Source organism: Pseudomonas baetica, assembly GCF_051216495.1.
Classification (GTDB): domain Bacteria; phylum Pseudomonadota; class Gammaproteobacteria; order Pseudomonadales; family Pseudomonadaceae; genus Aquipseudomonas; species Aquipseudomonas baetica_B.
This window is the reverse complement of sequence record NZ_JBPKAM010000018.1, coordinates 1-55,896: the sequence shown is the minus strand read 5'-3', so window position 1 is coordinate 55,896 and position 55,896 is coordinate 1. Positions and strand designations below refer to the sequence as shown.

Sequence of the window (55,896 nt, the reverse complement as noted above, 5' to 3'; positions counted from 1 at the left end):
GCCGCCGTAATAGCCTTGCAGGGCCCCGGCGGCAATGCCGATCAACGCACTGACGAAGGTCAGCATCAGGGCAAACAGAATCGATACTCGCGCGCCGAAGATCACACGGGCCAACACGTCTCGCGCCTGATCGTCGGTGCCCAGCCAGTTCACGCTCGATGGCGGGCTCGGTGCCGGTTTGTTCAGGTCGTAGTTGGGCGTGTCATCGCTGAAGGGGATCGGTGGAAACAGTAGCCAGCCGCCGTCCTTTTTGATCAGGTGCTGCACATAGTCGCTGCGGTAATCGGCCTGGAAAGGTAGCTGACCGCCAAACTCCTGTTCGGTGTAGCGTTTTAAAGCGGGGAAGTACCACTGACCTTGATAGCTGACCATCAGCGGCTTGTCGTTGGCGATCAGTTCGCCACCCAGGGTGAGCAGGAACAGACCGACAAACAACCACAGCGACCACCAGCCGCGACGGTTCTTCTTGAAGCGTTCAAAACGACGACGGCCCAACGGCGAAAGCTTGAGCATCAGGCATTCCTCGCGGCGAAGTCGATACGTGGGTCGACCAGGGTGTAGCACAGGTCACCGACCAGTTTTATCAGCAGGCCGAACAGGGTGAAGATAAACAGAGAGCCAAACACCACCGGATAATCCCTGGAAACCGCAGCCTCATAGCTCATGCGGCCCAGGCCATCGAGGGAAAAGATCACTTCGATCAGCAAGGAACCGGCAAAAAATACGCTGATAAAGGCCTGGGGAATCCCCGACACCACCAGCAACATCGCATTGCGGAACACATGGCCATACAGCACCCGGCGCTCGCTCAGGCCCTTGGCGCGGGCGGTGACCACGTACTGGCGGGTGATTTCATTGAGGAACGAGTTCTTGGTCAGGATGGTCAGGGTCGCGAAACCGCCGATCACCAGCGCCGTCACCGGCAACACCAGGTGCCAGAAGTAATCGGCGATTTTGCCCAGGGTCGACAGCGACTCGAAGTTATCGGAGACCAGCCCGCGGACGGGAAACCAGTTCAGCGACGTGCCGCCGGCGAACACCACGATCAGGAACATCGCGAAGAGAAACGCCGGCATCGCGTAACCGATGATGATCGCAGTGCTGCTCCAGATATCGAAATGACTGCCGTGGTGCACCGCCTTGCGGATGCCCAGCGGGATCGACACCAGATAGGTGATCAGCGTCGCCCACAGCCCGAGGGAAATGGTAACCGGCATTTTTTGCAGGATCAGATCGGTGACGGTGGCGCCCCGGAAGAAGCTCTTGCCGAAGTCCAGGCGCGCGTAACTGGTGAGCATCAGCCACAGTCGTTCATGGGCCGGTTTGTCGAAACCGTATTGTTTTTCGATGTCCTTGATCAGTTGTGGGTCGAGGCCGCGACTGGCCCGGGAGGTGCCGCTCATGGATTCGCCAGACCCGCCGCCGACACTGGCGCCACCGATGCCTTGCAGATGGGCGATGGCCTGCTCCACCGGGCCGCCGGGGGCCGCCTGGACGATGACGAAATTGACCAGAAGAATGATCACCAGCGTTGGAACGATCAGCAGCAAGCGCCGCAGTATATAAGCCCACATCAATGCGGCCCTCCGGGTCTTGCGCGGCGGATGCGCTCGGCGGTCATTTCCTGATTGGTCAAGGGCGTGGTGCTCACTTCCCACCAGCTCTCGATGGCTTCGTCATTGCTGGCCTGCACGGTCGGGATGCCGAAGCGGTTCCACCATACGGTGGACGTTCCCGGCGGGTAATAGTTGGGAATCCAGTAGTAGTTCCATTGCAGTACCCGATCCAGCGCATGGGCGTAGCGCAACATGTCGGCCTTGGTGTTGGCGCGCACCAGCCCGTTGATCAGGGTGTCCACCGCTGGATTCTTGAGGACCATGTAGTTGTTGGCGCCTGGGTCGGTGGCCGAAGACGAGCCGAAATAGTTGAACAGCTCGCCCCCCGGAGAGGTGGTGACCGGGTAGCCGGTGACGATCATGTCGTAGTCGCGGCTCATCAGGCGGTTGACGTACTGCGATGCGTCGATGCGGCGGATGTTCAGGTCGATGCCGATCTGTTTCAGGGTCCGCTTATACGGCAGCAGCAAGCGATCCATGCCGTTCTGGCTGACCAGAAACGTGAAGCTCAACGGTTCGCCGTCGGCGTTGACCAGTTGATCGCCCTTGGGTTTCCAGCCGGCCTGTTCGAGCAGGTCCAGGGCTTGCAGCTGTTTATCGCGGATCACGCCGCTGCCATCGGTTTTCGGCGCCTCGAACACTTTGGTAAAGACTTCGTCGGGAATCTGCCCGCGCAACGGTTCGAGAATCGCCAGTTCGCCGGCATCCGGCAGTTGCCTTGCGGCGAGTTCGGTGTTGGAAAAGAAGCTCTGTTGGCGGATGTACATATTGCGCATCATCTGCCGGTTGCTCCATTCGAAGTCCCAGAGCATGACCAACGCCTGACGCACACGACGGTCCTGGAACATCGGCTTTTGCAGATTGAACACAAAGCCCTGGCTCGGCTGCGGGGCTTCGGTTGCCAGATGGGCTTTCTGCAGCCGGCCATCGCTTAAAGCCGGGCTTTCATAGCCGATGGAGTAGCCGGTGGCGGAAAACTCGCGGTTGTAGTCGTAGGCGCCGCCGCGCAAGACCTGTCGGGCAACGTCGGTGTCGCCGAAGTACTCGATGCTGAAATGGTCGAAATTATAGAGGCCACGGCTGACCGGGAGGTCCTTGCCCCACCAGTCGGCGTTGCGTTCAAAGGTAATGCTGCGCCCGGAATCGACCTTGGCCACTCTGTACGGCCCGCTGCCCAACGGCGCCTCGTAACCACCGCCACCGGCGAAATCACGGGTCTTCCACCAGTGCTCGGGAAATACCGGCAGGGTAGCTATATCCAGCGGTAAGGTACGGTTTTCGTTGTTCTTGAAGTCGAAGCGCACGGTCAGTGGCGACTCCACCTCGACGCCTTTGACGTCAGCGAACTGCGTGCGATAGCGCAGGCTGCCCTGGGTCATCAATAGATCGAAGGTGTAGCGCACGTCTTCGGCGGTGATGGGTTTGCCATCGGCAAAACGTGCCTTGGGGTTGAGGTAGAAGCGCAGGGACAGGCCGTCCTCGGAACGCTCCATCTGTTGCGCCACCAGGCCATACACGGTGTAAGGCTCGTCCAGCGAGCGCTGGGCCAGGGGCGAGTAGAGCAGGCCATCGATCTGCGTAACGCCGATGCCCTTGTCGATGTAGGGCGACACGTGGTCGAAGAGGCCGATTTCGATCGCCGAGCGACGCATGGTGCCCCCCTTGGGGGCCAGCGGATTGGCGTAGGCGAAGTGACTGAAGCCGGCAGGGTACTTGGCCGGTTCTCCGTATACGGTCAACGCATGTTGCGGTGCAGCGTTCACACCGGCGGCGCTCAACAGCAGGGCCACGGCAGTGAATAACACAGTAGGGAAAGCCAGTCGCATTGTCAGCCTTAGAGCCGGGTGGTCGTTAACGACAATTTGTACGCTAGCGGCGCGTCCCTCGCCAGCCGTATTACGCATCTGAAACACAGCGGCCCACCAAAAGGCGGGCCGTTGTGGGTGAAAACCGGGCTTCGATCAGTCCTGACGGCTGGTCACTTCCAGCAGGTGGTAGCCGAACTGGGTCTTGACCGGGCCTTGCACGACGTTGATCGGTGCACTGAAAACCACGGTGTCGAATTCCTTGACCATTTGGCCAGGACCGAAGGAACCCAGGTCACCGCCCTGGCGGCTGGAAGGGCAGGTGGAGTTGGCTTTGGCGATCTCGGCAAAGTCTGCGCCAGCCTCGATTTGGGCCTTGAGTTCGTTGCACTTGGCTTCGCTGGCAACGAGGATGTGGCGGGCAGTGGCTCTAGCCATGGGGAAATACTCCTTTCAATGTTCGGTAAAGTGTCGAGCCTAAGCGATTTCTCCTGCAGGAGCGAGCTTGCTCGCGAAAAATGCCTGGGCAGCGCGGGCATTCAGACAAGACGCATTGACGTTGACATTCATCCCGATCAAAGGCCGGCTCTTTTCAGGCGCTCGGCATGCTGCACATATAGGTCAATCGGGTCGACGTTTTTTCCGATCGTGACACCGGCCTGGCGAATGGTGCCGAGATGGTCCAATGGATAGTCGGAGCGGATGACGGTGCCCAGATGGGAGCTGTAACGACCGACCATGCCATCGTTCTGCCCGGCTTCAGTGATGAAATATCGGGAAAAGGCCCGCAGGAATCCGTGCACTGGATCAATGGGATTGTAACCACCCTTCAGCAGGTTTTCCGGCAAGGTGCCACTCCAAGAGTAATATCGGACACCGTTGACCCGCTCGCAACCTTTGCCCCCCCAGGTTTTGGGTAGACCTTGCGGATACTTGTCGTTGAATGCAGCGACACCCTCTGTAGTCAGCGCGCTCAATGCGGCGATGGCGTTGCTTGGCATGCCGCGGTTGCCACTGATCAATGCCAGAAAGTCTGCGAACAGGGTCGCCACTGTCTCGGCGATCTGCTCAGGCAAGCTGCCAGGCGTAAGCGCCTTGCGCAGGAAGTCGGCCAGTTCCGAACCATGGTTTGGTCCACTGACGGACGTCACTGAGGCAACCGACTGTGGAGCTATTGCGGCTGCATAACGAGCGGCCAATGCGCCCTGGCTATGACCGATCAGGTTGACTTTGCTGGCACTTGTGCCTTCCAGTACCCGTTCGATTTGCGCCAACAGTTGATTGCCTCGAGTTTCATTGCTGTGAGTGGCCGACAGGTGTGGCACGAATACCCGCGCACCGGCACTTCTGAGGGCCTGTTTAATGTCGTGGAAGAGCTCGAAGGTGCCGATCCGGTCAAATCCGAAGAGCCCGTGAACCAGCAGGATGGGATAGTGAGTATCTGCATTCCGTTGCATGTGTTTGTCCTTTTTCAGCGGTCGGGGAGGTGCCTTGCGCCTCACTCTAAAGCAGTCGGACGTTGGTGCGATGTATGAAAAAGCCGCGGTCATTCGATGAAAATGGAATAGCGGGATGCTGAAAAGGCAGGGGTGTGCATCCAAATTTGAACGTGTCCCACTGTAGGAGCGAAGCTTGCTCGCGATGGAGGTCGAGACGACGCGCTCATTCAGACAGCGCGCATTGTCGTTAACGACCATCGCGAGCAAGCTCGCTCCTACAGAAAAACACGTTTACCACGATGTACCGCAATCAATCATGGGTTTTACGAAGCCTCTTCGCCGCCTGGCGCAACAGCGCTTCCGTCCCGCTCCAACCCAGGCAACCATCTGTGACCGATACGCCGTACTTCAGCGACGGGCTCAGCGGCTGGCAACCCTCGAACAAGTGACTTTCGATCATCATGCCGATGAGCGAGCGGTCCCCCTGCAGGCGTTGTTCAAGCACATCATTGAACACGGCCGGCTGGCGCAGCGGATCTTTGCCGCTGTTGGCGTGGCTGCAGTCGACCATGATCCGTGCCGGGATCTTCAGGCGGGTCAAGTCACTGTGTACCTTGGCTACGCTGGCGCGGTCGTAGTTCGGCCCGTTATGACCGCCGCGCAATACCAGATGGGTATCGGCATTGCCCGGGGTCTGGATGATCGCCGGGTGGCCCTGGCTATCCACGCCGAAGTGGCGATGGGGATGGGCGGCAGAGCGCATGGCATCACTGGCAACTGCGATACCACCGTCGGTGCCATTCTTGAAACCGACCGGCATGCTCAGCCCGCTGGCCATTTCACGATGGATTTGCGACTCGGTGGTGCGTGCACCGATGGCGACCCAACTGAGCAGGTCCTCAAAGTAACCGGCGGCCATGGGTTGCAGCAGTTCGGTCGCGACCGGCAAGCCCAGCTTGATCATTTCGCGCATCAATTCACGGGAAAGCGTCAGGCCGCCCGCCATGTCGTCGCTGCCATCGAGGTGCGGATCGTAGGCCAGGCCTTTCCAGCCGATCGTGGTACGTGGTTTTTCGACATAGGCACGCATGACGAGCAGCATTTCATCACTGACCTCGTCAGCCAGGCGGGCCAGGTTGTTGGCGTATTCGAGCGCGGATTGCGGATCGTGAATCGAGCAGGGGCCGACAATGACCAGCAGGCGGGAATCTTCACCGTTGAGGATTGCTCGAACCGCCTGGCGGTGAGCGGTGACTTGCTGGGTCAATGCGTTGCTGAGGGGCAATTGCTGTTTGAGCTGCAACGAGCTGGGCAGACGCAGGGTCAGCGCTTCATTGGCAGGGCTCAGGGTGGACAGGGGCAGAGCAGAGACGGACGAGTTCATATTCAGGCTTCCTGGGCTGGCGGCGGGTTAATTCCCGCGCACTCGGCCCTACTGGGGTGTTCGACAATTGACCAAATTGGCTGCGTGTGTGTGCTTGCCACCTGTGGGTGACCGATCGGAGGCGGCAGGCTGTCCCGAGCGGAGGGTGGTAAATCGCCAGGCGGTAAAACTGTCGTAACGGTAATAGGTGGCGTAGTTCATGTTCTTGATCCTCTGAATGTCTGGTGTTGCTAAAAATGGTTGGGGTTCTTTTTAGTCGAAACCAAAAAAACAAAACCCCCGGTCGGGAGGCCGACCGGGGGTTGAGAATTCTCTGGTGGCGACCCGTTTAAAGTGGGCGCCGTGTGGGTATCAGGCGCGCCAGTGGCTAAACCAATACCCAAAATAAAAGCTGACCGGAGCACAAGCGTCGTTCACCCGGGCAGCCGCAACCGAGCGCAGGGCGCTGGCGGTACGAAGCTGTGAGGGGGTGTTGAACATGGTTTGTCTCCGATGGATGCGCCGAGCTTACTAGAGCTCGGCAGGAGGATTCAATCAGAAAATGCTATCGAACACACACTGCGCGTTCTATCGCTTGAGTGCCTCGCCGGTTGTCACCACACTGCGTGCTCCGAAATGATAAGACGCGGAGCTTGGATGGAGTTTGAATGGCGTGTGGCCACTGATCGCGATCTGGATTTTGCCCGTGAGCTGACCTGCCGCAACATGTTGCGCTATTACATTCAGTTCGACCTGTTGTGGCAGGACGAAGCGTTCGAGGTCGCTTGGGCGGAGCGCGAAAACCGGCTGATTGTGAGCGACGGGCATCGGGTGGGGTACGTCAGTCTGAGCCGAGACGCCAGAGCGCTGTACATCCGCGAAATTCAGATCGTCGAAACATTTCGAGGGCAGGGCGCCGGCGCTTGGGCGATCGATCAGATATTGGCCGTGGCACGTCACGAACGGCGCCCGGCGCTACGCCTGACGGTTTTTGAAAACAACCCCGCGCGGGCGTTGTATGAAAGAAAGGGATTACAGGTGGTGGGGGCGGACGAGTGTTTTCTGAGAATGCAGTGCAATGTCGAGGGCTCGCATCGCTGGAACACGCTTGCTACAGGGCTTTCAAGATAAATGGAAACTTTTTATCTGACGCTTTCCGCTAGGTCTGCCAGCCGCTTTTTTGCTAAGGTGTCGGCAATCCAATAAGACCATATCGCGAGGTGTCTGCTTGATTAGGGTGCTAGTGGTCGATGACCATGATCTCGTTCGTACAGGCATTACACGAATGCTGGCTGACATCGATGGCTTACAAGTCGTCGGCCAGGCCGAGTCGGGGGAGGAGTCCCTGCTAAAGGCGCGCGAACTGAAGCCCGATGTGGTGTTGATGGACGTCAAGATGCCAGGAATCGGTGGTCTTGAAGCCACTCGCAAATTGTTGCGCAGTCACCCGGATATCAAGGTTGTCGCGGTAACGGTCTGTGAGGAAGATCCGTTTCCTACACGATTGTTGCAGGCCGGCGCTGCCGGATACCTGACCAAAGGCGCGGGTTTGCCGGAAATGGTCCAGGCAATTCGTCTGGTGTTTGCCGGGCAGCGCTACATCAGCCCGCAGATTGCCCAGCAACTGGCGATCAAATCCTTTCAGCCAACCAATGATTCGCCCTTCGACGCCTTGTCCGAGCGTGAAATCCAGATTGCATTGATGATCGTCGGTTGCCAGAAGGTCCAGATCATTTCCGACAAGTTGTGCCTGTCGCCAAAAACCGTGAACACCTACCGTTATCGCATTTTCGAAAAGCTATCGATCAGCAGCGATGTCGAGTTGACGTTGCTGGCAGTTCGTCACGGTATGGTTGATGCCAGTCTCTGAACATGAGTGAAACCTTCGATCCAAGTGCCTTTCTGTCGACTGTCAGTGGGCGCCCCGGTGTGTATCGCATGTTCGACAGCGAAGCACGTCTGTTGTATGTCGGTAAGGCCAAGAATCTCAAGAATCGCCTGTCGAGCTATTTCCGAAAATCCGGCCTGGCACCCAAGACTGCCGCGCTGGTTGCGCGTATCGCCCAGGTCGAAACGACCATCACCGCCAATGAGACCGAGGCGTTGCTGCTTGAGCAGACGCTGATCAAGGAGTGGCGTCCCCCTTACAACATCCTGCTGCGTGACGACAAATCCTACCCCTATGTTTTTCTTTCCGATGGCCAGTTCCCGCGATTGAGCATCCATCGCGGTGCGAAAAAGGCCAAGGGAAAGTATTTCGGTCCTTATCCCAGCGCCGGTGCGATTCGCGAAAGCCTGAGCCTTTTGCAAAAGACTTTTTTCGTTCGCCAGTGCGAAGACAGCTACTACAAGAACCGTACGCGTCCTTGCCTCCAATACCAGATCAAGCGCTGCAAGGCGCCTTGTGTCGGACTCGTGGAGCCCGAGGTATATGCCGAAGATGTACGGCACTCGGTGATGTTCCTTGAGGGTCGCAGCAATGCGCTGACCGATGAGTTATCAGCCGCGATGGAAGAGGCTGCGATCAACCTGGAATTCGAGCGTGCCGCCGAGTTGCGGGACCAGATCTCGTTGCTGCGGCGGGTCCAGGATCAGCAGAGCATGGAAGGCGGGACGGGCGATGTCGATGTGATCGCCGCGTTCGTCAATCCCGGCGGCGCTTGCGTGCACTTGATCAGCGTGCGTGGCGGACGGGTACTGGGAAGCAAGAACTTCTTCCCGCAAGTCGGTATCGAGGAGGACGTTTCTGAAGTCATGGCGGCGTTCCTTGGTCAGTACTTCATCAGTAGTCCGGAACGCGACTTGCCGAGTGAACTGATCGTCAATGTGGTTCACGATGATTTTCCGACATTGATCGCGGCCATCGAAGAGCTGCGTGGTCGCGAACTGACCATCAGCCATCGGGTGCGTGGTACCCGGGCCCGCTGGCAGCAACTGGCGGTCACCAACGCCGAACAGGCATTGGGTGCGAGACTGGCTAATCGTCAGCACATCACGGCCCGTTTCGACGCGCTGGCAGAGGTGCTGAAGCTGGATGAGCCGCCGCAGCGCCTCGAGTGCTACGACATCAGCCATTCCAGCGGTGAAGCGACCGTTGCGTCTTGCGTGGTGTTTGGTCCTGAAGGCCCGATCAAATCCGACTACCGCCGCTATAACATCGAGGGGGTCACCGCCGGCGATGACTATGCCGCGATGCATCAGGCGCTCACCCGGCGTTTCAGCAAGTTGAAGGACGGGGAGGGCAAGCTTCCGGACATTCTGCTGGTGGACGGCGGTAAAGGGCAGTTGTCCATGGCTCGCGATGTGCTCAACGAGCTGGCTGTGCCGGACCTGATTCTGCTTGGCGTGGCCAAGGGGGCGACGCGTAAGGCCGGTTTTGAAACGCTGTACCTCAACGACGCCGCCCAAGAATTCACCTTGCGCGGAGATTCCCCCGCACTGCATTTGATCCAGCAGATTCGAGACGAAGCTCACCGATTTGCCATTACCGGGCACCGCGCCCGTCGCGGAAAAACCCGTCGAACGTCTACGCTTGAAGGCGTTCCCGGTGTCGGGCCGACACGCCGCCGCGATTTGCTGAAACATTTTGGTGGATTGCAGGAGCTGTCTCGTGCCAGCATCGAAGAGATCGCCAAAGCACCCGGGATCAGTAAAAAGCTCGCAGAGTTGATTTATGCAAATCTGCACAGCGAGTAGAATGCCCCCTCACCTCGTAGCCAGTTGTGCCGATGAATATCCCTAATCTGATTACCGTTCTACGCGTCCTGCTCATACCGATTTTCATTCTACTGTTCTACCTGCCTTACCAATGGAGCTACCTGGCGTCAGCCTCGGTCTTCGCATTTGCCGCTGCTACAGACTGGCTGGACGGGTACCTGGCCCGCCGTCTGGAGCAAAGCACGCCGTTCGGGGCGTTTCTCGATCCCGTTGCCGACAAGCTGATGGTTGCGGTTGCGTTGGTATTGCTGGTGCAGGAACACGGCAATTTGTGGCTCACGCTGCCCGCTGCGGTCATCATCGGTCGCGAGATCGTGGTTTCCGCGCTACGCGAATGGATGGCCGAACTCGGGGCTCGCGCTCACGTGGCCGTGTCGAACCTGGGCAAATGGAAAACCGCCGCGCAGATGCTGGCGCTGGTAATCCTGCTGGCCAATCCGTCGCAATTCAGCTTCTGGGTACTGTTGGGTTATGCCTTGCTGATGGTGTCCGCAGGCCTGACGTTGTGGTCCATGATCCAGTACTTGCGTGCTGCCTGGCCGCATCTGAAGACAGACGTTGAAAATAAATAAAACTTTTTTGAATCAAAGGGTTGACGGGGCTTCTGGATTCTATAGAATGCGCCACACCAAGACGCGGGAATAGCTCAGTTGGTAGAGCACGACCTTGCCAAGGTCGGGGTCGCGAGTTCGAGTCTCGTTTCCCGCTCCAAGTTTGTACACATTTGATGTTGCGCTACTGACAGCAAATGTTTTGAGGCCGAGTAGCAAAATGGTTATGCAGCGGATTGCAAATCCGCCTACGCCGGTTCGATTCCGACCTCGGCCTCCACTATAAACAACCCCGTAGATCGATGATCTACGGGGTTTTTTATTGCCTTTGAAGAAGTGATCGGTCGGTGAGGGGGTGAGCCTTGATGAGGTGAAGGCCAAGGTGGGTTCGCTGCAAGCGGCGATATCCGCCCTCAATGCGGGATTGATCACGGCTAACACCGCGCTAGGTAAAGCCATAAAACAGGCCGGGCTGAATCCTGATCAAGTGCTTAAGGCGATGTCGTTGGCAATGAAGTCGTAATTGATCCGCAGCGATCACCGGGAAATTCAAGGCATGGCATGGAAGCGTCGTGCACAGGCATTCATCCATGCCAACCGCGACGGGTCAGGATCTTGTCCAGCGTTCGGCTGATCGCTGTGCAATTGCGCACCATCTCCATTCGTTCCCAAGTTGCCTGTTCTCCTTCGTGAACCAATTGTCTCATCTGGGGCAGAGGTAACGGCGACAGCAGTTTGAGCGGGCTATGCCAGCGCTTGCCGACGAAGATGTTGATATCGGCGGTGTAGTCCTGAACCAGCATGTTGTAACCGAGATGCTGCCAACGGGCCAGGGTGGGATTGCGAATGCGTAAATGATTTCTGCTCAGGCGCAGCAGTCGGGTCGCGATGTCTTTGCCTAAACGAATCGGTTGTTCCACCGCGACTTTGAGCAGACCGGGATGAGCATTGGGGTTGGGTGTGAAAAGCAATGCCGCCGGATTGGCCATGCTGGATATGAAGTGGTTGACGCCGTACAAGCGCCCCAGGCGCTTGGCGGGAAGGTCGTCGATGAAGGAGCCGTCGATCCAGCGTTGTTCGGGCAGGTAAGGCACTTGCTGGCCGACGGCGTTCTTCGCCAGCAGGGTGACTGGCGGGAAAATGCCCATGACGGCGCCCGAGGCCTGGATCGCGGAGCGGATCAATACGTTGGGTGCGGTAATGGCATTCAACAGTCGCGGAGCCTGCTGTGGTTCCAGACCGGTCACCGTAATGTTCAGGTGACGTCCACTGACTTCGTAGGCTTCGGCAAAGGTCAAGTCTGGAATCAGGCGTTGAATGTAGTTGGCGATTTCTTCGGCCTGCAGAACCGAGGACAGAGGAGAGCGGCGTTTTACTGCGCCATTGTCGATCGTCATGGTCAGCAGTTCAGGTTGCAGGAGGTCAAGCAATTCATCCGGGCTGTGGGTGCAGACAATGGCCGCTACCAGCGATCCGGCACTGGAACCGGAAATAATCCTCGGCAGCAGGTCCTGCTCAAGTAGCGCCTTTAACACCCCTACGTGGAAATAACCGAGCATGGCGCCACCGCTGAGCATCAGCGCGGAACGACCGAAACAGTGGCTGGCGCGAACAAAGAAGTCCTGGCGCTCCTTCAGCGAAATAATCTCATCGCCAAGTGCATCGATGGCTTCCAGCGACAGGCACACCTCTTCAATGTATTCGTGGATCAGATGCTTGGTGCCCATGTGGGCACGATTGTACAGCGCCGCCTTGCCCATGCCGGCGAGATTGCCATGGATACCCTCGTTAAGGGTGAACATTAGATTGGCGTAGGCGCAGGCGGTGCGCATGCCGCGCAGGCGTTCCATTCGTTGACGGACGGTGCGGTAGTCATAGTCATTGCAGACTTCGTTCCTACGCCAGTCGTCCATGCCGTTCTGTTGGTCGAGTGCGCAGGCGTGTTTGGACCACTCCTCGTAGTTATGGGCCTGTGCCATTTTTATCAGCAATTGAGCGGCTGGCGTCTTGGACCTGAACATGTTGATCCTTTCCATTGCGCCGAGAGAAGTGCGTGAGCCGGGTGCGGTGGTCATGCGGAAGGCTCCTCGGTGTTGGATGTCGTGTTAGGCGCCCGTTTGCGGGGTGGCAGCGGGCGGGCTTTGGGAGCAGGCGAATCCTCTGGCTGGCGTGCCAGGGCCAGATATTCTTCGGTGGATTGCTGGAGGCACTCAACGTAGACGTCCATGTCAGGCAAGACATGACGGTCGCTGACCACGCCGAGAATGAGTTCGCCATAGAGGCTGGTGATGCCATGGCACAGCGCCAGGCCATCAGCTACCGGTGGAATCGGGTACAGCGCCAGGAGCTCGGCACCGGCAACGTATTTGCGCTCCTGTCCGCCAGTAGGGCCGGGGACGTTGGTTATCAGGGTGTTAGCCAGGTGGTATTTGCCGATATAGCGCAATTGACTGTTCATCCAACTGCTGAGCATGCGCATCGGCGCGGGTACGAGGTCACCCATGGAAATAATCAGTTCATGCACCACGTCACGGGCCAGTCCTGCGCCGGATCGTGTGCGTTCGAGTATGGCCTGTAGCCGGTCGACGGGGTCGGCGATGTCGGTGCCGATACCGATTAGCATGCCCGAGAGCAGGTTGCCTGTCTGGCGGTGGACCTGGTCGGGCGGGATGGCCACCGGGCAGAGTGCGACCAGTGATTCGCTGTCCGGCAGCGCCTCGCGACGCAGCAGGTAGTGTCGCAGTCCGCCGCCAATGATGGCGAGGATGACGTCGTTGAGGCTGGCGCCCTCGGCGCAACGACGAACTTGCTTGAGCTCGCTGATCTTCCAGGACAGTCCGCCGAATGTCCGGTGTGGAGAGACGTGAGTATTGAACAATGTCGTGGGGATGCGCTTTTGTGTTGGCCTGTCCTCGCCACGCATTCTGGTGAACAACTGCAAGGCCGCTTTGCTCAGGCCGAAACTGGCGCGCAAGCTGCGCAAGGGCTGGCTTGTCAGACGCGGAACGGTCCTGGCCCACATCTGCGCACGGCTCGGCAGGCGTTCGCCGAAGGGTTGCCGGTAGGTGTTCTCTTCGAATTCGGGGTGATCACTCATCAGCAGATTATTAATCTCGATGCCGGCCTTGCCATCGATGTAGGAGTGATGGAATCGCAGTAGCAGGGCGAAGCTGCCCGGTGGCACACCCTCCACATTGTTCAGACCCTCGATGATGGTCAGTTCCCACGGCGCGCGCTCCATGTCGAGGGTGCGTGACATGGCGCGTGCGGTGAAGATGCACAGCTGGCGCCAGTCGCCCGGTTGAGGCAGGCCGACGTGGCGGATGTGGTATTCCAGATCGAAATTCTTGTCCTCCACCCAGTACGGGTCGTCCAGTCGAAAGGGGGCGTGCTGCAGGCGTCGGCGGAACAGTGAAGTGCTGCTCAAGCGGCTGCTGAAGTAGCGAATGATGTCCTTGTGTCGAACCAGTCCATTGGGTGCGCTGCGCTGGTCGCAAATCCACAGGCTGCCGATCACCATGGGTTGATGGGGGGCGTCGGAATAGAAAAACTGGGCGTCTAGCGGGGTCAACTGTTTCATGACGTGCTTGCTCCAATGGCATGATTGCCAGCGCAGTGGTTGGCCGAACGTCCCTGTCCATCGTCTGGTGTGCTCGGGACCCTTCGGTTGAGCGGTAGGCCTGGGTAGATTCTGCTGGCTCGTAGCCACAGGTGATCCCCCTCGACTTGAGGGGGGAGGCGGGTGCAGGCATATCGGCGATCAATCGCACCGAAGAATTTTGACTGGCGGGTGGCGTGCATACTGTCCTTAATCAGGAGGCCTGCAACTTCTGCTGCCACAGTAAGTGCTCACCATAGGTTACTGATTCGCGGGGTTTTTATTGCGCTCGCGGGAGAATGCAGGGCTTGGAAAATCACCCAATCCTGGTGGGTAATATGAAAAAAGCTTCGTAGGTCCATGATTTACGAAGTTTTTTATTTTGGGTTTGCGCAAGATTTAGTCTTGAAAATCGCACTCGTGACCTTGCTTCACCGGGACGGGATGTATATATTTCCCCCCTCTGATTCACCGCGCTACCGCCCGAATGGCGAAACTGGTAGACGCATGGGACTTAAAATCCCCCGCTCGTAAGGGCGTGCCGGTTCGATTCCGGCTTCGGGCACCATCTAAAATCAAGGGTTTGCGAGCGAAAGCTGATGCAAACCCTTGTTTGTTTCTGGTCCGCTATTTTGGCGTGGTCCTCCGTTCGCTGGGTAGGAATAGGAATGACTTTCTTGCCCATGCGGTTTCGGCGAAACTGCTCTGTCTTCCATGTATCCTGCATGCTGCCGTCACGCCGCTTGAAGCTACACTTTTGGTGTTTCTTTGGAGCGGAGATTATAGAAATGAAATTACCAGGCCTTGGCGGTCTAACCGGACTGGTTTTGCTGGCGGGTTTCGCATCATCAAGCGAAGGAGCACAGGCCCCTGTGCCAGCCAATGCAAAGACGTTGAACAATGCTGAGGTGCAGCAAGCCTTGGTCGGTAAGACAATCACCAGTCGCTTGAATAATGGGACTCCGTACTCTCTGACATTCAATGCCGACGGCACCGATACCTATAAAGAATCAGGCAAGGATCCCGCCAAGGAAAAGTGGACGCTGGAGAGCGGTGTGGTGTGCCTCATCGCTTCCGGGTGGCCTACGGAATGTAGTCATGTGAAGCAGGCGAACGGTGAGTTGTGGTTCGTCAAGCCAGAGGACAGCACTGTGAGATACCACTTCACCGTTAGTCCCTAGCATTTGCCCGTGATCATTCCGGCTGCATCGCCCGAAGGGCTGGCCGACAGAGATCGATGTGTTCGGCAGATGTCGAATGCAACGTATGCGCCTGATTTTCGGGGCACATCAATGACACGCCGTGCTGACCGCCTTCTCGGCGCGTTGGATTTCCAGCTTGACGTCCGTCGTTATACGCTGCTCCTTGAGCTGCTGCCCAAGGAAGGGCTGGTCGCCGCGTGACCTCACTTCCGCATCCGTTGCCGCAACTTGTGCCTGTACCGTGGCAGAGTGCTGCGAAATGACCGTTTCCACTTCTTCCTTGGTTTTAGCGCTGTCCAGCGCATTGATAAGTTTGCCCACCTCGGCCTTTTCCGCTTCGGCATAGTCTTGGACAGACAAGCCGGCAGCCATGGCCCGAGCCTGGATCTCTATGGTCTTGAGATGCTCCTGCGCGACCTTGCACAGCTCCTCCTGTCGTCGAGCCTTGTTGGCCTCCCAGGTGCTTAACCCGTATGTCAGGCCACCTATCAGTGTCACGACGACAGCAACCCCAATCAATCCGCCTTTCACGGTCAAGTACTCTTAAAGGGAATGATCTGCAATTCTATTTTAGTGTGGAAAGACTAGCCCAGGATGTGGAGAAAGGATGCCAACTGAATTACAGACGGGCAAAAAACGCCAATGGCAAGCAGACCAAAGGGATCAAAAAACGTTGGCCGCAGTGCAGTCGTAGTTAGCCTTTGATATCACTATCCGCTTGTTTTTTCTCATCGTCACCGGGGTTAGACGACTTCGCCTCTTTTTCCGGAAACTGGATATCGGTACCAGCGTTTGAACCCGCAGGGCAAGGCAAAGGTGCCGTGTGTCTGACGAATGGGGAATTGAAAAACCCGGCGCTGAACGCCGGGTTTTTTACAGGTGCAAATTCTGATCGGATTGATTCAATTACCCGGGGACGATTCAGCCTTGCGCCGATCGCTGCCGTTGGAATTACCGCTGTTGATCAACCTCCGTTCCAGCAGAATATTTTGTAAGGCCTGACGGTCTGACGGGGCCAGTTGATGCTCTCGCTCCTTGAGTTCGAGCAGGATCGGGCTGGACCACTGGCGATAGGTTTGCTCGGCACTACGAATGGATGACATTTCTCCCTCCTTGATCAGGCTCCTGCCAATAAAGGCGCCGCAGTTCGATACGAGAGAGACCCTAGCCGAGGAAGTCGATTGTCGCCAATGCGGCACGTTGTCGCTCAATCCACTTTGTTCCAGACACCGGTCGCCGCTGTATGGCGGACATATTCCGAAAAGTCTTTCGCGGGTCGTCCAAGTGCATCTTGCACGCCATTGGTGACGGGCGTATTGCGTCCGTCGAGCACCGTTGTGAACAGATACAGCACCAGATCGATCAGCCCGGAGGGCAATTGTTCCTGCTCCAGCGCAACTCGATAGGCGTCTGGCGGCACGGCGACGAAAGCGATGTCGCGGTTGGTCGCACGTGCGATCTCGGCAACGGCGTCGGCGAAGGTCAGTGCACGTGGCCCGGTGAGTTCATAAAGCTTGCCTGAGTGCACGGTTTGGGTCAGTGCGGCAGCCGCGATTTCGGCAATGTCTTCCACGTCGATGAAAGGCTCGGCGATGTCTCCCACGGGCAGCGCCAGCTCGCCCTGCAGGATCGGTTCAAGAAAGTGCGCTTCGCTGAAGTTCTGGCAGAACCAGCTGGCTCGCAGGATGGTCCAGTCGACTCCGCTGTCCTGCACCACGCGTTCGGCCAGTTCTGCTTCTTTTTCTCCTCGTCCCGACAACAGCACCAGTTTGCCAACGCCGTTTTTGACAGCCTGATCGGTAAACGCCTGAATTGTCTCGAGGGCGCCAGGTACCGCGAGGTCGGGTTGAAAGGAGATGTACGCCGCTTGAACACCATCGAGGGCTGCCGCCCAGGTGGAACGATCTTCCCAATCGAAGGGCGGGGTGGCACCACGGGAACCCAGGCGTACGTTCTGGCCGGCCGCCTGGAGTCGTTGAGCGATCCGTCGTCCGGTTTTGCCATTGGCGCCGAGGATCAGAATGGTCTGCTGATTATTCATTGCGTTCATCTCCATTGATAATGTGAGCAATGCTCACGTTTAAAAGATGATAGACCCTCACGTTTTGCCGTCAAACCAAGTAATGTGGAAGCCGACGTACGGCTATGGCCTATTGGGCGCGTGGCCGGGTGATGCTAAGGTGAGTCAATGTCATGTTTTTTATTTCGGGAAAAGCGGCCGTGGCCAAGAAAACCAGTGAAGCGCTCGAAGAACCTGTTCCTGAGCCAACTCGACGCAACCCCACACAGCAACGCAGCCGCGAACGCCAAGAGCGAATTCTCTGCGTGGCAACACAGCTGATCGCAACCAAGGGCAGCGATCAGCTGAAGATGAGTGAAATCGCTGAACGCTCCGAGATTTCGATCGGCTCTCTCTATCAGTACTTTCCCGATAAAAGCTCGGTCATTCGCACATTGGCCGAGCGTTACAACGTTGAAAGCCGTCGTTGCATCGAAGAGGCACTGGGAGCGGTGGAAGATGTGCCGGGGCTGCAAGCAGCCTATTCGTGCTTGCTCGATCAGTATTACGAGATCGTTCTGGCCACGCCGGCGATGCGGGATATCTGGTCCGGCATGCAGGCTGACAAGCACCTGTTGTCGCTGGAGCTGGAGGAGAGTCGCATAGCCGGGGAGATCCTGGCCGAGGCGATGCTGCGGGTATACCCGCACAGCGATGCGCGACAGGTTCGGGAGTCAGCATTTCTGATCTGGCACCTGGGCGAGGCGACCATGCGCCTGGCGATCTCCTGCGAGCCTCAGGAGGGGCGCGGGCTGGTGGAGGCGTTCAAGCGCATGTCATTGCGCGAAATCTTACAGCCAGTCGGCATGAATACAGCGAACTAATGACAGCAGCATGGCAAGCCTCGGGCGGTTGGATCGAACCGACTCGACTCAACCGCCGAAGCAATTGCCTATACGAAAGGTTGTCCGGTAAAGCCGCGGGGCAGCCTTTGCAGGCCGGGCAGGGCGACCAGGCGCTCGGTCCAGGACTGACGCCAGTCAGCGACGGTTTGCAGGGCCTTGGCTTTGCGCGCAGCGCGGCGCGCGGCGTTGCGTTGGTCTTTGCGCGCTTCTTTGTAGACGTCGGTATTTCGACAACTCCTGCATTTGACCCGGTTAAGTTCGCGGGTCGAGACGAGATTGTTGCCTTTGTGACCGCAGGCCAGGTGCCCGCTGACTTTGAAGTGAGTGACCATTGGGACGTCTCCTCGTGACGTGTGATCGTTCGACCTCACGGGGTGGGTGACGTTCGTTTGGTTTTTCCGCGCAAAAAAATCCCAGCGCAGGGCTGGGGTGGGGAGACGTGAAACGACCGTGCAGGAAAACACTCGGTGACCAGAGCGTCGCCGATCATGCCTGTGCAGGCAAACCGAATCTTCGCATCAACGGTCCGGATCGACTTATCTGAACCGTGGCAGCGGCCGGTCGATGGGTTTGAGCGATGACAAGGTGTTGCGGATGATGGGTGTGTCTTTCTCGATTTCGTTCAGGCGATCGCGAATCCTGAGGGCCGTGGGGTGTCCGCCGCCTTGATGATCGACCCAGTCGGCAATTTCCTTGCACGCTGCGGCCAGGCGAACCTGACGGGAATCGAGCAGGGTGAGCAGGGTGGTGATGGACTCTTTTTCTGACATGGGAAACACCTCCGTTGAAGGCACCTGGCAGGGCATATGTAGGAGCGAGTTTGCTCGCGATGGACGTTAACGATAACGCGTGATGTCTGAGTGACCACGTTGCCTGGATGTCCATCGCGAGCAAACTCGCTCCTACAGCCAGTATAGACCCGTAAGAGGCCCGCCAAGGCTCCTCAGCCTTGGCGGGCCGTGACTTGTGACCTGGCATTGAGCTGCCAGCAAATGCGCCGGGCGTCCTCTTCAAGATCGTAACCGTCACCGATGAAGCCATTGGTACGGGTATCCGCAATGCGGTACCAGACGGCGGCATCAGGGGGAGGATGGCCGGATTCTCCGACCCTTCGTCCATGAATGATGATCTTGTTGCAGCGCTTCACGACGAATATGTCTTCCATGGCTTCACCGCAGCTGATTTGTGTACAGATCAACTATAGAAGTCATTTGTAATCGTGCAAAAAATAGCCAGGTCAATTCGTCGGCTCAGACGCCAGCTTCTCCAGCAACAGGGCCAGGTCGAAATCCCGTAGCCGAGAGTCTTTGTCGCTGTCACGTACCTCCCGCCAGAGTGGGTGATAGCGGTATTGCTTGTGAGCGCGAGAGGCAAAGCTACGCCAGGACAGCCACGGCCTTGATCTGGGCCCAGAGTTGTTGTCCGGGGTGAACATTCAACTGGTCGCGGGAGAAACGGGTGATCCGCGCCAGCAACGGCGTTCCTGCCGCATCCAGGCGCACCAGTACGTGAGCAGCGTTATCGGCACCCATTTCGCTGACCACGGTGACGGGCAGTCGATTGAGAATGCTGCTGTGTTCTGCGTTGTGCAGGCTCAGGCTCACATCTCGCGCTTGTACCTTGCAGCGCAAGGTCTGACCCGGAGCCATCGGCGTGTGCGCCACACGAATGTTCAGAGGCGTATCGGGCAGTTGCAGGGTCAGCAACTGGTACTCGGTGTCATAGCGACTGACCCGGCCTTCAATGACCACGCCCGCGTCATCGCCCAGCGCCAGCGGCAGATCGAGGCGGGCCAGGGTTTGGCCGATGGGGCCGCTGGCCAGCGCCTTGCCGTCGCCGAGCAGGACGATGTGGTCGGCCAGTCGTGCCACTTCATCCTGGGAGTGGCTTACGTACAGTACCGGGATGTCCAGCTCATCATGCAACCGTTGCAGGTAGGGCAGGATTTCGCCCTTGCGCTTGGCGTCCAGCGCGGCCAGTGGCTCGTCCATCAGCAGCAGTTTCGGACTGGTGAGCAGGGCGCGGGCGATGCCGATGCGCTGGCGTTCACCGCCCGACAGGTGTTGCGGATGGCGATCGAGCAAGTGGCCGATGCCCAGCAGCTCGGTCGCGTGGGCCATATCGACCCGACGCTGCTGTTTTGGGATTCGTTTCAGGCCGAACTCAAGGTTGGCCAGCACCGACAGATGCGGGAACAGACTGGCCTCTTGAAACACGTAACCCAAGGCGCGTTTGTGCGGCGCGACGAAAATTTTCTTGTCGCTGTCCTGCCAGACTTCATCGTTGACCTGAATGAAACCTTTATCGGCCCGTTCCAGGCCCGCGATGCAACGCAGGCAGGTGGTCTTGCCCGAGCCGGAATGACCGAAAAGCGCAGTGACGCCACGACCGGGCAACTGCAAGTCGACATCCAGGGCAAACCCCGGGTAACTCAGCTTCAGGCGCGTTTGAATCATCGATCAGCTCCAGCCTGCTTTGGTTTTTCGGCTGGAGTAAAGCGCCAGCAACACCGCAAAGGAGAACACCAGCATCGCCCCGGCCAGCCAATGGGCCTGGGCGTATTCCATGGCTTCGACGTGATCGTAGATTTGCACCGAAACCACGCGGGTCTTTTCAGGAATGTTACCGCCAATCATCAACACCACGCCGAACTCACCGACGGTATGGGCGAAACCGAGGATGGCCGCGGTGATGAAACCAGGGCGAGCCAGGGGCAGGGTGACGCTGAAAAAGCTGTCCCAGGGATTGGCGCGCAAGGTCGCGGCTACTTCCAGTGGGCGCGTGCCAATGGCGGAAAAAGCGTTTTGCAGCGGCTGGACCACGAACGGCATCGAGTACAACACCGAACCAATGACCAACCCGGCAAAACTGAAGGTGAGGGTGCCAAGCCCCAGTGATTGGGTGAAGTGGCCCACAAACCCGTTAGGTCCAAGCGCCAGCAACAGGTAAAAGCCAATCACCGTGGGAGGTAACACGAGGGGCAGGGCGACGACCGCCCCGACCGGGCCGCGCAACCAGGATCGGGTGCGCGAGAGCCACAACGCCAGCGGAGTGCCGATCACCAACAGGATGACGGTCGTCAGGGACGCCAGTTTCAGGGTCAGCCAAATGGCGGAAAAATCGGCACTCGTCAGCGTCATTTAGAGTTGGTAACCGTAGGACTTGATGACAGCAGCGGCTTTCGGGCCCTTGAGGTAGTCAACCAGTGCCTTGGCGGCCGGGTTGTCCTTGCCCTTGTTGAGGATCACCGCATCCTGTTTGATAGGGTCGTGCATTTCGGCTGGTACGATCCACGCCGAACCGCTGGTGACTTTGCCGTCCTTGTAGATCTGTGACAAGGCCACGAAGCCCAATTCGGCATTGCCGGTGGACACGAATTGATAAGCTTGGGTGATGTTCTGGCCTTCAACGATCTTGTCCTTGACCTTGTCGGTCAAGCCTTGCTTGGCCAGTACCTGGGTTGCTGCCAGGCCATAAGGCGCGGCTTTAGGGTTGGCAATGGACAGATGCTGGTACTGGTTGTCGCTCAGCACTTTGCCCTTGGCATCGACATAACCTTCCTTGGCCGACCACAGCGCCAGGGTGCCGACGGCATAGGTGAAGCGCGAGCCCTTGACGGTGTCGCCTTCTTTTTCCAGTTTTTCCGGGGTGGTGTCGTCTGCCGAGAGGAACACTTCGAACGGCGCGCCATTCTTGATCTGGGTGTAGAACTGACCGGTCGCACCGAACGAGGTCACCAGTTTGTGGCCGGTGTCTTTTTCGAAATCGGCGGCAATTGCCTGGATCGGCGCGGTGAAGTTGGCGGCGACCGCCACCTGGACTTCGTCCGCCTGGGCAGAGCCAAAGGCGAATACAGCGATCAGGGTCGCCAGGCAAGTCGGGGAAAAACGTGAGGCACGAATGGTCATGAAACGGCTCCGTTATAAGTATGTGTCGCGAGGGGGTGATTCGGTATATATCTGAATATATAGCGAAATGCCTGCAAACGGAACGAGTTGCCTATGGCTATGGAGATTTATCTGTGGCGAGGGGATTCATCCCCGTTGGGTCGCGAAGCGGCCCCCAGTGTGCATTCACATTAATTGAGTGGCCTGGACTGACGACTGCTTCGCAGTCGAACGGGGATGAATCCCCTCGCCACAGGTCATCACTCAGTCAGAGGTTATTCGTTTGTTCAGCGGCCAAGCAATTTCGCCAACCCTTCCTCCGCCAATCGCCGGGTGAGCTCCGCTGTCGTCAACTCAACCCCCAGCGTGAACGCCTGCCCGGCCCAAAGGTTACTGAAATCCGCTTCGCCCTTGGCCCGCAACGGTATGAGCGCGCCACCGGCCAGCGGGAAGGCCGGCGCCTTGGCACTCATGGGGCCCAACTCGCGCATTACCCGATTAAGAATGCCTCGTGCCGGGCGTCCGGTGAACAGATTGGTGATGGCCGTCTCGCTTTCCTTCGCCGTGCGCAGTGCCTTGTGATGGGAGACACTGACCTTCGCTTCCGGCGTAAACAGATACGCCGTCCCGACCTGCACCGCCGAAGCCCCCAGCATGAACGCCGCCGCAACGCCCCGCGCATCGGCAATGCCACCCGCGGCAATCACCGGCACCTTCACCGCATCGACGACCTGCGGCACCAGGGCGAAGGTGCCAACCTGAGTGCTCAGGTCATCGCTGAGAAACATCCCGCGGTGTCCGCCGGCTTCGTAGCCCATGGCGATGATTGCATCGCAGCCATGCTGCTCGAGCCAGATGGCTTCTTCGACCGTGGTGGCCGAGGACAGCACTTTTGCTCCGGTAGCCTTTACCCGATCCAGCAGGGATTGTTCCGGCAGACCAAAGTGGAAGCTCACGACCTCGGGGCGAAACGCCTCGATCACTTCGCAGCCAGCGGCATCGAACGGAGCACGGTTGGACACCGGTGTCGGCGCAAAGAAGTCGACCCCCAGTTCCCGGTAATAAGGTTCCAGCAGATGCTTCCATTCCTTTGCCCGTTGCTCGTCCACTGGTGGGGGTTGATGGCAGAAGAAATTCACGTTGATCGGGCGCTGTGTATGTTGGCGGATGACCTTCAATTCTTCGCGCAACTGCTCGATGCTCAGCATGGCTGCCGGCATGGACCCCAAACCGCCGGCGTTGCTCGCGGCAATCACCATGGAGGCATGGGTGGCGCCGGCCATCGGGCCCTGGATGATCGGCAGTTCGATCCCGAGCAAGTCAAGAATGCGGGTGTCTGGCCATTGGCTCATGTTGAATGTTCTCCGACGGTGAATCCGGGCAAGGACGGTATGGGCGGATTTATAGCCGCATGATTGACCCAAGGTTCGCACCGCCGACCTTTGATTGCCAGCCATCATCGGTCTTCTTGCAAGCGTTGCCGTCGTGTCTGAAATACACGTTGGCGCCGTATGGTTCGATGAATTGGCTTAAAGTCGAGTACGGCATTTTTTTGCGATGTGGTATTTAAATCCCATCACAACACGTGAACCCACCGGAGGCAGTCATGTTTCAAGGCATTTTGATCAACAAAGACGACAGCGGTTACCGAGCCACCCTGCAGCAGATCAATGACGATCAATTGCCCGAAGGCGATGTGACGGTTCGCGTGGCGTATAGCACGTTGAATTTCAAGGATGGCCTGGCAATCACTGGCAGCAGCCCGGTGGTGCGCAAATTTCCGATGGTGCCAGGGATCGATCTGGCGGGGACGGTCGAAGCCAGCGGGCATCCGGACTACAAGGTAGGTGACAAGGTCCTGCTTAACGGTTGGGGTGTGGGCGAAGGCCATTGGGGTGGCCTGGCACAGAAAGCGCGTTTGAATGGTGACTGGCTGATTCCGTTGCCCAAGGAGTTTACTGCCGCTCAAGCCATGGCGATCGGCACCGCCGGGTACACGGCGATGCTCTGCATCCTGGCGCTCGAACACAACGGTGTGACGCCAGAGCAAGGTGAAATCCTGGTCACCGGCGCCAATGGCGGGGTGGGCAGTTTCGCCATCGCACTGCTGAGCAAGCTGGGTTACCGAGTGGTGGCATCCACGGGGCGCACCTCAGAGCATGACTACCTCAAACAATTGGGCGCCGCCGAAATCATCGATCGCAGCACATTGTCCGAACCGGGCAAACCCTTGGCCAAGGAACGTTGGGCGGCGGTCATTGACTCGGTTGGCAGCCACACCCTGGCCAACGCGTGCGCCAGTACCAAGGCCAACGGCACAGTCGCCGCCTGTGGCCTGGCCCAGGGCATGGATTTCCCGGCCTCCGTCGCGCCGTTCATATTGCGTGGCGTGACCTTGGCGGGCATTAACAGCGTGACCCAACCCAAGGCCAAGCGCGTGGAGGCGTGGAGTCGTCTGGCGCGGGATCTGGATTTCAATCTGCTGCCTTTGATCAGCCACGAAATCGGTTTGAGCGAAGCCATTGAGGCTGCACCGCGCTTGCTGGCCGGGCAATTGCGTGGGCGGGTGGTGGTAGACGTCAATCGTTAACCCTGTGGGAGCGAGCTTGCTCGCGATGGTGGCCAACGATGACGCTGGGTGCCTGACACCCCACGCAGTTCTCGGGCTCATCGCGAGCAAGCTCGCTCCTACAAGGCTGACTTAGATTGTTCCCGGTCGAGTAACTGCCGCTTGCGCTCCACACCCCAACGATACCCAGACAGATTGCCATCGCTGCGCACCACACGGTGGCAGGGGATCGCGACCGCCAGGCTGTTGGCGCCGCAGGCTTGGGCCACGGCGCGAACGGCTTTTGGTGCGCCGATGTGCCGGGCGATGTCGGCGTAACTGGCCGTGGTTCCGACGGGAATCTCCCGCAAGGCCTGCCAGACCCGCTCCTGAAAGGCCGTTCCGCGCACATCCAGTGGTAAGTCCAAGCCGAGGGCCGGAGCTTCGATAAAACCCACGACCGTGGCGATCAACTGCTCGAAGGCTTGATCGGCGCCGATCAGATTGGCGCGGCGAAACTTGTCCTGCAGATCGCAGACCAATTGCTGTGGATCATCACCCAGCAGGATGGCGCACACTCCACGCTCGCTTTGCGCCACCAGAATCGCCCCGAGAGAACACTGGCCCACCGCAAAGCGAATGTCGTTGTTCTGGCCGGCGGCGCGGTAATCGGCGGGTTTCATGCCTAGCACGTGATCCGCCGCCTCATAGAAACGACCGTTGGAATTGAAGCCGGCATCGTACAAGGCGTCCGTGATTGAGCCGCCATCCGCCAGCCGTTCCCGTACCCGGCGCGAACGATGGGCTGCGGCGTAACCCTTGGGCGTCAGGCCGGTCACAGCCTTGAATACCCGATGGAAGTGAAAACTGCTTAAGCCTGCGGCTTGGGCCAGTTCGTTCAGCGCAGGCAGCGCTTCGGCGGTTTCGATTCGGCGGCACGCGGCAGCCACGGTGGCAGCGTGTTGTGTAGCGAGGTCGCTTTGATCCCTCGCCGCGCGCTTGCTCGGGCGATAACCCGCCGCTTGAGCCAGTTCGGCAGAGTCGAAGAATTCGACGTTCTGCGGCTTGGGCAAGCGCGCCAGACTGCTGGGATTGCAGTAGATCCCGGTGGTTTTCACCGCGTAGACGAACTGTCCGTCGGCCTTCGGATCGCGGGCGACGACCGCGGCCCAGCGTGGATCGTTTTCGGTGGTGATCGTTGTCGATTGGCTTGTCATGGCTTTACATCCGTTGACCCATTTGCTGCAGATTAATCTGCTGACAGTACGCCTGCACTCCGGCGCTTGCGGTCAAATTCCCGACGTTCATCCAGCGGTACGAAAGGTGAAGTTGATCCGTTGCTCGCCCAGGTGCGGGTGTTGTCCGTCCTTGATCGGGAGTACGCCGTGATAACGCAATCGATCAGTTCCGCCCCAAACCACGATATCGCCATGCAGCAAAGGCACTCGCTGGCTTTTATCGCTGCGTTTGAAACCGCCGAACAGGAACATGACCGGCAGCCCAAGCGACACTGAAACGATAGGTGCATCGTAGGATTTTTCGTCCTTGTCCTGATGCAACGACATTTTCGCGCCGGGGACGTAGCGATTGATCAGGCAGGAATCCGGCACAAACCCCGTGAAGCCCGCTTCCCGAGCGGCCGCTTGTGCCAACTGGAAAAATACCTCGGGCATGTCGGGCCAGGGCAGGCCGGTTTGCGGATCGTAGCGGGTGTAGCGATAACCGGTACTGTCGGTGGTCCAGCCCCAGGTGCCACAGCTGCTAAGGCCGACCGACATGGTAAAACCCCCCGGCGTGATCATTTGCCGAAACGGCGCGGCCACCAGCACCGCCTCCAGTGCGGGCAGCAAGCGCTCCAGCCAAGGCAGGGCAAAGCCTCTCAAGACGAACGATTGCTCGCCGATCCGTTCGCGTCGGGGCTGTTGCTCCGGCTCTGCGTCGGCAAACATGTCAAAGGTTGTCGTGTTCATGTTGTTTAAGACGCATCGTGAAAGATGATGCCTAGGGTATGCCGTTTTCCGCTGTGGAGGCGACTGACACCGTGGCGCAGGGTCACCCGGTAATAACCGCGCGTGCCTTTGACGGGACGCTGGTTCACCGCGAAGATCACACCGTCGCCTTTGTTCAGATCGATAACCTGCGGCCTCGACTGCATGCGCGGTCGCTGTTCAGTCAATACGAATTCGCCGCCGGTGAAATCTTCCTGCGGCTCTGACAGCAGAATCGCCACTTGCAGCGGGAAAACGTGCTCGCCGTACAGATCCTGATGCAAGCAGTTGTAGTCCTGTGGGCCGTATTGCAGCAACAACGGCGTCGGACGTTGCTGACCGGCGGCATGACAACGATCGAGGAAGGCTTCGTGGCTTTCAGGGAAACGGCTCGCCAAGCCCATCTGCTCATGCCAGCGATTGGCAATCGGCACCAGGCGCGGATATAGCGCGCTGCGCAGTCGAGCCACGAGTTCCGGCAACGGGTATCGAAAGTATTTGTACTCGCCACGGCCAAAGCCGTGACGGGCCATGATCACTTGCGAGCGAAAGGGATCGGATTGAGCGTACAAGGCGCTGATGTCATCACAGGCCTTGTGGCTCAACAGGGACCGGATGACCGCGCAGCCATCCTGATCGAGTTGTTGTTCCAGCGTCGTCCAGTCGAGCCTGTCCAGGAATCGCTCGCTCATCGACGAGCCTCGTGATCCAGCGGCATCAATACGCAAAGGATGGGATGGAACATTGCTCTGACTCCTTGACCCAAGGGTGAAGTGGTCAGTCTATGACGCGCCGAGGCTGCGAGCACTCCGGCGCTTGCGGTCGAACTTCAACGTCGGGATCGCGTTACAGCGCTTTGCTCACACTGATTTCGCTAATGACGTCTTCGCCTTGGCCGTGCAGGGCCTCCAACGCGGCCTTAGCCTCTTCGGCCGTGCCGTTTTCCAGTTGGGCGAATTCGAAGCGGCGTTCGCCGTTCAGTTTGTATTTGATGACGTATTTGGTCGTTTGGGCCACGGTCATACCTGCCTTTCTCTCTGTTTAAGAGCGGGAAATGCCACTCAGCTCAGTTTCGAGCTGGAGCGGCGGATGATCTTGATCGAGTGGGTCAGGGTCGGTTTGCGGGTCACGCTGATCGCCCGACGGCTGACCGTATCGATGGTGATGTTCCAGAAACCGGTGCTCGGTGCCGTGATGCGCGCCGGGAAGGTGTCGAACGCGCCGCCGTGGTAGGTGTGGCGACCGCCATTCTTGAAGCTACGGAAGTTGGCGTCGTTCATTAAACGGATGTTGCACGTCTGCGAGCATTGGATGACGACGATGTCGTCTTCGTTGAGGTGCTCGCGCTGGTGAATAAATTTCATGGGCGCCTCCAGAAGGGCTTTTTCTACAAAATCAGAACCATAGCAAGGGTCGAATGGCGCGCAGTTTATCAGCCCCGAGGCTTTATTATCCGGCTGTCGTGGTTCGCTTTGGCAATTAATAACGGCTATGGGCATTTGATCGGCGATAAAATGCAGTGGTCCCCGGAGAAAAAACGGATCTGTGCGGTCGGAGGGTCTTTATCGGAGGTTTCGTATGAAGTGGGGTGTGTGGGGCCTGCCTTTGGCATTGGCGATAAGTGGTTGTACCAGCGTCTCGGACATCAACGAGTCGCTGCCCACCATGAACGTGATTTCCGGCAAGAAACCCCATGAGTACGCGCAATGCTTGAGCGAGAAACTCGCCAGCAGTCGCGGTGCGTTGCAAATCGAGCCGCAAAAGGACGGCGTGCGGGTGATCGTGCCGCAAAAACTGTCGTCGGGGCCGGCAGCGGTATTCGATATCGAAGAGCGTTCAGGCGGCAGCAGTATCAAGCTCCATGAGCGAATTTCCAACGTGCCGCTGCGTCCCTTTGATGTACGCAATGCCGCGACTGCGTGCATTTCCGGCTGATAGACTACAGGGATTCAACACCCATGCCGTCAAAGCGATGCTTTGGCGGCATTGTCATTTCTGGAGTCAGGCATGAAGCGAGAGCAGGTACGGGAGCGGCAGGCAGAGGGTCTTATCTGCGGCACCCATGTGATTCAAAATCCCGCGAATCTTGGTGAATGGATCGTGTTTTTCAAGAAAAGCGCCGGACGCAGTTATTTTCTGGTGGATGAGAGCGATGAAGTCGAATCCTTCGCTCGCCTCGACGATCTGATCGAAACCTTGCGTGGCTTGGGCATCAAATTCGCCGACATTCAAATGTAGGGCAGGGCGCCTTACTTGCAAACCACCACCACGCTGCGGTTTTTATAGTTGCCGACGTCGACACCCAGGGTCTTTTCATTTTCCTCGGGCGCAGGGCTACCGTCGGTGCCAACGATGCGGTAACCGGTGCCGGCACAGGAAGCATCGGCCTTTTCATAGCAGGTTGCCCATGAATTGGCTTCACCGGAGCAATCGATGGCCAGGCCTTGTTCGCCATTGTTCAGGTAAGTGGTTTCGGTCGTCGCGCAGCCGCTCAGGGCCAATACCGCAATCAGTGGCAAAAATCTGGTCATGTCATTGTCGTCGTCATAGTGATGGGCAAAGCCTGTGACAGCGCCGCAAGCAAAAAAGTAACCACTGTAGGAGCGAGCTCGCTCGCGAAAAACGTCCAGGCAACGCGCTTACTCAGACAGTACGCGTAATCGTTATCGTCCATCGCGAGCAGGCTCGCTCCCACAAAAAGCCCTGCGCATTGGCAGGGCTGTGGGCATGTCAGTTCTTGTCTTTACCACGTCGTTTGGGTTCCGGGTGTTCCAGTTCCAGCACCGCCGCCACTTCCGTCGCCATGGCTTCAGTCGGAAACGGGCCGACGATATTCTCGCCAGCGGCGTTACCGATCCACCATTGGCCGTCCTTCGCTTTGTTGATCAGATACCCGTTGACGCTCTTTGCTGCCGACATCTATTTGCCTCGTTGGCTTGGTTCAATGGCGTCATGATAGCGCCAAATAACTCGACGGGTGTCGATGGATGCGGGGCAGTGTGATCGTTTGTCAGCAGACAAAGCGTGCAAAACCGGCGGTCTCTGCTATCAATTACAGGTTGCCGAAGGGCGAACGCCGCTCCAAGCGGAACTATCGGCAAGAATATTTCTCCTATGATGGCATCGGTTAGCCAGCGCGGGGCATTGTAAGGTGCACGCCGCCTGATTAGACTGCGCCGAAACTCGTACACACAGCCCTTTCAAGGACTTATATGATCAAGAAATGCTTGTTCCCAGCAGCCGGTTACGGTACTCGCTTCCTGCCAGCGACTAAAGCCATGCCCAAGGAAATGCTGCCGGTGGTAAACAAGCCACTGATCCAGTACGGCGTCGAAGAAGCACTGGACGCGGGTTTGAACGAAATCTCCATCGTCACCGGCCGCGGTAAACGCGCCCTGGAAGACCACTTCGACATCAGCTACGAGCTGGAAAACCAGATCAAGGGCACCGACAAGGAAAAATACCTGGTCGGCATCCGCAAACTGCTGGACGAGTGCTCCTTCTCCTACACCCGCCAGACCGAAATGAAAGGCCTGGGCCACGCAATCCTGACCGGTCGCCCGCTGATCGGCGACGAGCCTTTCGCCGTGGTACTGGCGGACGACCTGTGCGTCAACCTCGAAGGCGACGGCGTACTGACCCAGATGGTCAAGCTGTACAAGCAGTTCCGCTGCTCGATCGTGGCCATCCAGGAAGTCGATCCGCAAGAGACCAACAAGTACGGCGTCATCGCCGGCGAGATGATCCGCGACGACATCTACCGCGTACACAGCATGGTTGAAAAACCAAAACCTGAAGATGCACCATCGAACCTGGCCATCATCGGTCGCTACATCCTGACCCCGGACATCTTCGACCTGATCGAACAGACCGAGCCAGGCAAGGGCGGTGAAATCCAGATCACCGACGCCCTGATGAAACAAGCCCAGAACGGCTGCGTAATGGCCTACAAGTTCAAGGGCAAGCGTTTCGACTGCGGCGGCGCTGAAGGCTACATCGACGCGACCAACTTCTGCTTCGAGAACTTCTACAAGACGGGTAAGGCGTACTGATAGCTGATAACTGTTTGTACTAGAGCATATCGGCTCAGCTAATGAACAAAAAAGCCCTGATTTGTCAGGGCTTTTTTATGCCTGGCAAACGAAGAAATCTTCTCCGTGCGGATGAAGAGGGGCAGTCGGATAATAAACTTAGCCTCATCTCAAGAATGTTCAACTAACAGTTCTGCTAGGTACGCAAGCGAAAATATTTGATATAGGGTGAGTTACCCCTCTGCAATCGAGTTTTTAGTCATGGCAAAAGGAATGTGTCTTTATTCGCGAAAATTTGGAACAGGCATTTTGAGTGGAACAACTGCCCTGTTATTTAGCTTTTTTGTTGCAGGTTTAGCCGGCGCCACATCGCCCGAGAATAACTCTGGAGAATTCATTGAAGAGCCAGATCTTGACAGGGTGGCGGCTAGTATTAAAGGTGCTGTAAATTACGATATACCCTTCGATAAAGTTACTCGGGTGACTGCGCATAATGCATTTCTTGATCCTATGCAAAGCCAACTTGCACGTGGTGTTCGTGGGTTTATGCTCGATGTTTATTACACTGGTCCTGGCGCCCCTAGAACTCTTCCGCTAAGGCTGTGTCATAACACTGCAATTGATTATTGCGGCACGAACAGCAAGGTTTTTGTTGATGAGATGAACAATACTTTTCTTCCTTTTCTGAAGAGTAACCCCAATGAGGTGATCACTATACATTTGGAAACAGGAGTTCAACGCGAAGATCTAAGGCGTACTTTTGAAAAAATACCAGGAATTGAAAAGCTTGTTTTTAATCCTGATAAGTTTGATACAACCAAGGGCTGGCCTACCCTGCGTGAAATGATCGATAGCGGCCAACGAATTGTGTTGATAGTAGACTCTGAGCCGCTTAAAGGTAAGTATATCGTAAATAGCGGCACAGCGGAGCAGGGCACAGTTTATGCTATGAGGGATAAAGAAATTGAAACTCAGAACGTCTATGATCTGGGTGCAAATGCTTTGAATCATAATTGGTCGTGTGCAACCCGGTGGCCAGCCTGGACAACTGAGCCGCAGCCTGCAGTGCCTTGCAAAGTTGAAGGTGTGCCAAAAGGCTGTCCGGTTAATGGGGTTCCTTGCGAGATAGAGCCTGAACCCAAAGGTTGTCCTATTCCGTATCGACCTCCGCAACCCATAGCAGAAATTCCTATAGATCCAGCTAAAGTGCCATCCGGGTTTGGTAACTTTCAGCGACTATTTATCATGAATCAGTTTCATGCGTTTATAAAATCGTCAGCGGATGCCGGTAACATAGATAATAACCTGACTTATCTGGAGCGTCGCGTCGATAGTTACTGTAAGTCGGCTGCTGGTAGACGTGTGATTCCAAGTGAAATCGCTATTGATTACACTAATGTTGGTGACGCTATACCCTATGCCAATGCGTTGACCTATGGTGGGGTTTATTTTTATGAAAAAAATAATGCGGATACTTCTGGGGACACCACCTGTGTTTTGCCTGCTGGGCAGGATTGGAATTTAACTCTTCCATCGAATGGGTGCGAGAACGATGAGGCTAGGTCGCTTAGGCTTCGAGGGATTCCAAAAGGTACTCGTATCACGGTTTATGACTCCAAAACAGGTAATGAAGACGATTTCGCGATCATTGATGTAACTAAAGATACGGATTTGATCGAAGGGATCGTGGTAGGCAGCTTTGAGCAAACCTCAATTACGCCCTATTATAATATTCGCAGTTTTAGGAATAATGGTATTGATGGGAAGGTGTCGCGAATAAAAATTGAACATAATCCACCTGCCTTTTCAGAGGCAGCGATTGTTTTAAAAGAGGGGAATAATGGTAGTCAAAATATAACTTGTACAGTGCCTTTGGTTGCGCCGACTGCGTTTGATATGGGGGGGGCCTGCGATAATGATGAGACCCGATCTGGCATTATTACTTCAGCAAAGGCAGGAACAATAATTACCCTGTATGGGGATTGGGGGGCAAACAAGTGTGATCAAGGCTGTCTGGCCATTGAGGTCAAACGCGACATTACATTTTCAAAAACAATTCCCAGTTATGAAAACAGTTACGAAGATGATGATGTAAAAGTGACTAGAAGTGGTGGCGCTCAGCAATTGGATGGCAAGGTTTCGTCTATTCGAGTTGAGTTTTTGCCTGATGCAGTGCCTCCTTCTGCACCTTTGCTTGCCCCAAAACCCTTTGGTTTGAGTGATACTTCTGCGACATTGTCCTGGAGTCCTGCCAGCGATAATGTGGGTGTTACTGGCTACAGGGTTTCCGTTATAGGTGGTTCTACGGATTTCGTATCTGGCACCAGTCACACCTTGACCGGTTTAAAATCCGGTACTTCTTACGAAGTTAATGTGCAAGCCGTAGATGCGGCAGGAAATCGGTCGCTGCCAGCTACCATCGCTTTTGAAACGCCTCTCGCGAAACCAATGAATGTGGCTCTCAGCTTCTCAGGTGGCATAGGGCAAGCGAGCTTGACACCTATTTTGGATGGAAGGATCTACGAATGGTGGGTAAATGGAGTCAAAAGTGATAGCGCTGGAGCTCTGATATCGTTTCGTTTCAGTGAAGTACCTCCGGGTCCGCTTTATACCGTGAGAGTTCGTGCAATTAAAGGAACGCTGTCTTCGGACTTTGTTGAGGTTTCTAAAGAGTCGAATAACACGCATCCAAGTGCTCCTGGCGATCCAGTTTTCAGTAATGTAACGGATTCGTCGGCTTCTGTTTCCTGGGCCCCTTCGAGTAGCGATGAACCTCTTGCGGGCTATGGTTTGTCCTTTGCGGGATTACCACTAGGGTTGATTCAACAAACCAGTTATTCGTTTACCAAGCTGGCTCCCGGTACTACCTACATCTTCACTGTTGCAGCCAAGAATGTTTCCGGGAACTGGTCGGAAGTTAAGGCGGGGTCATTTAAAACATTAGGGGATCCACCGGGAGCTCCGCCCCTGCCGCCAATAGATCTTCGTGTTATCGAAACAAAGACCCCTGGTGTGGTTGAGTTTGCCTGGGATAAGGCTGAGGGTCAGCAAGTGTTTGCTTTCAAGGTAATGGTTGAGGGCAAGTTGGCTGAGAATGTTTATTTGGCGCGTAGTAAAATAATAGAAGGCTTAACTGTTGGTGAGGAATATACATTTAAGGTTCTTGGGTATGACTTATATCAGCGTCCGTCGGAACCGGCTGAGATTAAGGCGAGAATCCAGCTGCCGGGAGCGCCACGAAATTTTAAGTATGCACAGCGTCCAGGTGGCCTAGCACAAGTGGATCTGTCATGGGATGCCCCGCTTGGGATGGATGTGAAGAAATACAAGTTGATTTTTTCCGGTCCAGGAGGAAACCCACTCGTTAAAGAAGTTGTTGGTGCAAGAAAATTGTTGGTTTTGTTGTACAACGATACTACCTATACGGTTACATTGACCGCGCACAACGATACAGATGATTCGCCGCCGTTGATTGATGAGCTGAAGACGAAGTAAAGGTGTTGTACCACTGCAGAGCAAATGGTCAGGCTTATGCTTGGTTCTGTGTCTGATTGATTGCTTTGCAGTCTCTTTTTGGGTTCTTCCCTTTTTCCGGGAAGAATCTTTTTTTTTGCGGATTCATTTAAGTCAAAGCGCTTGTCCGTCCAGCGTCTGCGAGTATGCTGTTCACCTGCCGAGGAGATAGACAATGGCCTACGATTTTGATCTTTATGTGATTGGCGCCGGTTCCGGCGGTGTGCGCGCTGCGCGGTTTGCGGCCGGGTTTGGTGCAAAAGTGGCCGTGGCCGAGAGCCGTTATCTGGGCGGCACCTGTGTGAACGTCGGCTGTGTACCGAAAAAACTGCTGGTCTACGGCGCGCATTTTGCCGAGGACTTCGAGCAGGCGTCGGGTTTTGGCTGGAGCCTGGACGAGGCGCAGTTCGATTGGGCGACGCTGATTGCCAACAAGGACCGCGAGATCAATCGGCTAAATGGCATTTATCGCAATCTGCTGGTCAATAGCGGCGTGACCCTGCATGAGGCCCACGCCAAAATCGTCGACCCGCATACCGTCGAGGTCAACGGTGAGCGCTTCAGCGCTAAAAATATCCTGATCGCCACCGGTGGCTGGCCGCAGATCCCGGAGATTCCGGGGCATGAACACGCGATCAGTTCCAACCAGGCGTTCTTCCTCAAGGCGCTGCCCAAGCGTGTGCTAGTGGTGGGTGGCGGTTACATCGCCGTCGAGTTTGCCGGGATTTTTCACGGTCTCGGCGCGCAAACGACGCTGTTGTATCGCGGTGAATTGTTCCTGCGTGGCTTCGACGGTTCCGTGCGCAAGCATTTGCAGGAAGAGCTGACCAAGCGCGGCATGGACCTGCAATTCAACGCCGACATCGAGCGTATCGACAAACAGGCCGATGGCAGCCTCAAAGTGACGCTCAAGGATGGTTGCCAGTTGGAGGCCGACTGTGTGTTCTATGCCACTGGCCGGCGTCCGATGCTGGACAATCTTGGTCTGGAAAACACCGGCGTCAAGCTCGACAGGAAGGGCTTCGTCGAAGTGGACGAGCAGTATCAGACAGCAGAACCGTCGATTCTGGCCCTGGGTGACGTGATCGGTCGTGTCCAGCTGACGCCAGTGGCGCTGGCTGAAGGCATGGCGGTGGCGCGACGTTTGTTCAAACCTGAGCAGTACCGCCCGGTGGATTACAAGATGATCCCGACAGCGGTGTTCAGCTTGCCGAACATCGGCACCGTCGGCCTGACCGAAGAAGAAGCGCGCGATGCCGGGCATGAGGTGGTGATCTTCGAAAGCCGTTTCCGGCCGATGAAGCTGACCCTGACCGAGTGCCAGGAGCGCACGCTGATGAAGCTGGTGGTAGACGCCAAGTCCGACAAGGTGTTGGGTTGCCACATGGTCGGACCGGAGGCGGGAGAGATCGTCCAGGGCTTGGCCATTGCATTGAAGGCGGGCGCCACCAAGCGTGACTTCGACGAAACCATCGGCGTGCACCCGACAGCTGCCGAAGAGTTCGTCACCATGCGTACGCCAGTTGCCGGTTAATCGTTACTTGATCCGGCATCCCCGCTGATTGAGCCACCGCTTTCGCGAGCAGGCTCGCTCCCACAATGCACACGACCTTCTGTGGGAGCGAGCCTGCTCGCGAAAAAAACACTTGGATATCGCGATCGTTCAGGCAGGGCGCGTTATCGTTGCCGAGCATCGCGAGCGAGCTCGCTCCTGCAGTCGGACAGGTCGGTCTGAGCCTTGGTCAATTCCATTTCCAGTGCCTTGTTGATCTGCGACTGCTCCTCGACATGCTGTTTCAGCGACTGACTTTCCAGCAGGGCAATGCGCAAGCGTTCCTGGAGGAGGGTGCGTTCGCTGTCGACGCGGGTGGCTTGCTCCAGTAGCTGGTCTTGACGGCTGTTGCTCTGCTTGAGCTGTTCCTGCAACAGGCTCAGTTCGCGCAATGTTCCCCGGTTCTCGGTAAGCAGGCGCTCGTTGTCACGGTGCAGTTGCGTAATTTCATCCTGGCGCACCAGTGCGCTTTGCTGCGCCTGACGCAACTCCATCTGTAGCTGTTGCACCTGGCTTTCGTGGCGACTGTGTTCCTGCTCGCGCTGTTCCTTGACGGCATTGCGATAGTGCTCCAGTGCATCGCGCGCGTGCAGGTGCTTTTCTTCCAGCGAGCGGATCTGCTCGTCCTTGTCCTTCAAGCGCAAATCGAAATCGGACAGTGCCTGATTCAGCCCGGCATTGCGGGTTTGCTCGGACTGCAATGTGGTGCGGGTTTCTTGCAGTGCCTCGGATTCCTGGGTCAGTGCCAGGCTCTGGATTTCATATTGCTGGTGCAGTTCGGTGTTGGCCTCCCGGGCTTCTGCCAGTTGCGAGTCCAGTGTTTTGCGCTGCGATTCGAACTGCTCGCGAGCTTGATCAATCGGCTCCTGAGCCTGTTCCTTCAAGCGCTGCGCCAGCCGCGTAACCAGGGCCAGCAGTTCATCGTCGATCGGCTCGGATGGTCCTGGTTCCGCCGGTTGTGGGTCGGCGCCCAGTTCTTTCAGATACCGATGGATCGTGGTTTTCGAGCCGGTATTACCCATCTCGATGCGTACTGCATCAATGCTGGGGTTCTCGCCTCGGGCGAGGATCGCCAAACGCGCAGCCTGTACTACTGCCTTATTTACACCGCCACGGGCCATGACTGCTCCTACAATTTCGTGATGTGGTACGTATTACGTAAATACACATTGTACCATTGATAATGAAAAGTTAAATACAACGTGTAGCTGACACGGGATATACTGGTATTACCCCATGTGAGACACCAAAAAGCGGTTTAGTGCCCGCGAACGCGGTACATATTCGAGAGTTGCCCCCATGACCGAGCTGGACCGTTACCTGCAAGCCGCGACACGGGACAACACCCGCCGCAGCTATCGCGCGGCCATCGAACACTTCGAGGTGACGTGGGGTGGATTCCTGCCCGCCACCGGCGACAGCGTCGCGCGTTATCTGGTTGCCCACGCCGGCGTACTCTCGATCAATACCTTGAAGCTGCGATTGTCGGCGCTGGCGCAATGGCATAACAGTCAAGGCTTCGCCGACCCGACGAAAGCGCCCGTGGTGCGCAAGGTGTTCAAGGGGATCAGGGCGCTGCATCCAGCCCAGGAGAAACAGGCCGAGCCGTTGCAGCTGCAACATCTGGAACAAGTGATCGCTGTGTTGGAGCAGGAAGCACACACCGCAATCATTGAAAACGACCGAGCGGCACTGCTGCGAGCCAGGCGCGATAGTGCGTTGATCCTGCTCGGCTTCTGGCGTGGATTCCGTAGCGACGAGTTGTGCCGTTTGCAGATTGAGCATGTGCAAGCCAGTGCCGGCACCGGCATCACGTTGTACCTGCCGCGCAGCAAGAGTGACCGGGAAAACCTCGGCAAGACCTACCAAACGCCTGCCTTGCAGCGGTTATGTCCGGTGCAGGCCTATATTGCCTGGATCACGGAAGCAGCCCTGGTGCGCGGGCCGGTTTTTCGCGGCATTGACCGCTGGGGCCATCTGAGCGAAGAAGGGCTGCACGCTAACAGCGTGATTCCATTGTTGCGCCAGGCACTGGAGCGCGCGGGTATCGCGGCCGAGCACTACACCAGCCACTCCTTGCGCCGAGGCTTCGCCTCGTGGGCGCATCAGAGCGGGTGGGACCTGAAGTCATTGATGAGCTACGTGGGCTGGAAGGACATGAAGTCCGCCATGCGCTACATCGAGGCCAGTCCGTTTCTCGGCATGACCCGCCTCCCGGAAAAACCTTTGTAGGAGCGAGCTTGCTCGCGATGGTCGTCAACGTAAACGCGGGCTTATTGAAAGCACGCGGCGCTCTCAAGTCCATCGCGAGCGAGCTCGCTCCTACAAGATCGTTTTCTTCTATTAATTCTGTTGGCTAATAGCGAAAGCCAATCAGCAGCATCAGGTTTGCCAATGAGCTAACCGTCCGTCGAGTGGGTAAAGTTCTCTCCATCAACTTCTTAACCCCTGACGGAGAGTCAACGATGCCTATCATCAACAGCCAAGTTAAACCGTTTAAAGCTGATGCATTCAAAAATGGCGACTTCGTAAAAGTCTCGGACGCTGACCTGAAAGGCAAGTGGTCGGTCGTGTTCTTCTACCCAGCGGACTTCACCTTTGTTTGCCCAACCGAGCTGGAAGACCTGGCTGACAACTACGACGCCTTCCAGAAGCTGGGCGTCGAGATCTACAGCGTCTCCACCGACACCCACTTCGCTCACGCTGCCTGGCACAACACTTCGCCAGCCATCGGCAAAATCCAGTACACCATGATCGGCGACCCGACTCACGTGATCTCCCGCAACTTCGACGTACTGATCGAAGAAGCCGGTCTGGCTGACCGTGGCACCTTCGTGATCAATCCTGAAGGCCAGATCAAAATCGTCGAGCTGAACGACGGTGGTGTGGGTCGTGACGCTTCCGAGCTGCTGCGCAAGATCAAGGCTGCCCAGTACGTCGCGGCTCACCCAGGCCAGGTTTGCCCGGCCAAGTGGAAAGAAGGCGAAGCCACTCTGGCGCCGTCCCTGGACCTGGTCGGCAAGATCTAAGTCCGTGACACGCTGCACAGGGCGGAACTCCGCACCTACTTAAGTAAGCTGCACCGCCCAATAAAAACGCCCGGGCGAGATTCGCTCGGGCGTTTTTTTATGCAAAAAATTCTATAAAGGAAATCGCCCGTATGTTGGACGCCAATCTTAAAGCCCAGTTGAAATCGTACCTGGAACGGGTCACCCAACCGATCGAGATCGTTGCATCCCTCGACGACGGTGCGAAATCCCGGGAAATGCTCGAACTGCTGAAAGACGTTGCCAGTCTTTCCAGTCAAATTACCTTGATCGACAATGGTGACGATGCCCGCAAGCCATCGTTCTCGATCAATCGCCCGGGGGCCGATATCAGTCTGCGTTTTGCCGGTATCCCTATGGGCCACGAATTCACGTCGTTGGTGTTGGCCTTGCTGCAAGTCGGCGGTCACCCTTCGAAAGCCAGTGTCGAAGTGATTGAACAAATCCGCTCGCTCAAGGGCGAGTTCAACTTCGAGACTTATTTCTCATTGTCCTGCCAGAACTGCCCGGACGTGGTCCAGGCGCTGAACCTGATGGCGGTGCTGAACCCCAACATCCGGCACGTCGCCATCGACGGAGCGGTGTTCCAGGCCGAAGTCGATGAGCGCAAGATCATGGCTGTGCCAAGCATCTACCTCAACGGCGAAGTGTTCGGCCAGGGTCGCATGGGGCTTGAGGAAATCCTCGCCAAAATCGACACCAGCGGCGCTGAACGCCAGGCCGAGAAAATCAGCGCCAAGGAAGCTTTTGACGTGCTGGTGGTCGGCGGTGGCCCGGCCGGCGCTTCGGCGGCGATTTATGCTGCCCGTAAAGGCATTCGCACCGGTGTGGCGGCTGAACGTTTTGGTGGTCAGGTACTGGACACCATGGCCATCGAGAACTTCATTTCCGTACAGGAAACCGAAGGGCCGAAACTGGCCAGTGCATTGGAAGAACACGTCAAGCAATACGACGTCGACATCATGAACCTGCAGCGGGCAACCTCGCTGATCCCGGCGAAGAATCCTGGCGAGTTGCACGAAGTTCGTTTCGAAAGCGGTGCCAGCCTGAAAACCAAGGCACTGATTCTGGCTACCGGCGCCCGTTGGCGCGAAATGGGCGTGCCGGGTGAGCAGGAGTACAAAGCCAAAGGCGTATGTTTCTGCCCGCACTGCGACGGCCCACTGTTCAAAGGCAAGCGCGTAGCGGTTATCGGTGGCGGTAACTCCGGCGTTGAAGCGGCGATCGATTTGGCAGGCATCGTCAGCCATGTCACGCTGCTTGAATTCGACAGCAAGCTGCGCGCCGATGCGGTGTTGCAACGCAAACTGTTCAGCCTGCCCAACGTCGATGTCATCACCAGCGCGCTGACCAGTGAAGTGAAGGGTGACGGCGAAAAGGTGAGTGGTCTGGTCTACAAGGACCGCGATTCAGGCGAGTTCAAAACGGTCAGTCTCGAAGGCATCTTCGTGCAGATCGGTTTGTTACCCAACACCGATTGGCTCAAAGGCACTGTCGAGTTGTCGCCTCGTGGCGAGATTATCGTCGATGCGCGTGGCGAGACTTCGCTGCCGGGCGTGTTCGCCGCCGGTGACGTGACCACCGTGCCGTACAAGCAGATCGTGATTGCCGTGGGCGAGGGCGCCAAGGCTTCCCTGAGTGCATTCGATCACTTGATCCGCACATCCGCCCCGGCTTAAACGCCGACGCCGAAAACACAAAACCCCATGAGCGATCATGGGGTTTTGTGTTTTCGGCATAGTGCTGGTCTTGAGCCGCTTTTCTGTGGGAGCGAGCCTGCTCGCGAATGCGGTGGTTCATTCAACTTTGATGTTGGCTGACACTCCGCTTTCGCGAGCAGGCTCGCTCCCACAGGGGGCACAGCGAAAGAAAGTTAGAGTGGAGCAGGCTGGATGATTTCGACCCAGTAGTTGTCCGGGTCTTTGATGAACGCCAGGCTCTTCATGCGACCGTCGCTCAGGCGTTTCTGGAAGTCACAACCCAGCGCTTCAAAGCGCTCGCAGGCAGCCACGACGTCCGGCACCGAAATGCAGATGTGGCCGAAACCACGGGGATCGGTGTTGCCGTTGTGGTAGGCGAACTCCGGGTCGTTCTCGGTGCCGTGGTTGTGGGTCAGCTCGAGAATGCCGGGGATCGATTTCATCCACTCGGTGCGCGCGGCTGCGTCGGCAGGGATCTGGGCCTTGTCGACCAGGGCCAGGAAGTACAGGCTGAATTCGGCTTCAGGAAAATCGCGCTTTTCCACCAGCGTGAAACCCAGAACACGGGTGTAGAAATCCAGGGACTTGGTAATGTCCTTGACCCGCAACATGGTGTGGTTGAAGACGAATTTCTGGGTGGCGGTGTCAGGTTGTGCAGTGACGCCGGGGAAAGTGTTCAGTTCGTGCAGGCTCATGGGCCCTCCGGAAAATAAGTGGGGCTGACGATTGGCGACCATGATACGCAAGGGTATGGACATCACCAACCCAAAGCGTCGGCTATTGCCTGGCTGTCTCCCTGGGCTCAGACTTCACGGCTCAAAACCTGAGTGCAAATTGCAATGATTCGTTTCGGTAAATCGGTTTTCATCCTGGCAGGCGTGCTGACGGGAGTCGCTTGTGCTTACGCGGACGCACCGGTCATGACCTGGCCCGCTGGATGGCAGGTCGAAGAAATTGCGCAAAGCGATACCGCTTCCACTGTTTTTCGTCAGCGTGCGGTGAAAATCGATCAGAGTGGTACCCCGGTGATGGTGATGGAATTGACCATGACGCCAGTGGAAAGCGGTCATCAGGTAAACCTGGAAGGCGTGTTGTTGGAGATGCGCAAGTCGGTGCAGAAAGACTTTTTCCAGGGTGGCTATCAAAGTGTCTGTAACCGGATTCATCCGACTACCTTGAGTCGGTTATCGGCGCTGGAAACCACCTGCACCATCACGCAAAACGGCCGTCACGTGCTTTCTCAAACATTGGTCGCTGCAGTGGATACCGATAAAGCCTATGTTCTTTCCTACGCGGGGCAGGCCGAGGCTTATAAGGCCAGCCAGGATGAAATAGAGACGGCGCGTAACGCTTTGAAACTTTAATTGAAGACTTAAGTAGCTGCAGGCTTTGGATCCGCGTTGAAAAATTTAGATACCTAAACGGATTAAGCACAAAGTTAATCGGCAAGTAGCGAGTTGATCGGTGAACATGCCACTCATGAAAAAGCCCTGCACGAGCAGGGCTTTTTTATAACGCGTGTGCTTATCCACGCAGCCAGGAGTCAACGGTGGCAGCACCGTATTGTTCCTTCCAGGCTTTGAGGCCCCGATGGTTGCCCCCTTTGGTTTCAATCAGTTCACCGGTATGCGGATTCTGATAAACCTTGACCACGCGAGCGCGGCGGGTTTTAGGTGCTGCGGTGAGTTGCAGGCCGGATTTTGCCGGGTTCGGATCGAGAATGGCGATGATGTCGCGCAGGCTCTTGCCGTAGGTTTTCATCAGCCCCTGGAGCTTTTCTTCGAATTCGATTTCTTTCTTGAGCCCGGCATCGTTCTTCAGGGATTCCAGCTGCTTGAGCTGTTCTTGAAGGGCCTTTTCAGCTGCACGAAATTCAGCGAGTCTGGACAATATCTTTACTCCAATAGTGTGTTTGGCTGATACCAACCGCAAACAAAGCTATAAGCCAAGAGCCTTGAAGCGACCCGGTGATTAAATGGCTCACCTGCCCAATTACTGCAGGCATCAAAAATTGTAGTAGTTAATGGACGAAGAGTAAATCATGTCTTTTTTTTCATGTAACGGGGGCGGTGTTTTTGATTCAAATTGGTGCGCCGTAATGCCATCTCGTCGCTAAAAATCGCTAGTTAATGGTCAGTTAATGCACTAATGAATTCTGCACCCGGCATCGGTCGACCGTACAGATAACCTTGCAGGAAGTTAACGTTATGGGCGGTCAGGTAATCACTTTGCTCCTGGGTTTCCACACCCTCGGCAACCATTGCCAGGTCGAGCTTGCCGGCAAGTTCCATGATGCTGTCCAGTATGTGGCTGGACAGTGAGTCGATACCGATCATGGCAACGAAACTCTGGTCGAGTTTCAGGAAGTCGACATTGAATTGACGCAGGTAACCGAGGCTGGAATGGCCGGTGCCAAAGTCGTCGATGGCGATCTTCACCCCCAGCGCATGCAATTGCTCGAACAATTGATGGGTAATCGCCGTGGGTTCGATCAGTTCGCGCTCGGTCAACTCGAGCACCAGGTGAATGGAACCCGGGACGAAATCCGCGAGGAACTGCCGGCAGTCCTCGACCAGTTCGAGGTCCTGGCAGTGACTGGCAGTGATATTGATACCGATGTGGAAGGGCTCCTCGAACGACACGGACAGCGGTCCAAGCAAGGCGGCTGTCTGTTGCATCAGTGAGCGGGTCATCGGCACGATCAGGCCGGAGTGTTCGGCGAACGGAATGAACAGATCGGGTCGCACCAGGCCTTCTTTCGGGTGTTTCCAGCGCATCAGAACTTCGATGCCCGAGAGCTTTTTGCTGTCGCCATGCACAACCGCCTGGAAATACGGAACGAACTCTCCCGCCTCCAGCGCACGCTTCATTTCATGGGTTGGTGACGAAATATGTTTCTGCAAGACGTATCCGATCAGGCCCGACACCACACCGAAGAAAATCAGCAGACTGAATAATGGCGGGTATTCGCTGCTCATGTAGCGCCAGGTTTCGCCTTCGGGAAAACCGGCCTGAACGCCAAAGGCATAACGTGACGAGTCGATCCGGGTTTGCGCCACCGGGAAGTCGGGGAGGGGGGCGTCATGGAACTGGCCGTCTGCAGTCAACCAACTGGGGCCGACCTGCAGTGCCAGCAGGGTATGCCGGCCAATCATGTGCAACACGTTGCTCAGGTGATAGCCATCGAGCGTGCTCATCGCGCCTCGCTTGCCTTCGCCGAGCCGATACACCAGCAATGACGTATCGGGCGTGATCGGGTTGCCCTTCATCAATACCAGACGGCCATCGGTGTAGTCTCCGGGCGAAATCTTCTCGTGGTAGTCGCCGAACAGGGAGCTGCAATAAATGGTGTCGTTCCACATCAGGTTGGTCGAACGCACAAAGGGGCGGCGGGTGACTTGTTCGCGCAAGGCCAGGTTGACGTCGATGCAACTTTGTCCAGCCAGCGGCAATAGTTCCCGGGCAGCCTGGGCGGTGTTGTCGAGCATCAACTCGAACTGGCGAATGGCCTCTTCGGCGGTTTTTTGCGTACTTTGCTGGAGCGTTCGCTCGGCTTGCATATAAAGAATTGCACCCCCCAGCAATACAGGGAGCAATCCACTTGCCAGGGTGACAGCAATCCTGATGCTGCGTTTGCGGCGCTTGACTCTCAGTGGCATTCGGACACCCTGTCGCGATGAAATTGGACGCTCAAATGCTGGCGGGGGGAAACGCCCTGCAAACAGAGGTCAAGTTCGAGCCATAGCCATGATAGTTGGCCCGTGGCATTTATGCCGCTCATCGGTACTCCAGACGCTGTGCGAGTTTGATAAAGGCTGTCGCCGCCGGCGATGCCTGGCGTTGATCGAGCACTGCCAGGCCGACCCATCGGGCGACACCGGGTGAGAGGGGCTTTTTCAGGTATCGGCCGTCGGCGTGCTCGGGTAGCGAACCTTCGGCAACCAGCGTTACCGCAGCGCCCCGGCTGACCGTTTCCAGGGTGCTCAGCAACTGCGAACAGCGAAAACGGATGTTGGGTGTCAGCCGGGCGGCATTGAACAGCCGCGACACGAGCTCCGATGACCCGGCCTCGGTCAATATAAATGGGTCGTGGCACAGGTCGGCCAAACTCACGCTTTCGCGTGTCGACAGCGGATGATTGACCGGCAGCAGCGCGACCATCTGGTCTTCCATCAGTGCCACGGTGTCGAAGCGTTCTTCAGGCAGCACCACAAAACCGATATCGATGCGTCGTTCTTCCAGCCATTGGATGACCTGGCGGTCCGGCCCTTCATCGATGTGGACCTCGATGCCCGGATGGGCCGCGCGGTAGTGCTGCAAGATCAAGGGCAACAATTTGATCGACGAGGTGGGGCCGAACGAGCCAATGCGCAAGGTGCCGCGCTTCATGCCCCGGGCATCCGCCGCTTCCTGGCGCAAGGTGTTGGCCAATCCCAGCATGGCCCGCGCGCGCAGCAACAGCTGCTGGCCGATGTCGCTCAGTTCGACCCGGGACTGATGGCGGCGCAGCAGCTCGACACCCAATTCTTGCTCAAGCGATTTCAACGCATGGGACACCGCGGACTGGCTGATTCCCAAGCGATTGGCTGCCGCCGTGAAACCGTGCAACTCGGCGACGGTGGAGAAGATTTCCAGTTGGGTCAGGGTCATGAGTGTTTACTCATTTTACGATGACTAAGTATTAGTCGAATGATACGTCATCCAGCCTATTTTCCGATCCGGAAACTTATGACCACGTGTGAACAGAGCCTGACCCCGTCCAATGTGCCTGTGTATTTGAAACTGGCGACGGTCACCATAATCTGGGGCGGCACCTTCGTAGCGGGGCGGTATCTGGCCGACAGCCTCAGTCCGTTGTTTGCCGCGAGCCTGCGTTTCCTCCTGGCCAGCGTGGCGTTGCTGTTGTATTTGCTGTTGGCCCGCGTGCCGTTGGCGCGACCCAGCCGTAGGCAGTTCCTGCAATTGGCGCTGCTGGGTTGTTTCGGGATCTATTTTTACAACCTCTGTTTCTTTTATGGCCTGCATTACATCAATGCGTCGCGGGCGTCGTTGATTGTGGCGCTGAACCCGGCCGTGATCGGGTTGGCGTCATGGCTGCTGTTCAAGGAGCGCTTGAGCCGGGCGAAAGTCGTCGGCATCGCGATCTGCATCGCCGGGGCCAGCCTGGTGATCGTCAGCCGAACCCCGCAGCTATTTGCTGGCAATGCCGACGCCTGGATGGGCGACTTGCTGATTCTTGGCTGCGTGCTTGGCTGGGGCATTTATTCGCTGTTCTCCCGGGAACTGAATCAAAGCCTGGGGCCGGTGCAAACGGTGACCTGGTCGATCTTGCTGGGCACCTTGATGCTGTGGGTTACCAGTGCGTTTCGCGGTGAACTGAGTCTGTCCGTACTGATCAATCTCGGCACGCAACAGTGGCTAAGCCTGATGTACTTGGGCGTACTGGGCTCGGCGCTGGCCTACATCGGCTATTACGACGGCATCCGCAAGATCGGCGCGACCCGCTCTGGTGTATTTATCGCTTTGAACCCACTGACGGCTGTCATCCTCGGTGCACTGCTGTTGAACGAGCAGCTGACGCCGGCGATGTATGCAGGGGGAGGGCTGGTTCTGGCAGGGATTTTCCTGTGCAACAAACCCCTTGCGTCCCCGGCAAAAAAGCGGATTTTATACAGAAGGCGGACAAACTGATTTACGCTGTGTAGAATCGGTTTACGCATACAAGAATACGTCTTCTGGCAACAGAAGCTTCGCCCGCAAGAGCCTTGGGTCGACCATGAAGTTATTAGGGTTTCAATTGATCTACGGTGATTTCCTCGCCCGCAGCGTGCGGGGCATCTCCTGTGCGCCACCCGCCGGTCTCAGCATTTCCAGCTACTAACCTTTGTTAAATGAGCAGAATGATGAGGCGCCAACCATGGCAGATTTATACGAAAACCCAATGGGCCTGATGGGCTTCGAGTTCATCGAATTCGCATCGCCAACACCCAACACCCTGGAGCCGATCTTCGAGATCATGGGCTTCACCAAGGTAGCGACCCACCGTTCCAAAGACGTGCACCTGTATCGCCAGGGCGCGATCAACCTGATCCTCAACAATGAACCCCACAGCGTGGCCTCGTACTTCGCCGCCGAGCATGGCCCGTCGGTGTGTGGCATGGCGTTCCGCGTCAAGGATTCGCAAAAAGCCTACAAGCGCGCCCTGGAACTCGGCGCCCAACCGATCCATATCGAAACCGGCCCGATGGAGCTGCACCTGCCGGCGATCAAAGGCATCGGCGGCGCGCCGCTGTACCTGATCGACCGTTTCGGCGAAGGCAGTTCGATCTACGACATCGACTTTGTGTTCCTCGAAGGCGTCGACCGCCACCCGGTCGGCGCGGGCCTGAAGATCATCGACCACCTGACCCACAACGTGTATCGCGGCCGCATGGCGTATTGGGCGAATTTCTACGAGAAGCTGTTCAACTTCCGCGAGATCCGCTACTTCGACATCAAAGGCGAGTACACCGGTTTGACGTCCAAGGCCATGACCGCGCCGGACGGCATGATCCGCATTCCGCTGAACGAAGAATCGTCCAAGGGCGCCGGGCAGATCGAAGAGTTCCTGATGCAGTTCAACGGCGAAGGCATCCAGCACGTCGCGTTCCTGTCCGATGACCTGGTCAAGACTTGGGATCACCTGAAAAGCATCGGCATGCGCTTCATGACCGCACCGCCGGACACCTACTACGAAATGCTCGAAGGCCGTTTGCCGAACCACGGCGAGCCGGTGGGTGAACTGCAAGCGCGGGGCATTCTGCTGGACGGTTCGTCCGAGGCGGGTGATAAGCGTCTGTTGCTGCAGATTTTCTCGGAAACCCTAATGGGCCCGGTGTTCTTCGAGTTCATCCAGCGCAAGGGCGATGATGGTTTCGGCGAAGGCAACTTCAAGGCGCTGTTCGAATCCATTGAGCGTGATCAGGTTCGTCGTGGTGTGTTGTCCACTGATTAACTGATTTAAACGCTAAACCCTGTGGGAGCTAGCCTGCTGGCGATGGCGGAGTGTCAGTCAGCATTGTTGTTGCTGACACTCAGCCATCGCCAGCAGGCTAGCTCCCACATTTGTTTTGTGTGTGGTTAAGGTCTGCGCTGCCGCACCAGATGCTTGAACCCTTCAAACACCAACACCAGCACCGCCATCCAGATCGGAATATACGTCAGCCACTCACCGGGCTTGATGCTTTCCCCCAGCAACAATGCCACGCCGAGCAACAGCACGGGCTCCACATAACTGAGCAAACCGAACAGGCTGAATGGCAGCAGGCGACTGGCGATGATGTAGACCACCAGTGCCGAGGCGCTGATCAGGCCCAGCAGGGGAATCAGCCACGCCAGGGCAGGGTATTGATCGAACACGCTGAAGCCTTGCTCGCCACCGTGCACGAACCAGTACGCCACCGGCAACATCAAGGTCATGTCCACCCAGAGCCCGCCCAGGTTGTCGGTCTTCAGCCATTTGCGCAGCACGAAATACAACGGGTAACCCACGACGACCACCAGCGTGGCCCAGGAAAATCCCCCGACCTGATACAGCTCATTCGCCACGCCCAGGCTGGCGAAAAACACCGCGATTTTTTGCAGGTACGACAGGCGCTCGCCGTAGGCGATGCGTCCGGTCAGCACCATGGCCAGCGGCAATAGGAAATAGCCCAGCGACACATCGAGGCTGTAGCCATTGAGCGGCGCCCACATGAACAACCAGAGTTGCACGCCCAGCAATGCGGCCGAGACGACCAGGCCACCGATCAGTTTCGGTCGGATGGCGAACCGGTGTAGCAAATCGACCACACGCCGCCATTCACCGGACGCCAGCATGAACACGGTCATGCACGGCACCGTCAGCAACATGCGCCAGCCGAAAATCTCCACGCCGCTCAGGGGTTTGAGCAGCGAGGTGTAGTAATACATGACGGCAAACAGCACCGAGGCTGAAACCGAGAGAGCGATACCTTTAGACAAACTGTCCTCGCGAAGTCGAACGTGAAACGGGGTGCGGAGGATACGCGGTTTTTGTGCTGAATATTGGCCGGGTGATCGGAATTTTCAACATCCTCAACCAAACATCAAAACCTGTGGGAGCGAGCCTGCTCGCGAATGCGTCATGTCAGTCGACATTTATGTTTAATGACGCACCGCTTTCGCGAGCAGGCTCGCTCCCACATTGGATTTGTATTTCTTCAGCTGTTGTGGGGTTTACGGCCCGACACGAAATGGCTCACATCATTGAACCCCGGTGTCGACGCATGCCCCGGCGTCACCAGCGAATCGATGAACGCCTCGTCTTCGGGCGTAATCTTCACCGCCTGCGCCTTAGTGTAGGCATCCCACTGGGCTTCGGTGCGCGGACCGACGATGGCCGAGGTAACGGCACGGTTGTTCAGCACCCAGGCAATCGCAAATTCAACGATGCCCACGCCACGCTCCTGGGTGTACTGCTGGATCTGCTGGGCGATGCGCAGGGATTCGACGCGCCATTCGGTTTCCAGGATGCGTTTGTCGGCACGCCCGGCGCGGCTGTTGGCGTCCGGCTTCACGTCCGGCGCATACTTGCCACTGAGCACGCCACGGGCCAACGGGCTATAAGGCACCACGCCCAAGCCATAGTTTTGCGCGGCGGTGATCTGCTCGGTTTCGGCCTGGCGGTTGACAATGTTGTACAGCGGTTGGCTGATCACCGGACGGTCGACGCCCAGTTTGTCGGCCACGCGAATGACTTCGGCGATGCGCCAGCCACGGTAATTCGACAGGCCCCAATAGCGGATCTTGCCCTGGCGAATCAGGTCGCCGATGGCCGATACCGTGACCTCCAGCGGCGTGTTGTGTTCTTCACGGTGCAGGTAATAGATGTCGAGATAGTCAGTACCCAGGCGCGTCAGGCTGGCGTCGATGCCGTTGAAGAGGTGCTTGCGACTCAGGCCACTGCGATTTGGCACGCCGTCCACCGGGCCGAAACCGACCTTGGTGGCGAGCACCCATTCATGGCGGCGGCTGGCGATGGCTTCGCCGACGATTTCCTCGGAACGACCGTTGGTATAGACGTCAGCGGTGTCGATGAAATTGATGCCCTGGTCCCAGGCCTTGTCGATGATCCGCAGGGAATCTTCGGTGCTGGTCTGTTCGCCGAACATCATGGTGCCCAGGGTCAGGGTGGAAACCTGCAAACCCGAATGACCCAGCGTGCGATAGCTCATGTCGAAATCCTTTTGCCAATGGGAAAGGCCTAATCAAATACCAGAAACGTCCTGCGTATGAAAATGAATTATCGGGGCGTTGAGCCACGCCGGGGGCGCAGGGTGTGCAGCGTACAGTTCGCGCATTTTGCTCAAGTCCCGTTCAAACCAGTCATTCAGCCATTGTCGATACTGGGTCTGGATCGACTGTCGGAGAACGGGATAAGCAAGACTTTCTACGACGGCGTGAGCCGCCATGATCCCCGACATGATCGCCTTGAGGACGCCATGGGACGTTCCCGGGTCCAGTACCGAGGCCGCATCGCCCACGATGAAGTAACCGGGCCCGGCGCATTGGCCGCAGGCACGCCAGGTCACGTCCGCACCGCGTGCCCCTGAGAGCGGGTGCAGGTGTGCGAATTCCGAAGGTGGCTGCAGATCGGGGTGTCGATGATCGAAGTTCAAGCGGGTCCAGGTATACGAACCGGTGCCGACTTTCGCGATCCAGTACCAGCCGTTGCTATTGGCGATGATGGACGGCGCGTCGTCACATATGGCAGTTGCCCCACTGGCATAACCATAGGTCGCGAGCAGCGGTGGTGAATATGCAAGACGATTCAGGGCCAATTGCCGCGCCAGCCAACCCTTGGCGCCGCTGGCATCAATCAACTGAGTCGCATGGAAAACACCCTGATCGGTTTCCACCCCGATCACGGCATTGTCTTTCAGAATGACCTTCGTGGCGCGGCAAGGGCGTACGACTGACACACCGGCCGCCAGGGCCTGTTTGAGTAACAGGCTGTCGAGCAGGCGCCGGGGAATCTGAAAGCCACACCACGGACCGCTATTGTCACCACCGAACGCATTGAACTGCGGCGTTGCCCCCCAGTGCACCCAGTTTCCGCTGTGCCGGACAAACTCGCCCGTCAACACCTGCCGGCCTGCACCCAGTTGTTGCAGCAACGGCTCGATGCCCGGCGGCAGGGTTTCGCCAGGACGATCACGGCATACGGCCGCCTGTTCAAGCAACGCCACGTTCAAACCCTGTTGCGCGCAGAAAATCGCGGCGGCGCATCCGGCGGGGCCGGCACCGATGATCACAACATCATGACGATGCATGAAAACGGACCTGCCATGGACTGTTTTCACGCTTGATCAGCAGGGATGTTGGGCCGACAAACAGTTCCACCATTTCCACGACTACGGCATGACGTTTGGTGAAGTCATGGGCCGGTGTCGTCGTTCTCGGGATGTCATTTTTATAAAGGCGATAACGGTGTACAGGCATTTGCAGCACATGCCCTGTGGCTGATTCGGCCTGGTCCAGGTCGGCGTCGGGGCGCACCGTTTTGTTGAATGACAGCACCGACCAATCCTTTTTTTCATTTCGTGTACTGGCGCCTAACGATACGAAGGCGCGATGCATCGACAGGATGCGCTCCTGATAATCCTTGGCGCCGGTTTGGGCGAGCGATTGCAGGGACAACTGACCGGCCAGGGCGTTTTTCGTGTAATCGGTGAATTCGTAATCTTGATACTCCACCAGTGGCTCACCGTTGGGACCGTTGAACAACTGCGGGCGACACACGCCATCCCATTGGCCAAGTTCATCGTCCGTCAACGGAATGATCGAAATCCAGGATGGAGTGGGTTCGAAGGCCCTTGAGTTGTCAGGTGACACAGCGGCCCAATAACCGCCGATAGACGCGCAAATACGGATGTCCTCGGTGAATGGGCAACCCAGGTTGTAGGCGTTGAAGCTATCGGGAGTGAAACTGTTAACCGAGCTGATTTCCCAGCCCGGGCTGAAAAGGCCGGCGGCGGCGTAACATAACCAACTGTGACGCCGCGCGCAGGCGACGTCTTTCATATCGCCCGGTAGTGCCTGGTCCAGGGAATGCGAGATGACGGCGGTGATGCCTTTGTCATCCCGTTGAAAATGCTGACCTTGCAAATCGGGGTTTCCGGCCATCCGCTGATCCGAAAGCACTTTTTGCTCCACACCGTAAAAAGGTGTGGGGAAATTCTGGTCGTTGCTCCATTCAAGCAACGCACGCTGATTGCATTCAGGGTAAAAATCAGGGGCGGCGGCCAGCGAGTAAGCCACCGCATTTTCCGATACGGTCGTCGCCAATTGCGGGCAAGTCGCGCGAACCCAGCCTTCGGCCGTGAAGTCGATAAAATGCAAGGCGTTGTAACCACCGCTGTCGACGATTTGCTTGACGTCGGGGTTCAGGTTCAAGTCCTCGATCGAGCCATCGGCTAACTGCTTGTAACGTCGATTAATGATGTAGTTGAATTTCGGATTTGGCGGTATCGAAAAAAACAGCTGTCCACCCTCATAAATGGCTTCTTCCACCAGTCGTAGCTTCGGCACCGGCATCAACAGCCCTTTGCCGTATGTGGCTTCGTCCGCCCACTCGACGAGGTCATCGGTGATCACGAACGGCGGCTGGGAGAGGTCCGGTTGCCCGATGGTGGAACCGGGAAACCGGCGGTGAAACTGGCCGAGTTTTTCGTTGATGTGATAAGTCTCCATGTCCACTTGCAGGTCCATTCCTGCAATGCACTCCAACCCGTCAAACAGTTTGTGCAACGGAACCCAGAAATCCTTTTCCTCGTCCTTGTCTTGAAAGGGCCAGGGACCAAACTCGAGCGCATCACCTTTATTCTGCATCGCGATGTACGGGTAATAACGCGCCGGAGTCACGCAGATGGCTTTCGGGTCGTTACCCAGCCAAGGCAAAAAACCACGCCGTGGCGGGTCATAACGCGCTGGTGCCGTTCCTACCCGAGCGATGCCGGTACGGGAAAAACATAGGTCGGCGTGTTTCTTATGACCTGTATCCGGCCCCGGTCGATACTCGGCGGCGAATACGACAATGCCCAATTGCGTTCCGGCGCCGGCCTCCTGTTGCAACTCGGCCAGCGATGGCGGCTGCACGCCGTAGACATAATTCAACACCGATTCTATTTCCGCCGCGGTCGGGTACAGCAGTAGCGCCTTGCCGCTAGGGTCGGTGGTGACATTGGGAGAAGCGAGGGCATGGTAGAACAGGCTGCGGGCCGGGCTTCGGGGTTCGATGCCGCGTTGTCCGTTCGAGGAGAAATCCTCAAACCCCTTGAGGGTTCGATCCACCACCAGGGGTTTCGCCAACTCCGGCGCCAAGGGGCGTACCTTGATATCGAGCCCGTGCTGCAACAGCAGCGCGTGCCAGCCGTTGTCAGCGGCCAGGCGTGCACAAACTGCCTCGACGGCTTTGATGAGATTCATGAGTTGTCCAGCCCGCAGTGAATGTGTTGACACAAGCTCGGGCTGACCTTCATGGATTCAAGAGAGTCGATCCGGACAACGTTGTGACATCCGGTTTCAGGCTAGTGCAGGAAGATGGACACGCAAGATCGACTATCAGAACTGCTAGGCGCCGGAGCAACAAGCCTCCGGCGCCGGGCACATCATTGGTTACGCAACGTCCGCGTCATGCGCAGCGCCAGCACGCTGCCGCAAACAATCACACCCGCCAGCAGGTATAACGCGGCATCGGTCGAACCGGTGCTGTCCTTGACCCAACCCACCAGGTACGGGCTGAGGAAACCGGCCATCTGGCCCATGGAGTTGATCAACGCCAGGCCGCCTGCCGCAGCACCGGCACTGAGCATCGCGGTCGGCACCGGCCAGAACATCGGCAGGCCGGTGAGGGCGCCCATGGTGGCGAGGGTCAGGCCGAGGATGGCGATGGCCGGGTTGGCGGCGAAGTTAACGGCGATCAGCAGCCCCAGCGCACCCATCAGCATCGGCACCACCAGATGCCAGCGACGCTCTTTGCGCAAGTCCGCCGAACGGCCGACCATCAACATGAACAGCGCTGCCAGCAGGTAAGGAATCGCACTCAACCAACCGATCACCAGGTTATCGCTGAAACCCAGGTTCTTGATGATCGACGGCAGCCAGAAGTTGATCGCGTACACGCCGCTCTGGATGCAAAAGTAGATCAGGCCGAAGGCCCAGATCGCCGGGTTCTTGAACACCGCCAGCAGCGAATCGGAGGTGGTTTTCGGCTTGTTCGCCAGGTCCTCGGCGTGGTCGGCCTCCAGCACCGAACGCTCAAACGGCGTGAGCCATTTGGCATTGGCGTAGCTGTCGCTGAGCAGGAAATAGGCGAGGGCGCCGAGGATCACGGTCGGGATGCCTTGCAGCAGAAACATCCACTGCCAGCCCGCCAATCCGCCTTGGCCGGCGGCGAAGTGGTTGAGGATCCAGCCGGAAAACGGGCTGCCGAGCAAACCGGACACCGGGATCGCCGACATGAACAGCGCCATGATGCGGCCACGGCGAAAGGTCGGGAACCACTGCGAAAGGTACAGCACCACGCCCGGGAAGAACCCGGCTTCGGCGGCGCCGGTGAACAGGCGCAGGGTGTAGAACTCGGTCGGCGTGGTGACGAACAGCAGGCAAGTCGACAGCGTGCCCCAGGTGATCATCATCAACGCGATCCAGCGACGAGGGCCGAATTTGGTCAGCGCCAGGTTGCTCGGCACGCCGCACAGCACGTAGCCGATGAAGAAGATCCCGGCGCCGAGGCCGTACACGGTTTCGCTGAATTTCAGCGCGTCGAGCATCTGCAGCTTGGCGAATCCAACGTTCACCCGGTCGAGGTAGTTGAATAGGTAGCAGATGAAAATGAAGGGGATCAAACGCAGGGTAATGCGTTTATAAACGGCGTTTTTTTCGTCAGCGATAGCCTGGGTGGCAGCGGCGCTCTGTGACATGGCGGCTTCTCTCTTTTTATGATTTTTTGCGATGCAAAGGGTAACGTTGATCGCCCTGTGAGTCTCGGCCACCGCCCTGGCGTTGTCTTTGTGCCGGCGCACAGGGATTGCCAGCCAGCCCTGTGCGGGCGAACAATCGGCCCATCATGCATTCAAGGAACTCCGTCATGTTCGAACTCGATCACGACCTGGCCCAGGACATCGTCGACCGGGCGATGGCCATCCTGCCGTACAACGTCAACGTCATGGACAGCCAGGGCCTGATCCTCGGCAGCGGCGAGCCGGAGCGGGTCAACACCCGCCATGAAGGCGCGCAATTGGTATTGGCCAATGGTCGAGTGGTGGAAATCGATGCGCAAACCGCGATTCATCTCAAGGGTGTACAGCCGGGCATCAACCTGCCGCTGATGCTCGATCAGCGTTTGATCGGCGTGCTGGGCATCACCGGCGAACCCGATCAACTGCGCACCTACGCCGAACTGGTGCGGATGACCGCCGAGATGTTGGTGGGGCAGCGCAATCAGCAGGCTGAACAGCAATGGCGGCGCCAGCGTTGCGATGACTTGCTGGCGCTGTTGCTCAGCGACGCCGGGGACTCGCCACGATTGATCGATGAGGCGCAGCAGCTGGGGCTGAAGCCGCAGATGACACGAGTGCCGTACTTGTTCGAGTTGGGTCTGGAACACGGGCCGGGACAAACCGTCGATGCGTTGAGCGCCTGGTTGATGTCGCGTTACCCGGACAGTTGGTGCGTGAGCTCGGCCAAGTCGTCGTTACTGTGGTGCCGCCCGGCCAATCAAAACGTTGAGAACGACCGACTGCTGGAGAAACTCGACGGCCTGGGCTGGAACATCCTGCGCATCGCCGTGGGTGGACAGGCCGATGGGCTGACCGGGTTGCGTCGCTGCTATCGTCGGGTCGGCGATCTGTTGGCCTATGGGCGCGAAGTGTTGCCCGCATCACGCTTGCTGACCCTCAACCGCTATCGGCTGCCGGTAATGCTCTGGCGCCATCGCAACGACGACGCCCTCGACGAATTGCTCAACCCGCTGCGCAAAGTCATCGCCAAGGACAGCAACGGCCAGTTGCTGGCCACCCTGCGCAGCTGGTGTGACCACGACGGCCAGAGCCAGGCCTGCGCCGAGGCACTGGGCATTCACCGCAACAGCCTGCGCTACCGCATGGAGCGCATTGCCGAACTCAGCGGCGTCGACCCGCTGCGCCTCGACGGCATGCTCGCCCTCTACCTCGGCGTGCAACTACTCCCCCAGCCATAACCAACACAATCCCCTTTTGTGGGAGCGAGCCTGCTCGCGAAGAGGCCCTCACATCCAACATCCCTGCCGGCTGACCCACCGCTTTGGGGGGGGGAGGGGGCTCCAAAAAGAGAGGGGGGTGGGGAAAACGAAAGGAAAACAACCCACAGCACCAGAGGGGGGAGACAACCAGTAAA

The 55,896-nt window shown here is 57.3% G+C and carries 55 protein-coding genes, 3 tRNA genes and 1 pseudogene (1 of these 59 only partly in view); 23 read left to right on the top strand and 36 right to left on the bottom strand.

The window, feature by feature from the left end; genetic code table 11:
• From ACSFE6_RS09510 to ACSFE6_RS09485, 6 genes are all read right to left on the bottom strand, one after another.
• Positions 1-513, bottom strand: partial view of an ABC transporter permease gene (locus ACSFE6_RS09510; protein ID WP_435427356.1) — the 5' portion only. 510 nt of this gene lie to the left of the window's left edge; only the first 513 of its 1,023 coding nucleotides appear in the window; the start codon lies at positions 511-513; its stop codon lies beyond the left edge, outside the window.
• Entirely contained in the window at positions 513-1,574 is a 1,062-nt protein-coding gene (locus ACSFE6_RS09505; RefSeq protein ID WP_435427355.1) for a microcin C ABC transporter permease YejB, read from the bottom strand. The genes ACSFE6_RS09510 and ACSFE6_RS09505 overlap by 1 nt, the downstream gene beginning before the upstream one ends.
• Positions 1,574-3,442 (bottom strand): extracellular solute-binding protein, encoded by a 1,869-nt coding sequence (locus ACSFE6_RS09500; RefSeq protein WP_435427354.1) that lies wholly within the window; start codon positions 3,440-3,442, stop codon positions 1,574-1,576. The genes ACSFE6_RS09505 and ACSFE6_RS09500 overlap by 1 nt, the downstream gene beginning before the upstream one ends.
• Before the next feature lie 135 nt (positions 3,443-3,577).
• The gene (locus ACSFE6_RS09495; RefSeq protein WP_175388553.1) at positions 3,578-3,859 is read right to left on the bottom strand and encodes a peptidylprolyl isomerase; all 282 of its coding nucleotides are present in this window, start codon (positions 3,857-3,859) and stop codon (positions 3,578-3,580) included.
• A gap of 137 nt (positions 3,860-3,996) precedes the next feature.
• A complete protein-coding gene (locus tag ACSFE6_RS09490) occupies positions 3,997-4,878 on the bottom strand; it encodes a lipase family alpha/beta hydrolase (RefSeq protein ID WP_435427353.1) in 882 nt (293 codons plus the stop codon).
• Positions 4,879-5,170: 292 nt separating this feature from the next.
• The gene (locus tag ACSFE6_RS09485) at positions 5,171-6,244 is read right to left on the bottom strand and encodes a 3-deoxy-7-phosphoheptulonate synthase (protein WP_435427352.1); all 1,074 of its coding nucleotides are present in this window, start codon (positions 6,242-6,244) and stop codon (positions 5,171-5,173) included.
• Between the two features lie 636 nt (positions 6,245-6,880).
• Here ACSFE6_RS09485 and ACSFE6_RS09480 point away from each other — a divergent pair.
• From ACSFE6_RS09480 to ACSFE6_RS09450, 7 genes are all read left to right on the top strand, one after another.
• Complete coding sequence (locus ACSFE6_RS09480) at positions 6,881-7,354, top strand: GNAT family N-acetyltransferase (RefSeq protein WP_435427351.1); 474 nt, start codon at positions 6,881-6,883, stop codon at positions 7,352-7,354.
• A 97-nt stretch (positions 7,355-7,451) separates the two neighbouring features.
• Entirely contained in the window at positions 7,452-8,093 is a 642-nt protein-coding gene (gacA, locus tag ACSFE6_RS09475) for a response regulator transcription factor GacA (RefSeq protein WP_008015884.1), read from the top strand.
• Positions 8,094-8,095: 2 nt separating this feature from the next.
• Entirely contained in the window at positions 8,096-9,919 is a 1,824-nt protein-coding gene (gene uvrC, locus ACSFE6_RS09470) for an excinuclease ABC subunit UvrC (protein ID WP_435427350.1), read from the top strand.
• A gap of 32 nt (positions 9,920-9,951) precedes the next feature.
• Positions 9,952-10,512: a CDP-diacylglycerol--glycerol-3-phosphate 3-phosphatidyltransferase gene (gene pgsA, locus ACSFE6_RS09465; protein WP_435427349.1), complete on the top strand. Its 561-nt coding sequence runs from the start codon at positions 9,952-9,954 to the stop codon at positions 10,510-10,512.
• Positions 10,513-10,575: 63 nt separating this feature from the next.
• Positions 10,576-10,651, top strand: a tRNA-Gly gene (locus ACSFE6_RS09460).
• Between the two features lie 46 nt (positions 10,652-10,697).
• Positions 10,698-10,771, top strand: a tRNA-Cys gene (locus tag ACSFE6_RS09455).
• Positions 10,772-10,846: 75 nt separating this feature from the next.
• A complete protein-coding gene (locus ACSFE6_RS09450; RefSeq protein ID WP_435427348.1) occupies positions 10,847-11,014 on the top strand; it encodes a hypothetical protein in 168 nt (55 codons plus the stop codon).
• Between the two features lie 61 nt (positions 11,015-11,075).
• Here ACSFE6_RS09450 and ACSFE6_RS09445 read toward each other — a convergent pair whose 3' ends face one another.
• Together ACSFE6_RS09445 and ACSFE6_RS09440 are read right to left on the bottom strand one after the other, a co-directional pair.
• Positions 11,076-12,566: a DUF3336 domain-containing protein gene (locus ACSFE6_RS09445; protein WP_435427347.1), complete on the bottom strand. Its 1,491-nt coding sequence runs from the start codon at positions 12,564-12,566 to the stop codon at positions 11,076-11,078.
• A complete protein-coding gene (locus ACSFE6_RS09440; RefSeq protein ID WP_435427346.1) occupies positions 12,563-14,071 on the bottom strand; it encodes a wax ester/triacylglycerol synthase family O-acyltransferase in 1,509 nt (502 codons plus the stop codon). Before ACSFE6_RS09440 ends, ACSFE6_RS09445 begins: the two co-directional genes overlap by 4 nt.
• 499 nt (positions 14,072-14,570) lie before the next feature.
• On the opposite strand from ACSFE6_RS09440, the gene ACSFE6_RS09435 reads away from it, so the two are divergent.
• Together ACSFE6_RS09435 and ACSFE6_RS09430 are read left to right on the top strand one after the other, a co-directional pair.
• Positions 14,571-14,657: transfer RNA gene (locus ACSFE6_RS09435), tRNA-Leu, on the top strand.
• Positions 14,658-14,877: 220 nt separating this feature from the next.
• Positions 14,878-15,270: a hypothetical protein gene (locus ACSFE6_RS09430; protein WP_435427345.1), complete on the top strand. Its 393-nt coding sequence runs from the start codon at positions 14,878-14,880 to the stop codon at positions 15,268-15,270.
• 108 nt (positions 15,271-15,378) lie between these two features.
• On the opposite strand, the gene ACSFE6_RS09425 is transcribed toward ACSFE6_RS09430, so the two are convergent.
• From ACSFE6_RS09425 to ACSFE6_RS09415, 3 genes are all read right to left on the bottom strand, one after another.
• Complete coding sequence (locus ACSFE6_RS09425; RefSeq protein WP_435427344.1) at positions 15,379-15,822, bottom strand: hypothetical protein; 444 nt, start codon at positions 15,820-15,822, stop codon at positions 15,379-15,381.
• Between the two features lie 371 nt (positions 15,823-16,193).
• Positions 16,194-16,394: a hypothetical protein gene (locus ACSFE6_RS09420; protein ID WP_435427343.1), complete on the bottom strand. Its 201-nt coding sequence runs from the start codon at positions 16,392-16,394 to the stop codon at positions 16,194-16,196.
• A gap of 104 nt (positions 16,395-16,498) precedes the next feature.
• Positions 16,499-17,332, bottom strand: coding sequence for an NAD(P)H-binding protein (locus ACSFE6_RS09415; protein ID WP_435427342.1), 834 nt, complete (start codon positions 17,330-17,332; stop codon positions 16,499-16,501).
• Between the two features lie 152 nt (positions 17,333-17,484).
• Here ACSFE6_RS09415 and ACSFE6_RS09410 point away from each other — a divergent pair, with 152 nt between their 5' ends.
• A complete protein-coding gene (locus ACSFE6_RS09410; RefSeq protein WP_435427341.1) occupies positions 17,485-18,174 on the top strand; it encodes a TetR/AcrR family transcriptional regulator in 690 nt (229 codons plus the stop codon).
• 68 nt (positions 18,175-18,242) lie between these two features.
• On the opposite strand, the gene ACSFE6_RS09405 is transcribed toward ACSFE6_RS09410, so the two are convergent.
• From ACSFE6_RS09405 to ACSFE6_RS09370, 8 genes and pseudogenes are all read right to left on the bottom strand, one after another.
• Positions 18,243-18,527 (bottom strand): hypothetical protein, encoded by a 285-nt coding sequence (locus ACSFE6_RS09405; protein ID WP_435427340.1) that lies wholly within the window; start codon positions 18,525-18,527, stop codon positions 18,243-18,245.
• A 204-nt stretch (positions 18,528-18,731) separates the two neighbouring features.
• The gene (locus tag ACSFE6_RS09400) at positions 18,732-18,965 is read right to left on the bottom strand and encodes a hypothetical protein (protein ID WP_433735393.1); all 234 of its coding nucleotides are present in this window, start codon (positions 18,963-18,965) and stop codon (positions 18,732-18,734) included.
• Positions 18,966-19,138: 173 nt separating this feature from the next.
• Positions 19,139-19,360, bottom strand: coding sequence for a hypothetical protein (locus ACSFE6_RS09395; RefSeq protein ID WP_435427371.1), 222 nt, complete (start codon positions 19,358-19,360; stop codon positions 19,139-19,141).
• A 108-nt stretch (positions 19,361-19,468) separates the two neighbouring features.
• Positions 19,469-19,564 (bottom strand): annotated as a pseudogene (locus ACSFE6_RS09390) (hypothetical protein); the annotation flags it as partial.
• A 7-nt stretch (positions 19,565-19,571) separates the two neighbouring features.
• A complete protein-coding gene (gene modC / locus ACSFE6_RS09385; RefSeq protein ID WP_435427339.1) occupies positions 19,572-20,651 on the bottom strand; it encodes a molybdenum ABC transporter ATP-binding protein in 1,080 nt (359 codons plus the stop codon).
• A 3-nt stretch (positions 20,652-20,654) separates the two neighbouring features.
• Positions 20,655-21,335 (bottom strand): molybdate ABC transporter permease subunit, encoded by a 681-nt coding sequence (modB, locus tag ACSFE6_RS09380; RefSeq protein ID WP_435427338.1) that lies wholly within the window; start codon positions 21,333-21,335, stop codon positions 20,655-20,657.
• Positions 21,336-22,103: a molybdate ABC transporter substrate-binding protein gene (gene modA, locus ACSFE6_RS09375; RefSeq protein ID WP_435427337.1), complete on the bottom strand. Its 768-nt coding sequence runs from the start codon at positions 22,101-22,103 to the stop codon at positions 21,336-21,338. It abuts the gene before it with no gap.
• A 266-nt stretch (positions 22,104-22,369) separates the two neighbouring features.
• A complete protein-coding gene (locus ACSFE6_RS09370) occupies positions 22,370-23,434 on the bottom strand; it encodes an NAD(P)H-dependent flavin oxidoreductase (RefSeq protein ID WP_435427336.1) in 1,065 nt (354 codons plus the stop codon).
• Positions 23,435-23,688: 254 nt separating this feature from the next.
• On the opposite strand from ACSFE6_RS09370, the gene acuI reads away from it, so the two are divergent.
• On the top strand, positions 23,689-24,672 hold the full coding sequence (acuI, locus tag ACSFE6_RS09365; RefSeq protein WP_435427335.1) for an acrylyl-CoA reductase (NADPH): 984 nt from the start codon (positions 23,689-23,691) through the stop codon (positions 24,670-24,672).
• A gap of 98 nt (positions 24,673-24,770) precedes the next feature.
• On the opposite strand, the gene ada is transcribed toward acuI, so the two are convergent.
• The 5 genes from ada to ACSFE6_RS09340 form a co-directional block, all read right to left on the bottom strand.
• Positions 24,771-25,847 (bottom strand): bifunctional DNA-binding transcriptional regulator/O6-methylguanine-DNA methyltransferase Ada, encoded by a 1,077-nt coding sequence (gene ada, locus ACSFE6_RS09360; RefSeq protein ID WP_435427334.1) that lies wholly within the window; start codon positions 25,845-25,847, stop codon positions 24,771-24,773.
• An 87-nt stretch (positions 25,848-25,934) separates the two neighbouring features.
• A complete protein-coding gene (gene alkB, locus ACSFE6_RS09355) occupies positions 25,935-26,600 on the bottom strand; it encodes a DNA oxidative demethylase AlkB (RefSeq protein ID WP_435427333.1) in 666 nt (221 codons plus the stop codon).
• Between the two features lie 5 nt (positions 26,601-26,605).
• Positions 26,606-27,310: a 2OG-Fe(II) oxygenase gene (locus tag ACSFE6_RS09350; protein ID WP_435427332.1), complete on the bottom strand. Its 705-nt coding sequence runs from the start codon at positions 27,308-27,310 to the stop codon at positions 26,606-26,608.
• A 154-nt stretch (positions 27,311-27,464) separates the two neighbouring features.
• The gene (locus tag ACSFE6_RS09345) at positions 27,465-27,641 is read right to left on the bottom strand and encodes a hypothetical protein (RefSeq protein WP_435427331.1); all 177 of its coding nucleotides are present in this window, start codon (positions 27,639-27,641) and stop codon (positions 27,465-27,467) included.
• Positions 27,642-27,679: 38 nt separating this feature from the next.
• Positions 27,680-27,982 carry a DUF1883 domain-containing protein gene (locus ACSFE6_RS09340; protein ID WP_039768744.1) on the bottom strand — a complete coding sequence of 101 codons (303 nt, stop codon included), beginning with the start codon at positions 27,980-27,982 and terminating at the stop codon, positions 27,680-27,682.
• 214 nt (positions 27,983-28,196) lie between these two features.
• Between ACSFE6_RS09340 and ACSFE6_RS09335 the strand changes: the two genes are divergently transcribed.
• Together ACSFE6_RS09335 and ACSFE6_RS09330 are read left to right on the top strand one after the other, a co-directional pair.
• A complete protein-coding gene (locus ACSFE6_RS09335; protein WP_435427330.1) occupies positions 28,197-28,553 on the top strand; it encodes a hypothetical protein in 357 nt (118 codons plus the stop codon).
• A 72-nt stretch (positions 28,554-28,625) separates the two neighbouring features.
• Positions 28,626-28,856: a hypothetical protein gene (locus ACSFE6_RS09330; protein WP_435427329.1), complete on the top strand. Its 231-nt coding sequence runs from the start codon at positions 28,626-28,628 to the stop codon at positions 28,854-28,856.
• Between the two features lie 11 nt (positions 28,857-28,867).
• Here ACSFE6_RS09330 and ACSFE6_RS09325 read toward each other — a convergent pair whose 3' ends face one another.
• Positions 28,868-29,149: a hypothetical protein gene (locus ACSFE6_RS09325; RefSeq protein WP_435427328.1), complete on the bottom strand. Its 282-nt coding sequence runs from the start codon at positions 29,147-29,149 to the stop codon at positions 28,868-28,870.
• A gap of 199 nt (positions 29,150-29,348) precedes the next feature.
• Positions 29,349-29,537 carry a hypothetical protein gene (locus ACSFE6_RS09320; protein ID WP_433735379.1) on the bottom strand — a complete coding sequence of 63 codons (189 nt, stop codon included), beginning with the start codon at positions 29,535-29,537 and terminating at the stop codon, positions 29,349-29,351.
• Positions 29,538-29,830: 293 nt separating this feature from the next.
• Here ACSFE6_RS09320 and galU point away from each other — a divergent pair, with 293 nt between their 5' ends.
• From galU to gorA, 3 genes are all read left to right on the top strand, one after another.
• Complete coding sequence (galU, locus tag ACSFE6_RS09315; RefSeq protein ID WP_011061681.1) at positions 29,831-30,670, top strand: UTP--glucose-1-phosphate uridylyltransferase GalU; 840 nt, start codon at positions 29,831-29,833, stop codon at positions 30,668-30,670.
• A 240-nt stretch (positions 30,671-30,910) separates the two neighbouring features.
• Complete coding sequence (locus tag ACSFE6_RS09310) at positions 30,911-34,144, top strand: fibronectin type III domain-containing protein (protein ID WP_435427327.1); 3,234 nt, start codon at positions 30,911-30,913, stop codon at positions 34,142-34,144.
• A gap of 193 nt (positions 34,145-34,337) precedes the next feature.
• Positions 34,338-35,696 carry a glutathione-disulfide reductase gene (gene gorA / locus ACSFE6_RS09305; protein ID WP_435427326.1) on the top strand — a complete coding sequence of 453 codons (1,359 nt, stop codon included), beginning with the start codon at positions 34,338-34,340 and terminating at the stop codon, positions 35,694-35,696.
• Between the two features lie 143 nt (positions 35,697-35,839).
• Here gorA and ACSFE6_RS09300 read toward each other — a convergent pair whose 3' ends face one another.
• Positions 35,840-36,835, bottom strand: a complete 996-nt coding sequence (locus ACSFE6_RS09300) for a DNA-binding protein (RefSeq protein ID WP_435427325.1) — start codon at positions 36,833-36,835, stop codon at positions 35,840-35,842.
• 178 nt (positions 36,836-37,013) lie between these two features.
• Here ACSFE6_RS09300 and ACSFE6_RS09295 point away from each other — a divergent pair, with 178 nt between their 5' ends.
• The 3 genes from ACSFE6_RS09295 to ahpF all read left to right on the top strand — a co-directional run bounded on the left by ACSFE6_RS09295 (position 37,014) and on the right by ahpF (position 40,440).
• Entirely contained in the window at positions 37,014-37,946 is a 933-nt protein-coding gene (locus ACSFE6_RS09295) for a site-specific integrase (RefSeq protein ID WP_435427324.1), read from the top strand.
• 233 nt (positions 37,947-38,179) lie between these two features.
• A complete protein-coding gene (gene ahpC / locus ACSFE6_RS09290; protein WP_085725808.1) occupies positions 38,180-38,743 on the top strand; it encodes an alkyl hydroperoxide reductase subunit C in 564 nt (187 codons plus the stop codon).
• 131 nt (positions 38,744-38,874) lie between these two features.
• The gene (ahpF, locus tag ACSFE6_RS09285) at positions 38,875-40,440 is read left to right on the top strand and encodes an alkyl hydroperoxide reductase subunit F (RefSeq protein WP_435427323.1); all 1,566 of its coding nucleotides are present in this window, start codon (positions 38,875-38,877) and stop codon (positions 40,438-40,440) included.
• A 194-nt stretch (positions 40,441-40,634) separates the two neighbouring features.
• On the opposite strand, the gene gloA is transcribed toward ahpF, so the two are convergent.
• Positions 40,635-41,156 (bottom strand): lactoylglutathione lyase, encoded by a 522-nt coding sequence (gene gloA / locus ACSFE6_RS09280; protein WP_435427322.1) that lies wholly within the window; start codon positions 41,154-41,156, stop codon positions 40,635-40,637.
• A 144-nt stretch (positions 41,157-41,300) separates the two neighbouring features.
• On the opposite strand from gloA, the gene ACSFE6_RS09275 reads away from it, so the two are divergent.
• Entirely contained in the window at positions 41,301-41,825 is a 525-nt protein-coding gene (locus ACSFE6_RS09275; RefSeq protein WP_435427321.1) for a DUF4946 domain-containing protein, read from the top strand.
• A gap of 160 nt (positions 41,826-41,985) precedes the next feature.
• Here ACSFE6_RS09275 and ACSFE6_RS09270 read toward each other — a convergent pair whose 3' ends face one another.
• The 3 genes from ACSFE6_RS09270 to ACSFE6_RS09260 form a co-directional block, all read right to left on the bottom strand.
• Positions 41,986-42,351 carry a histone-like nucleoid-structuring protein, MvaT/MvaU family gene (locus ACSFE6_RS09270; RefSeq protein WP_435427320.1) on the bottom strand — a complete coding sequence of 122 codons (366 nt, stop codon included), beginning with the start codon at positions 42,349-42,351 and terminating at the stop codon, positions 41,986-41,988.
• 236 nt (positions 42,352-42,587) lie between these two features.
• The gene (locus ACSFE6_RS09265; protein WP_435427319.1) at positions 42,588-44,120 is read right to left on the bottom strand and encodes an EAL domain-containing protein; all 1,533 of its coding nucleotides are present in this window, start codon (positions 44,118-44,120) and stop codon (positions 42,588-42,590) included.
• Between the two features lie 118 nt (positions 44,121-44,238).
• Complete coding sequence (locus ACSFE6_RS09260; RefSeq protein ID WP_435427318.1) at positions 44,239-45,111, bottom strand: LysR family transcriptional regulator; 873 nt, start codon at positions 45,109-45,111, stop codon at positions 44,239-44,241.
• Between the two features lie 78 nt (positions 45,112-45,189).
• Between ACSFE6_RS09260 and ACSFE6_RS09255 the strand changes: the two genes are divergently transcribed.
• Complete coding sequence (locus ACSFE6_RS09255) at positions 45,190-46,152, top strand: DMT family transporter (RefSeq protein ID WP_435427317.1); 963 nt, start codon at positions 45,190-45,192, stop codon at positions 46,150-46,152.
• Between the two features lie 226 nt (positions 46,153-46,378).
• Positions 46,379-47,455, top strand: a complete 1,077-nt coding sequence (hppD, locus tag ACSFE6_RS09250) for a 4-hydroxyphenylpyruvate dioxygenase (protein ID WP_435427316.1) — start codon at positions 46,379-46,381, stop codon at positions 47,453-47,455.
• Between the two features lie 125 nt (positions 47,456-47,580).
• On the opposite strand, the gene rarD is transcribed toward hppD, so the two are convergent.
• The 5 genes from rarD to ACSFE6_RS09225 form a co-directional block, all read right to left on the bottom strand.
• Positions 47,581-48,462, bottom strand: a complete 882-nt coding sequence (rarD, locus tag ACSFE6_RS09245) for an EamA family transporter RarD (RefSeq protein ID WP_435427315.1) — start codon at positions 48,460-48,462, stop codon at positions 47,581-47,583.
• 218 nt (positions 48,463-48,680) lie between these two features.
• Positions 48,681-49,694 (bottom strand): aldo/keto reductase, encoded by a 1,014-nt coding sequence (locus ACSFE6_RS09240; RefSeq protein WP_435427314.1) that lies wholly within the window; start codon positions 49,692-49,694, stop codon positions 48,681-48,683.
• 33 nt (positions 49,695-49,727) lie between these two features.
• Complete coding sequence (locus ACSFE6_RS09235; RefSeq protein WP_435427313.1) at positions 49,728-50,792, bottom strand: NAD(P)/FAD-dependent oxidoreductase; 1,065 nt, start codon at positions 50,790-50,792, stop codon at positions 49,728-49,730.
• Positions 50,779-52,947: a hypothetical protein gene (locus ACSFE6_RS09230; protein WP_435427312.1), complete on the bottom strand. Its 2,169-nt coding sequence runs from the start codon at positions 52,945-52,947 to the stop codon at positions 50,779-50,781. The genes ACSFE6_RS09235 and ACSFE6_RS09230 overlap by 14 nt, the downstream gene beginning before the upstream one ends.
• Before the next feature lie 182 nt (positions 52,948-53,129).
• Positions 53,130-54,443, bottom strand: coding sequence for an MFS transporter (locus ACSFE6_RS09225; RefSeq protein WP_435427311.1), 1,314 nt, complete (start codon positions 54,441-54,443; stop codon positions 53,130-53,132).
• Positions 54,444-54,610: 167 nt separating this feature from the next.
• Between ACSFE6_RS09225 and ACSFE6_RS09220 the strand changes: the two genes are divergently transcribed.
• Positions 54,611-55,720 (top strand): sugar diacid recognition domain-containing protein, encoded by a 1,110-nt coding sequence (locus ACSFE6_RS09220; RefSeq protein ID WP_435427310.1) that lies wholly within the window; start codon positions 54,611-54,613, stop codon positions 55,718-55,720.
• Positions 55,721-55,896 lie beyond the last annotated feature (176 nt).

Coding starts and splice junctions, on each gene's coding strand:
- ACSFE6_RS09505 (WP_435427355.1), bottom strand. CDS start 1,574: ATGTGGGCTTATATACTGCGGCGCTTGCTGCTGATCGTTCCAACGCTG.
- ACSFE6_RS09500 (WP_435427354.1), bottom strand. CDS start 3,442: ATGCGACTGGCTTTCCCTACTGTGTTATTCACTGCCGTGGCCCTGCTG.
- ACSFE6_RS09495 (WP_175388553.1), bottom strand. CDS start 3,859: ATGGCTAGAGCCACTGCCCGCCACATCCTCGTTGCCAGCGAAGCCAAG.
- ACSFE6_RS09490 (WP_435427353.1), bottom strand. CDS start 4,878: ATGCAACGGAATGCAGATACTCACTATCCCATCCTGCTGGTTCACGGG.
- ACSFE6_RS09485 (WP_435427352.1), bottom strand. CDS start 6,244: ATGAACTCGTCCGTCTCTGCTCTGCCCCTGTCCACCCTGAGCCCTGCC.
- ACSFE6_RS09480 (WP_435427351.1), top strand. CDS start 6,881: ATGGAGTTTGAATGGCGTGTGGCCACTGATCGCGATCTGGATTTTGCC.
- uvrC (WP_435427350.1), top strand. CDS start 8,096: ATGAGTGAAACCTTCGATCCAAGTGCCTTTCTGTCGACTGTCAGTGGG.
- pgsA (WP_435427349.1), top strand. CDS start 9,952: ATGAATATCCCTAATCTGATTACCGTTCTACGCGTCCTGCTCATACCG.
- ACSFE6_RS09445 (WP_435427347.1), bottom strand. CDS start 12,566: ATGACCACCGCACCCGGCTCACGCACTTCTCTCGGCGCAATGGAAAGG.
- ACSFE6_RS09440 (WP_435427346.1), bottom strand. CDS start 14,071: ATGAAACAGTTGACCCCGCTAGACGCCCAGTTTTTCTATTCCGACGCC.
- ACSFE6_RS09430 (WP_435427345.1), top strand. CDS start 14,878: ATGAAATTACCAGGCCTTGGCGGTCTAACCGGACTGGTTTTGCTGGCG.
- ACSFE6_RS09420 (WP_435427343.1), bottom strand. CDS start 16,394: ATGTCATCCATTCGTAGTGCCGAGCAAACCTATCGCCAGTGGTCCAGC.
- ACSFE6_RS09415 (WP_435427342.1), bottom strand. CDS start 17,332: ATGAATAATCAGCAGACCATTCTGATCCTCGGCGCCAATGGCAAAACC.
- ACSFE6_RS09410 (WP_435427341.1), top strand. CDS start 17,485: ATGTTTTTTATTTCGGGAAAAGCGGCCGTGGCCAAGAAAACCAGTGAA.
- ACSFE6_RS09405 (WP_435427340.1), bottom strand. CDS start 18,527: ATGGTCACTCACTTCAAAGTCAGCGGGCACCTGGCCTGCGGTCACAAA.
- ACSFE6_RS09400 (WP_433735393.1), bottom strand. CDS start 18,965: ATGTCAGAAAAAGAGTCCATCACCACCCTGCTCACCCTGCTCGATTCC.
- ACSFE6_RS09395 (WP_435427371.1), bottom strand. CDS start 19,360: ATGGAAGACATATTCGTCGTGAAGCGCTGCAACAAGATCATCATTCAT.
- modC (WP_435427339.1), bottom strand. CDS start 20,651: ATGATTCAAACGCGCCTGAAGCTGAGTTACCCGGGGTTTGCCCTGGAT.
- modB (WP_435427338.1), bottom strand. CDS start 21,335: ATGACGCTGACGAGTGCCGATTTTTCCGCCATTTGGCTGACCCTGAAA.
- modA (WP_435427337.1), bottom strand. CDS start 22,103: ATGACCATTCGTGCCTCACGTTTTTCCCCGACTTGCCTGGCGACCCTG.
- ACSFE6_RS09370 (WP_435427336.1), bottom strand. CDS start 23,434: ATGAGCCAATGGCCAGACACCCGCATTCTTGACTTGCTCGGGATCGAA.
- acuI (WP_435427335.1), top strand. CDS start 23,689: ATGTTTCAAGGCATTTTGATCAACAAAGACGACAGCGGTTACCGAGCC.
- ada (WP_435427334.1), bottom strand. CDS start 25,847: ATGACAAGCCAATCGACAACGATCACCACCGAAAACGATCCACGCTGG.
- alkB (WP_435427333.1), bottom strand. CDS start 26,600: ATGAACACGACAACCTTTGACATGTTTGCCGACGCAGAGCCGGAGCAA.
- ACSFE6_RS09350 (WP_435427332.1), bottom strand. CDS start 27,310: ATGAGCGAGCGATTCCTGGACAGGCTCGACTGGACGACGCTGGAACAA.
- ACSFE6_RS09345 (WP_435427331.1), bottom strand. CDS start 27,641: ATGACCGTGGCCCAAACGACCAAATACGTCATCAAATACAAACTGAAC.
- ACSFE6_RS09340 (WP_039768744.1), bottom strand. CDS start 27,982: ATGAAATTTATTCACCAGCGCGAGCACCTCAACGAAGACGACATCGTC.
- ACSFE6_RS09335 (WP_435427330.1), top strand. CDS start 28,197: ATGAAGTGGGGTGTGTGGGGCCTGCCTTTGGCATTGGCGATAAGTGGT.
- ACSFE6_RS09330 (WP_435427329.1), top strand. CDS start 28,626: ATGAAGCGAGAGCAGGTACGGGAGCGGCAGGCAGAGGGTCTTATCTGC.
- ACSFE6_RS09325 (WP_435427328.1), bottom strand. CDS start 29,149: ATGACCAGATTTTTGCCACTGATTGCGGTATTGGCCCTGAGCGGCTGC.
- ACSFE6_RS09320 (WP_433735379.1), bottom strand. CDS start 29,537: ATGTCGGCAGCAAAGAGCGTCAACGGGTATCTGATCAACAAAGCGAAG.
- galU (WP_011061681.1), top strand. CDS start 29,831: ATGATCAAGAAATGCTTGTTCCCAGCAGCCGGTTACGGTACTCGCTTC.
- ACSFE6_RS09310 (WP_435427327.1), top strand. CDS start 30,911: ATGGCAAAAGGAATGTGTCTTTATTCGCGAAAATTTGGAACAGGCATT.
- gorA (WP_435427326.1), top strand. CDS start 34,338: ATGGCCTACGATTTTGATCTTTATGTGATTGGCGCCGGTTCCGGCGGT.
- ACSFE6_RS09300 (WP_435427325.1), bottom strand. CDS start 36,835: ATGGCCCGTGGCGGTGTAAATAAGGCAGTAGTACAGGCTGCGCGTTTG.
- ACSFE6_RS09295 (WP_435427324.1), top strand. CDS start 37,014: ATGACCGAGCTGGACCGTTACCTGCAAGCCGCGACACGGGACAACACC.
- ahpC (WP_085725808.1), top strand. CDS start 38,180: ATGCCTATCATCAACAGCCAAGTTAAACCGTTTAAAGCTGATGCATTC.
- ahpF (WP_435427323.1), top strand. CDS start 38,875: ATGTTGGACGCCAATCTTAAAGCCCAGTTGAAATCGTACCTGGAACGG.
- gloA (WP_435427322.1), bottom strand. CDS start 41,156: ATGAGCCTGCACGAACTGAACACTTTCCCCGGCGTCACTGCACAACCT.
- ACSFE6_RS09275 (WP_435427321.1), top strand. CDS start 41,301: ATGATTCGTTTCGGTAAATCGGTTTTCATCCTGGCAGGCGTGCTGACG.
- ACSFE6_RS09265 (WP_435427319.1), bottom strand. CDS start 44,120: ATGCCACTGAGAGTCAAGCGCCGCAAACGCAGCATCAGGATTGCTGTC.
- ACSFE6_RS09260 (WP_435427318.1), bottom strand. CDS start 45,111: ATGACCCTGACCCAACTGGAAATCTTCTCCACCGTCGCCGAGTTGCAC.
- ACSFE6_RS09255 (WP_435427317.1), top strand. CDS start 45,190: ATGACCACGTGTGAACAGAGCCTGACCCCGTCCAATGTGCCTGTGTAT.
- hppD (WP_435427316.1), top strand. CDS start 46,379: ATGGCAGATTTATACGAAAACCCAATGGGCCTGATGGGCTTCGAGTTC.
- ACSFE6_RS09240 (WP_435427314.1), bottom strand. CDS start 49,694: ATGAGCTATCGCACGCTGGGTCATTCGGGTTTGCAGGTTTCCACCCTG.
- ACSFE6_RS09235 (WP_435427313.1), bottom strand. CDS start 50,792: ATGCATCGTCATGATGTTGTGATCATCGGTGCCGGCCCCGCCGGATGC.
- ACSFE6_RS09230 (WP_435427312.1), bottom strand. CDS start 52,947: ATGAATCTCATCAAAGCCGTCGAGGCAGTTTGTGCACGCCTGGCCGCT.
- ACSFE6_RS09225 (WP_435427311.1), bottom strand. CDS start 54,443: ATGTCACAGAGCGCCGCTGCCACCCAGGCTATCGCTGACGAAAAAAAC.
- ACSFE6_RS09220 (WP_435427310.1), top strand. CDS start 54,611: ATGTTCGAACTCGATCACGACCTGGCCCAGGACATCGTCGACCGGGCG.